The 57,388-nt window shown below is 66.2% G+C and carries 55 protein-coding genes, 1 pseudogene and 1 riboswitch (2 of these 57 running past the window's edge); of the genes and pseudogenes, 25 read left to right on the top strand and 31 right to left on the bottom strand.

The window, feature by feature from the left end; all coding sequences use genetic code 11:
* Together LK459_RS13715 and LK459_RS13710 are read right to left on the bottom strand one after the other, a co-directional pair.
* On the bottom strand, positions 1-1,367 hold the 5' portion of the coding sequence (locus tag LK459_RS13715) for an MFS transporter (protein ID WP_227918911.1). Its footprint begins 100 nt before the window's first position; only the first 1,367 of its 1,467 coding nucleotides appear in the window; the start codon lies at positions 1,365-1,367; the stop codon falls past the left edge of the window.
* Between the two features lie 141 nt (positions 1,368-1,508).
* Positions 1,509-2,432: a LysR family transcriptional regulator gene (locus tag LK459_RS13710; RefSeq protein ID WP_227918909.1), complete on the bottom strand. Its 924-nt coding sequence runs from the start codon at positions 2,430-2,432 to the stop codon at positions 1,509-1,511.
* A 130-nt stretch (positions 2,433-2,562) separates the two neighbouring features.
* Between LK459_RS13710 and LK459_RS13705 the strand changes: the two genes are divergently transcribed.
* The 5 genes and pseudogenes from LK459_RS13705 to LK459_RS13685 all read left to right on the top strand — a co-directional run bounded on the left by LK459_RS13705 (position 2,563) and on the right by LK459_RS13685 (position 6,049).
* Entirely contained in the window at positions 2,563-3,147 is a 585-nt protein-coding gene (locus LK459_RS13705; protein WP_227918907.1) for a phosphonopyruvate decarboxylase, read from the top strand.
* Between the two features lies 1 nt (position 3,148).
* A complete protein-coding gene (locus LK459_RS13700; RefSeq protein ID WP_227918905.1) occupies positions 3,149-3,655 on the top strand; it encodes a thiamine pyrophosphate-dependent enzyme in 507 nt (168 codons plus the stop codon).
* Positions 3,652-3,807 carry a thiamine pyrophosphate-dependent enzyme gene (locus LK459_RS13695; protein ID WP_227918904.1) on the top strand — a complete coding sequence of 52 codons (156 nt, stop codon included), beginning with the start codon at positions 3,652-3,654 and terminating at the stop codon, positions 3,805-3,807. The genes LK459_RS13700 and LK459_RS13695 overlap by 4 nt, the downstream gene beginning before the upstream one ends.
* Before the next feature lie 14 nt (positions 3,808-3,821).
* Positions 3,822-5,299 (top strand): annotated as a pseudogene (locus LK459_RS13690) (aldehyde dehydrogenase).
* A gap of 96 nt (positions 5,300-5,395) precedes the next feature.
* Positions 5,396-6,049, top strand: a complete 654-nt coding sequence (locus tag LK459_RS13685) for an NAD(P)-dependent oxidoreductase (RefSeq protein ID WP_227918902.1) — start codon at positions 5,396-5,398, stop codon at positions 6,047-6,049.
* A 46-nt stretch (positions 6,050-6,095) separates the two neighbouring features.
* Here the strand turns inward: LK459_RS13685 and LK459_RS13680 are convergent, their stop codons facing one another.
* Entirely contained in the window at positions 6,096-7,694 is a 1,599-nt protein-coding gene (locus LK459_RS13680; RefSeq protein WP_227918900.1) for an acyl-CoA synthetase, read from the bottom strand.
* 97 nt (positions 7,695-7,791) lie between these two features.
* A complete protein-coding gene (locus LK459_RS13675; RefSeq protein ID WP_265416876.1) occupies positions 7,792-8,325 on the bottom strand; it encodes a TetR/AcrR family transcriptional regulator in 534 nt (177 codons plus the stop codon).
* A 169-nt stretch (positions 8,326-8,494) separates the two neighbouring features.
* Between LK459_RS13675 and LK459_RS13670 the strand changes: the two genes are divergently transcribed.
* From LK459_RS13670 to LK459_RS13655, 4 genes are read left to right on the top strand one after another with little or no spacing between them, the layout of a single operon-like run.
* The gene (locus LK459_RS13670; protein ID WP_227918896.1) at positions 8,495-9,427 is read left to right on the top strand and encodes an ABC transporter ATP-binding protein; all 933 of its coding nucleotides are present in this window, start codon (positions 8,495-8,497) and stop codon (positions 9,425-9,427) included.
* Entirely contained in the window at positions 9,424-10,161 is a 738-nt protein-coding gene (locus tag LK459_RS13665) for an ABC transporter permease (RefSeq protein ID WP_227918895.1), read from the top strand. Before LK459_RS13670 ends, LK459_RS13665 begins: the two co-directional genes overlap by 4 nt.
* Positions 10,152-11,459 (top strand): sensor histidine kinase, encoded by a 1,308-nt coding sequence (locus LK459_RS13660; RefSeq protein WP_051997833.1) that lies wholly within the window; start codon positions 10,152-10,154, stop codon positions 11,457-11,459. Before LK459_RS13665 ends, LK459_RS13660 begins: the two co-directional genes overlap by 10 nt.
* A complete protein-coding gene (locus LK459_RS13655) occupies positions 11,456-12,088 on the top strand; it encodes a response regulator (RefSeq protein WP_227918893.1) in 633 nt (210 codons plus the stop codon). Before LK459_RS13660 ends, LK459_RS13655 begins: the two co-directional genes overlap by 4 nt.
* On the opposite strand, the gene LK459_RS13650 is transcribed toward LK459_RS13655, so the two are convergent.
* From LK459_RS13650 to LK459_RS13630, 5 genes are all read right to left on the bottom strand, one after another.
* Positions 12,081-12,881, bottom strand: a complete 801-nt coding sequence (locus LK459_RS13650; RefSeq protein ID WP_227918891.1) for a polysaccharide deacetylase family protein — start codon at positions 12,879-12,881, stop codon at positions 12,081-12,083. The two genes, LK459_RS13655 and LK459_RS13650, sit on opposite strands and share 8 nt — an antisense overlap.
* A 130-nt stretch (positions 12,882-13,011) precedes the next feature.
* The gene (locus tag LK459_RS13645; protein WP_227918889.1) at positions 13,012-14,532 is read right to left on the bottom strand and encodes an aldehyde dehydrogenase family protein; all 1,521 of its coding nucleotides are present in this window, start codon (positions 14,530-14,532) and stop codon (positions 13,012-13,014) included.
* Between the two features lie 132 nt (positions 14,533-14,664).
* Entirely contained in the window at positions 14,665-15,822 is a 1,158-nt protein-coding gene (locus LK459_RS13640; RefSeq protein ID WP_227918887.1) for an acetyl-CoA C-acetyltransferase, read from the bottom strand.
* A 34-nt stretch (positions 15,823-15,856) separates the two neighbouring features.
* Positions 15,857-16,687, bottom strand: coding sequence for an SDR family oxidoreductase (locus LK459_RS13635; RefSeq protein WP_227918886.1), 831 nt, complete (start codon positions 16,685-16,687; stop codon positions 15,857-15,859).
* Positions 16,688-16,790: 103 nt separating this feature from the next.
* Complete coding sequence (locus tag LK459_RS13630) at positions 16,791-18,083, bottom strand: acyl-CoA dehydrogenase family protein (RefSeq protein ID WP_227918884.1); 1,293 nt, start codon at positions 18,081-18,083, stop codon at positions 16,791-16,793.
* A gap of 42 nt (positions 18,084-18,125) precedes the next feature.
* On the opposite strand from LK459_RS13630, the gene LK459_RS13625 reads away from it, so the two are divergent.
* Positions 18,126-19,757, top strand: coding sequence for a FadD3 family acyl-CoA ligase (locus LK459_RS13625; protein ID WP_227918882.1), 1,632 nt, complete (start codon positions 18,126-18,128; stop codon positions 19,755-19,757).
* Between the two features lie 32 nt (positions 19,758-19,789).
* Here LK459_RS13625 and LK459_RS13620 read toward each other — a convergent pair whose 3' ends face one another.
* The gene (locus LK459_RS13620; protein WP_227918880.1) at positions 19,790-20,332 is read right to left on the bottom strand and encodes a VOC family protein; all 543 of its coding nucleotides are present in this window, start codon (positions 20,330-20,332) and stop codon (positions 19,790-19,792) included.
* Between the two features lie 66 nt (positions 20,333-20,398).
* Between LK459_RS13620 and LK459_RS13615 the strand changes: the two genes are divergently transcribed.
* Positions 20,399-21,217: a helix-turn-helix domain-containing protein gene (locus tag LK459_RS13615; RefSeq protein ID WP_227918879.1), complete on the top strand. Its 819-nt coding sequence runs from the start codon at positions 20,399-20,401 to the stop codon at positions 21,215-21,217.
* On the top strand, positions 21,214-22,731 hold the full coding sequence (locus LK459_RS13610; RefSeq protein WP_227918877.1) for a bifunctional aminoglycoside phosphotransferase/ATP-binding protein: 1,518 nt from the start codon (positions 21,214-21,216) through the stop codon (positions 22,729-22,731). Before LK459_RS13615 ends, LK459_RS13610 begins: the two co-directional genes overlap by 4 nt.
* Positions 22,732-22,750: 19 nt before the next feature.
* On the opposite strand, the gene lysS is transcribed toward LK459_RS13610, so the two are convergent.
* The 14 genes from lysS to hpt form a co-directional block, all read right to left on the bottom strand.
* Positions 22,751-24,295, bottom strand: coding sequence for a lysine--tRNA ligase (gene lysS, locus LK459_RS13605; protein ID WP_227918875.1), 1,545 nt, complete (start codon positions 24,293-24,295; stop codon positions 22,751-22,753).
* Between the two features lie 80 nt (positions 24,296-24,375).
* Positions 24,376-24,807 (bottom strand): rhodanese-like domain-containing protein, encoded by a 432-nt coding sequence (locus tag LK459_RS13600; RefSeq protein WP_227918873.1) that lies wholly within the window; start codon positions 24,805-24,807, stop codon positions 24,376-24,378.
* 207 nt (positions 24,808-25,014) lie between these two features.
* The gene (locus LK459_RS13595; RefSeq protein WP_007236823.1) at positions 25,015-25,824 is read right to left on the bottom strand and encodes a type III pantothenate kinase; all 810 of its coding nucleotides are present in this window, start codon (positions 25,822-25,824) and stop codon (positions 25,015-25,017) included.
* 10 nt (positions 25,825-25,834) lie between these two features.
* Positions 25,835-26,287, bottom strand: a complete 453-nt coding sequence (panD, locus tag LK459_RS13590) for an aspartate 1-decarboxylase (RefSeq protein WP_227918871.1) — start codon at positions 26,285-26,287, stop codon at positions 25,835-25,837.
* Positions 26,288-26,403: 116 nt separating this feature from the next.
* A complete protein-coding gene (panC, locus tag LK459_RS13585) occupies positions 26,404-27,318 on the bottom strand; it encodes a pantoate--beta-alanine ligase (protein ID WP_227918869.1) in 915 nt (304 codons plus the stop codon).
* Positions 27,319-27,394: 76 nt separating this feature from the next.
* The gene (locus tag LK459_RS13580) at positions 27,395-28,444 is read right to left on the bottom strand and encodes a Rossmann-like and DUF2520 domain-containing protein (protein ID WP_227918867.1); all 1,050 of its coding nucleotides are present in this window, start codon (positions 28,442-28,444) and stop codon (positions 27,395-27,397) included.
* 161 nt (positions 28,445-28,605) lie between these two features.
* Positions 28,606-30,039, bottom strand: a complete 1,434-nt coding sequence (locus LK459_RS13575; protein WP_227918866.1) for a DUF6779 domain-containing protein — start codon at positions 30,037-30,039, stop codon at positions 28,606-28,608.
* 90 nt (positions 30,040-30,129) lie between these two features.
* Positions 30,130-30,672: a DUF3180 domain-containing protein gene (locus tag LK459_RS13570; RefSeq protein WP_007236828.1), complete on the bottom strand. Its 543-nt coding sequence runs from the start codon at positions 30,670-30,672 to the stop codon at positions 30,130-30,132.
* On the bottom strand, positions 30,669-31,205 hold the full coding sequence (folK, locus tag LK459_RS13565) for a 2-amino-4-hydroxy-6-hydroxymethyldihydropteridine diphosphokinase (RefSeq protein ID WP_227918864.1): 537 nt from the start codon (positions 31,203-31,205) through the stop codon (positions 30,669-30,671). The genes LK459_RS13570 and folK overlap by 4 nt, the downstream gene beginning before the upstream one ends.
* Positions 31,202-31,582, bottom strand: coding sequence for a dihydroneopterin aldolase (gene folB, locus LK459_RS13560; RefSeq protein ID WP_007236830.1), 381 nt, complete (start codon positions 31,580-31,582; stop codon positions 31,202-31,204). Before folB ends, folK begins: the two co-directional genes overlap by 4 nt.
* Positions 31,575-32,438 (bottom strand): dihydropteroate synthase, encoded by an 864-nt coding sequence (folP, locus tag LK459_RS13555; RefSeq protein ID WP_227923739.1) that lies wholly within the window; start codon positions 32,436-32,438, stop codon positions 31,575-31,577. Before folP ends, folB begins: the two co-directional genes overlap by 8 nt.
* A gap of 50 nt (positions 32,439-32,488) precedes the next feature.
* On the bottom strand, positions 32,489-33,127 hold the full coding sequence (gene folE / locus LK459_RS13550) for a GTP cyclohydrolase I FolE (RefSeq protein WP_007236832.1): 639 nt from the start codon (positions 33,125-33,127) through the stop codon (positions 32,489-32,491).
* 11 nt (positions 33,128-33,138) lie between these two features.
* Positions 33,139-35,577 carry an ATP-dependent zinc metalloprotease FtsH gene (ftsH, locus tag LK459_RS13545; RefSeq protein WP_227918862.1) on the bottom strand — a complete coding sequence of 813 codons (2,439 nt, stop codon included), beginning with the start codon at positions 35,575-35,577 and terminating at the stop codon, positions 33,139-33,141.
* Positions 35,578-35,829: 252 nt separating this feature from the next.
* Entirely contained in the window at positions 35,830-36,405 is a 576-nt protein-coding gene (gene hpt / locus LK459_RS13540; protein ID WP_007236834.1) for a hypoxanthine phosphoribosyltransferase, read from the bottom strand.
* Between the two features lie 403 nt (positions 36,406-36,808).
* Between hpt and LK459_RS13535 the strand changes: the two genes are divergently transcribed.
* The 8 genes from LK459_RS13535 to LK459_RS13500 all read left to right on the top strand — a co-directional run bounded on the left by LK459_RS13535 (position 36,809) and on the right by LK459_RS13500 (position 44,323).
* Positions 36,809-37,552: a hypothetical protein gene (locus LK459_RS13535; RefSeq protein WP_227918861.1), complete on the top strand. Its 744-nt coding sequence runs from the start codon at positions 36,809-36,811 to the stop codon at positions 37,550-37,552.
* Positions 37,553-37,750: 198 nt separating this feature from the next.
* Positions 37,751-38,365, top strand: a complete 615-nt coding sequence (locus LK459_RS13530) for a TetR/AcrR family transcriptional regulator (protein WP_227918859.1) — start codon at positions 37,751-37,753, stop codon at positions 38,363-38,365.
* 284 nt (positions 38,366-38,649) lie between these two features.
* Positions 38,650-39,030 (top strand): YidH family protein, encoded by a 381-nt coding sequence (locus LK459_RS13525; protein WP_007236837.1) that lies wholly within the window; start codon positions 38,650-38,652, stop codon positions 39,028-39,030.
* The gene (locus tag LK459_RS13520) at positions 39,027-39,347 is read left to right on the top strand and encodes a DUF202 domain-containing protein (RefSeq protein WP_227918858.1); all 321 of its coding nucleotides are present in this window, start codon (positions 39,027-39,029) and stop codon (positions 39,345-39,347) included. The genes LK459_RS13525 and LK459_RS13520 overlap by 4 nt, the downstream gene beginning before the upstream one ends.
* Before the next feature lie 218 nt (positions 39,348-39,565).
* Positions 39,566-40,354: a formylglycine-generating enzyme family protein gene (locus LK459_RS13515; protein WP_265416844.1), complete on the top strand. Its 789-nt coding sequence runs from the start codon at positions 39,566-39,568 to the stop codon at positions 40,352-40,354.
* Positions 40,355-40,442: 88 nt separating this feature from the next.
* A complete protein-coding gene (locus tag LK459_RS13510; protein WP_227918856.1) occupies positions 40,443-41,876 on the top strand; it encodes a sulfatase-like hydrolase/transferase in 1,434 nt (477 codons plus the stop codon).
* A 74-nt stretch (positions 41,877-41,950) separates the two neighbouring features.
* Complete coding sequence (locus tag LK459_RS13505; protein ID WP_227918854.1) at positions 41,951-43,606, top strand: FAD-binding dehydrogenase; 1,656 nt, start codon at positions 41,951-41,953, stop codon at positions 43,604-43,606.
* 42 nt (positions 43,607-43,648) lie between these two features.
* The gene (locus tag LK459_RS13500; RefSeq protein WP_227918853.1) at positions 43,649-44,323 is read left to right on the top strand and encodes a DUF3159 domain-containing protein; all 675 of its coding nucleotides are present in this window, start codon (positions 43,649-43,651) and stop codon (positions 44,321-44,323) included.
* A gap of 8 nt (positions 44,324-44,331) precedes the next feature.
* Here the strand turns inward: LK459_RS13500 and tilS are convergent, their stop codons facing one another.
* From tilS to dacB, 3 genes are read right to left on the bottom strand one after another with little or no spacing between them, the layout of a single operon-like run.
* A complete protein-coding gene (tilS, locus tag LK459_RS13495; protein WP_039993112.1) occupies positions 44,332-45,291 on the bottom strand; it encodes a tRNA lysidine(34) synthetase TilS in 960 nt (319 codons plus the stop codon).
* Entirely contained in the window at positions 45,270-46,403 is a 1,134-nt protein-coding gene (locus LK459_RS13490) for a zinc-dependent metalloprotease (protein WP_227918851.1), read from the bottom strand. The genes tilS and LK459_RS13490 overlap by 22 nt, the downstream gene beginning before the upstream one ends.
* Positions 46,400-47,806, bottom strand: coding sequence for a D-alanyl-D-alanine carboxypeptidase/D-alanyl-D-alanine endopeptidase (gene dacB, locus LK459_RS13485; protein ID WP_227918849.1), 1,407 nt, complete (start codon positions 47,804-47,806; stop codon positions 46,400-46,402). The genes LK459_RS13490 and dacB overlap by 4 nt, the downstream gene beginning before the upstream one ends.
* A gap of 137 nt (positions 47,807-47,943) precedes the next feature.
* Between dacB and LK459_RS13480 the strand changes: the two genes are divergently transcribed.
* Positions 47,944-48,426 (top strand): inorganic diphosphatase, encoded by a 483-nt coding sequence (locus tag LK459_RS13480; protein WP_007236846.1) that lies wholly within the window; start codon positions 47,944-47,946, stop codon positions 48,424-48,426.
* A gap of 123 nt (positions 48,427-48,549) precedes the next feature.
* Here LK459_RS13480 and LK459_RS13475 read toward each other — a convergent pair whose 3' ends face one another.
* Positions 48,550-50,241: an MDR family MFS transporter gene (locus tag LK459_RS13475; RefSeq protein ID WP_007236847.1), complete on the bottom strand. Its 1,692-nt coding sequence runs from the start codon at positions 50,239-50,241 to the stop codon at positions 48,550-48,552.
* On the bottom strand, positions 50,238-50,735 hold the full coding sequence (locus tag LK459_RS13470) for a MarR family winged helix-turn-helix transcriptional regulator (RefSeq protein WP_227918847.1): 498 nt from the start codon (positions 50,733-50,735) through the stop codon (positions 50,238-50,240). Before LK459_RS13470 ends, LK459_RS13475 begins: the two co-directional genes overlap by 4 nt.
* Positions 50,736-50,961: 226 nt before the next feature.
* On the opposite strand from LK459_RS13470, the gene alc reads away from it, so the two are divergent.
* The 3 genes from alc (at position 50,962) to LK459_RS13455 (ending at position 55,021) form a co-directional block, all read left to right on the top strand.
* Positions 50,962-51,945 carry an allantoicase gene (gene alc / locus LK459_RS13465; protein WP_007236849.1) on the top strand — a complete coding sequence of 328 codons (984 nt, stop codon included), beginning with the start codon at positions 50,962-50,964 and terminating at the stop codon, positions 51,943-51,945.
* 194 nt (positions 51,946-52,139) lie between these two features.
* Positions 52,140-53,792 (top strand): alkaline phosphatase D family protein, encoded by a 1,653-nt coding sequence (locus tag LK459_RS13460; RefSeq protein ID WP_227918845.1) that lies wholly within the window; start codon positions 52,140-52,142, stop codon positions 53,790-53,792.
* A 56-nt stretch (positions 53,793-53,848) separates the two neighbouring features.
* Positions 53,849-55,021: a phosphatase PAP2 family protein gene (locus tag LK459_RS13455; protein WP_227918844.1), complete on the top strand. Its 1,173-nt coding sequence runs from the start codon at positions 53,849-53,851 to the stop codon at positions 55,019-55,021.
* A 99-nt stretch (positions 55,022-55,120) separates the two neighbouring features.
* Here LK459_RS13455 and LK459_RS13450 read toward each other — a convergent pair whose 3' ends face one another.
* Both LK459_RS13450 and LK459_RS13445 read right to left on the bottom strand, forming a co-directional pair.
* Positions 55,121-55,615: a hypothetical protein gene (locus LK459_RS13450; protein ID WP_227923737.1), complete on the bottom strand. Its 495-nt coding sequence runs from the start codon at positions 55,613-55,615 to the stop codon at positions 55,121-55,123.
* Positions 55,616-55,692: 77 nt separating this feature from the next.
* Positions 55,693-57,033: an aminotransferase class V-fold PLP-dependent enzyme gene (locus LK459_RS13445; RefSeq protein ID WP_227918842.1), complete on the bottom strand. Its 1,341-nt coding sequence runs from the start codon at positions 57,031-57,033 to the stop codon at positions 55,693-55,695.
* 16 nt (positions 57,034-57,049) lie between these two features.
* Positions 57,050-57,163, bottom strand: a riboswitch (SAM riboswitch).
* Positions 57,164-57,338: 175 nt separating this feature from the next.
* Here LK459_RS13445 and LK459_RS13440 point away from each other — a divergent pair.
* Positions 57,339-57,388: the beginning of an isochorismate synthase gene (locus LK459_RS13440; RefSeq protein WP_227918839.1), read on the top strand. 1,045 nt of this gene lie beyond the right edge of the window; the window shows 50 of its 1,095 coding nt (coding positions 1-50); the start codon lies at positions 57,339-57,341; its stop codon lies off the right edge, out of view.

Below are 57,388 nucleotides of genomic sequence, written 5' to 3'. Positions count from 1 at the left end.
TGTGCGGTCGTGACGCTCGACGCCGGGACGTCGGCGATCCGTCGTGCCTCGGGGCTCGTGGGGTCGAGCGTCGAATCGCCACGCGTCTCCTTCATGAAGTAGGCGGCTATCCAGGTCAGCGCGGCACACGCGGAGACGTAGTAGAAGAAGACGCCTTCGTGACCGGCCTGCTTGAGGCCCAACGCGATCGGTTCTGCCGTTCCACCGAACACGGCGGTGACCAGCGCGTGCGGCAGGCCGACACCGAGCGCGCGCACCTTGGTCGGGAACAGTTCGGCTTTGACGATGGGGCTCAGTGCCGAGTAGGCGGTGACGATGGTCAGCCCGGCCATCATGAGGCAGAAGGCGACGACCGCGTTGGACACGTGACCGAGCGTCGTCATGATCGGCACGGTCAGCAGCGTGGCACCGGCACCGAAGAACAGCATCACCTTGCGACGGCCGATCCTGTCCGACAGCGCGCCCGCCAGCGGCTGCATGCACATGTAGACGAACAACGCGCAGAAGCTGATCCAGGCGACGGTCTGCTTGTCCATGCCCGCGGTGTTGATCATGTATTTCTGCAGGTAGGTGGTGTAGGTGTAGTAGCAGACCGTGCCGCCGATAGCGAGCGCGAAGACCAATGCGAACGACTTGCGGTACTGCATCAGGGTGCGAAGTGTTCCCTCCTGCTTCTCCGCGGAGGAGCCGAGGGCCGCCACGCGCTGCTTCTCGGCGAGGTACTGCGGCGACTCGTCCATCCCGCGCCGGATGATCATGACCGTCACCGCCGCGACCGCGCCGATCACGAACGGCACGCGCCAGCCCCACGAATCCATCTGCGCGGGAGTGAGGACCTGCAGCAGGATCAACTGCACGCCGAGCGCGCAGAGCTGTCCCAGCACGATCGAGACGTATTGGAAACTGGAGAAGAACCCGCGTCGCCCCGGCGTCGCGACCTCGGACAGATACGTCGCGCTCGAACCGAACTCGCCGCCGACCGACAGTCCCTGCAGGAGTCTGGCGAGCACGAGGATGATCGGGGCCACGATTCCGATGGCCGAGTAGCCGGGCGTGATCGCGATGAGCAGCGACCCGGCGGCCATCAGCAGCACCGACAACGTCAGCGCATTGCGCCTACCGTATCGGTCGGCGAATCGACCGAGGAGGTAACCGCCAAGGGGGCGCATCAGGAATCCGACAGCGAAGACCACTGCAGCCGAGAGCAATTGAGCCGTCTGGCTCTCGCTGGGGAAGAACACCGGGGCGAAGAACACGCTGAACGCGGCGTAGACGAACCAGTCGTACCACTCGATCAGGTTTCCGATACAGCCTCGGAAGACATTGGCGACGACGCGCCTGTTGGATGCGGTGGACTGCTGTGTCATCGCACGCTCCTTTGTGAGGTCGAACTTGATTACGTCCCCACTGTGTCAACGGTCACAGGCAGCAGCCAAGGAGTAGAGCCGTTTCCTAACAGTCCCTTTGGACAACGAGCCGAATGTCGCGTCGGAGGTGCGGTTCCGTCACTATCCGACCAGCCTGGCCGAGGGCCATCGCCCCCCACTCACCGCAGAAGCGATGACCTCGCCGAGCAGAGCGACGACGACGACGTCGCACGCGGGCGATTGCGCAGGGTTGCGGGCGACGGCGGTACCGATGGTCCGCGAGAGCGGGGCACCCACGAGCGGCGCACAGGTGACCGCCTCCCGAGCGTCGATCATCATCGCAGGCGGCAATACGGTCCACCCGTGACCGTCGGCGACGAGGCGGCGCTGGAGTGCTGCGTCGTTGGTCTCGACGGCGATGGAGATGTCGCTGCCCGCGGCTGCGGCGTCGACGATGCTGCGCAATCCGTGTGGCGGCGCGGGCAGGACGAGCCGATGTCGCAACACATCTTCAAGTGACACCGGATTGTCGACGTCCAGCCCGGCCGCGCGCGGTGCCACGACCCAGAGATCCTCGCGGAGGATCGGCCTGATTCTGAACGCCGACGTCGTCGGCTGCTCGAAGAGCAGTGCGACATCCACATCGCCGACGTCCAGCCACTGCGCGAGGTGTCCCGCGTATCCGACGTCGACCCGCAGCACGATCCCGGGGTGCCGCCGGGTCACCGCAGCGACGAGGTCGGCTGCGAGCAGGCCGACGGTCGACGGCAACAAGCCCACGCTGACCCTCCCCCGCACTCCCTTCTCCACACCGGACGACACCTCGGCCCGTGCACGATCGAGTTCCTCGAGCGCACGGCGCGCGCGGTCGAGGACCTGTTTACCGTTGCCGTTCACCGACATTCCAGATCGACTGCGCTCGAACAGTTCGACGCCGAGTTCCGACTCGAGCGCGTGGATCTGTTTCGTGACGGCCGGTTGCACGATATGCAGTGCCTTCGCCGCCGCGGTCACGCTCCCGGTGTCGGCGACAGCGATCAGCGCACGCAACTGTCGAAGCTCCATCTCGACCTCGCATTTCTCTCGTCCGGTGATTCCCGCGCGAGTGTCGCCCGCCCGGGACGCATTCCCGACGGGAATGCCGGACCATCACAGAATTCTATTACCACCCCAGCTCGATAACGCATGAGAATGGATGACATCCCGACGAAAGGCCAAACCGATGTCCAGTGCGCCAACGCAGAGCGCCCCCGCCGAGCTTGCAGGCCCCGGCTGGCAGCGCGACGTCTTCGACGTCCTCAAACAGGGCGGCGTCACACAGATCGCCTACGTCCCCGACGCAGGCCATTCGTATGCGATCCGCGCGGCGATCGCCGATCCCGACATCACCGACGTCGTGTTGACCACGGAGGAAGAGGGTGTGGGAGTCACCGCGGGTGCGTGGCTCGGCGGTGTCCGCGCGGCGATGCTCATGCAGAGCAGCGGCGTGGGCAACTGCGTCAACATGTTCTCGCTCCTCGAGATGTGCCGATTCCCCTTCCTGACGCTGGTCACGATGCGCGGCGAGTACGCCGAGTTCAATCCCTGGCAGATCCCGATGGGTTCGACCACCCAGCGCGCACTCGAACTCGGCGGCATCACCGTTCTGCGGGCAGACAAGCCCGACGAGGTCCGCGAGGTCGCCCAGGCCGCCCTCGACTCGACCTTCCTCGCAGGAGAACGCACCGCGGTGCTACTCGGTCAGAGCCTCATCGGCCGCAAGAAATGGGAGCGCAACTGACATGACCACGACAACCGCACACCCCGGCGCCTCCCCCGGCGCCTCGGACGCGACGGCAACACCCGAGGACGCCGCGACCGCAGCCACACCGATGGATCGCCGCCTGTTCGTGTCGGCCCTGCTGGATCAGGTTCCCGACGCCCTCGTCGTCACCGGGCTCGGCTCGGCGTCGTACGACGTCTTCGCCCACGGCGAGCGCGAGCAGAACTTCTACCTGTGGGGCGCCATGGGCGGGTCGGTCCCGGTCGGACTCGGACTCGCTCTCGCCCAGCCGGAGAAGTCCGTCGTCGTCGTGACCGGCGACGGTGAGATGCTCATGGGGATCGGCTCGCTCGGCTCGGCGGCCGTGCGGGCCCCCGAGAACCTCACGGTGCTGGTTCTCGACAACGGCCACTTCGGTGAAACCGGTATGCAGCGCAGTCATTCCGGCTCGGCGCCCGACTCGTCGACGTTGCGCGGGGCTTCGGAATCGCCGACTGCCGAGAGGTCCACTCCGTCGATGAGGTGACCGACATCGCGTCGATCATCAACGCGCGCAACGGGCTGTCGTTCGTGCAGGCACACATCAACACCGACGAACCGCCCCGCGCCCTGCCGCCGCGCGACGGTGTCGCCGTGAAGAACAAGTTCCGCGCAGCGCTCGGGCTGGAGACTTTCTGATGACGGACAACACGATGCAGGCATATCAACTCCGGATCAACGGACGCTGGTGCGACAGCGACAGTGGTGAGTCGTTCGATTCCTTCGACCCGTTCACCGGCAAGCCCTGGGCACGGATCGCCCGCGGGAACGCGGCCGACGTCGATGATGCCGTCCGAGCCGCGCACACCGCACTCACCGACAGCGCGTGGGCGGAGATGACCGCCAGCGCCCGTGGGCACCTCCTCCACCGGCTCGCCGACGCCATTGCCGAGCACAGCGCAGAGCTCGCACACACCGAGGTACGCGACAACGGCAAGCTGTTCGCCGAGATGTCGGGCCAGACCGCCTACATCCCGGAATGGTTCCGCTACTACGGCGGCCTGGCCGACAAGATCGAGGGATCGGTTGTGCCACTGGACAAGAAGGGGTACTTCGCGTACACGACGACGTCCCCGGTCGGCGTCGTCGGCATCATCACCCCGTGGAACTCGCCGCTGCTGCTGCTCACCTGGAAGTTGGCCGCCGCCCTCGCCGCGGGTTGCACGGTGGTGATCAAACCCTCCGAGCACACGAGCGCCTCGACGCTGGAATTCGTTGCGCTGCTGGAGGATGCCGGTCTTCCGCCAGGAGTGGTGAATGTCGTGACCGGATTCGGCGCCGAGGTCGGCAGCCCGCTCGTCGACCATCCACTCGTCCGGAAGGTGAGCTTCACCGGATCAGACGCCACCGGCCGTCGGATCGGAGAGCAGGCTGCACGCGGCGTCAAACACGTCGGCCTCGAACTCGGCGGCAAGTCACCCAACATCGTCTTCGACGACGCCGACGTCGACGCCGCGGTCAACGGGGCGGTGTCGGGGATCTTCGCCGCGACGGGACAGACCTGCATCGCAGGGTCGCGTCTACTGGTCCAGTCGTCGATCCACGACGAGGTGGTGGCTCGCGTCGTCGAAGTCTCGAAGACCGCACGCATGGGCAACCCCGCCGACCCGGACACCCAGGTCGGCCCGGTCACCACCCGCGACCAGTACGAGAAGGTCCTCTCCTACATCGACATCGCGAAAGCCGAAGGTGCAGAACTACGTCTGGGTGGCGCGGCGGCCACCCGGCCCGAGTGTGGCGACGGCTGGTTCGTCGAACCGACGATCTTCACCGGCGTCGACAACTCCTCGCGCATCGCACAGGAAGAGGTCTTCGGACCCGTGCTCTCGGTGATCCGATTCGACGACGAGAAAGATGCGGTCGCGATCGCCAACGACTCGCGGTACGGACTCGGCGCCGGCGTGTGGACCTCGGACATGGGACGGGCGTTCCGCATGGCCGAGGCGATCGAGTCGGGCACCGTGTGGGTCAACACCTACCGGGCCGTCAGCTACATGATGCCGTTCGGCGGGGTCAAGGATTCCGGCCTCGGCCGCGAGAACGGCATCTCAGCAATACACGACTACCTCGAGACCAAAACGTCTGGATCAACACGGGCGCACCGACGGGCAATCCCTTCGTTCTCCGCTGAAGTTCGTGCTCTGCTGAATCGACGGCTCCGAAATCGGTGTGGGCGGAACTCCCGGATCCGGGAATACCGGACCGCGGTCCGGCAGTTCTCCCGAACATGAGCACACAGAACATCGTCATCTTCGGAGGCACCGGGTACGCCGGTGGACACATCGCCGCGCAGGCCGTCAAGCGCGGGCACCACGTCACGTCGTACAGCCGCAGCGGCGCCCCCGCCGAGCCCGTGGAGGGCGTCACCTACGAGACCGGTTCACTCGCCGACTCGGCGACCGTCGAGCAGGCCGCACGCGATGCCGACGTCATCGTCGTTGCCGTGCATGGCGCCGATGTCGACGGAAAGCCGCTGGTCGAGCTGGTCCCCGAGATCACCAGGGCCGCCATCGCCCACAACACCCGACTCGGCGTCGTCGGTGGTGCGGGCAGTGCGTTGGTCAGCGACGGCGGTCCCCGACTCGTCGACACGCCGGACTTCCACGACGACTGGAAGCCCGAAGCGCTCTCGCACGCCAAGGTCCTCGAGGCGTTGCGCACGAGCCCCGATGAACTGGACTGGTTCTACGTCTCCCCCGCCGCGCTGTTCGGTTCGTTCGCACCGGGTGAGGCCACCGGCTCATACCGGACAGGTGGCGACCTCCTCGTGACGAAGGAGGACGGCAGCTCCGAGATCTCCGGCGCCGACTTCGCGCTCGCGTTTGTCGACGAGATCGACGAACCCAAGCACCGCCGCCAGCGCTTCACCACCGGACACTGACGATTCGCGAGGACCTACACCGACGCCCGCACATCGCCGCCGATCATTAGTCGGCGGCGATGTCGGCGTGCTCCACTCGCAGGTTCTTCTTCAAGATCTTGCCCGACGGATTCTTCGGTAAGGCCTCGGCGAACACGACGAACTTCGGACGCTTGTAGGGCGCGAGGATCGCGGCGAGGTGCTCGGCTATGTCGGCCTCGGTGACGTCGACTCCGTCTTTGGGAACGACGACGGCGGTGACGGCCTCGATCCACTTCGGGTGCGGCACACCGAAGACCGCGACCTCGGCGACGGCGTCGTGTAGGTAGATCGCCTCCTCGACCTCGCGGGACGCAACGTTCTCGCCGCCCGTCTTGATCATGTCCTTCTTGCGGTCGACGACCGACAGGTAGCCGTCCTTGTCGATCACTCCGAGATCGCCGGAGTGGAACCACCCGTTGCGGAAGGCCTCGGCGGTCTTGTCGTCGTCCGCGTAATAGCCGAGCGCCGCGTGCGGACTGCGGTGCACGATCTCGCCCACCTCTCCTACGGGCACCGGATTGTCGTCGTCGTCGACGACCCGCGTCTCCACGTTGAGCGAGGCTCGGCCCGCGGAGCCAGCTCGATCGAGCTGTTCATGCGGCTGGAGAATCGTTGCCAGCGGCGACATCTCGGTCTGACCGTAGAAGTTCCACAGCCGAACGTCGGGCAGGCGGCGCGCGAGTTCACGCAGCACCTCGACGGGCATGGCAGCGGCACCGTAGTACCCCTTGCGCAGCGAGGACAGATCGCGGGTGTCGAAATCGGGGTGTCGCAACAGCGAGATCCACACCGTCGGCGGACAGAACAGCTTGGTCACGCGTTCGGACTCGATGGTCGCGAGGATAGTGGCCGCGTCGGGCGCAGGCAGGATGATGCTCGTCGCTCCGAGATAGACGTCGGTGGAGAAGAAGCAGTCCAACTGGGCGCAGTGATACATCGGCAGGGCGTGGATCTCGACGTCGACCCCTTCCATTCCGCCGTCGACGATGCACGATACGTACTGCGTCATGAGCGACTTACTCGACAGCAGAACACCTTTGGGCCGCGATTCGGTCCCCGATGTGTACATCATCCGGACCGGCTCGTCGTCGCCGACGAGGATGTCCGGTGGTGTGGCATCGCCCGCGGTCATCCATTCCTCGACGTGCTCCCACCCGTCGGGTGCCTGCGTTCCCGCGAGTGCGATCCACCCGCGGATCTCGACCGGGGTACCGGCCGCGGAGATCGCCTCGATGACGGTCTCCCCGAGCTTGTCCTCTGCGACGATGCCCGACGCTCCGCTGTGGTCGAGGATGTAGGCGATCTCGGAGACACCGAGCCCGAAGTTGATGGGCACCAGGATCGTGCCGATCCGTGCGCACGCGAAGTTGAGCACCGCGAACTGCCATGAGTTGTGGCTGATGAGCGCGAGTCGGTCACCGCGGCCGAGGCCGAGCGCGGTCAACGCATGGGCGCAGCGATTGACCGCGGCGTCGAATTCGCTGTAGGTGAGACGGACGTCGCCGTCGATGATCGCGGTCTTGTCGGGCGCACGCGCCGCCGTCCGGTGCAGCATGTCGCTGATCGTGTTGCTGCGCGCACTCGCAACTGCCGTCTGGGTGGACTCGCTGAATCCTGAACTCACGGTGTTTCCCTTCGTACGACTGGCTGCACCTCAAATTACTAGGTCATCCAAGTAAGTGGAAGGCCCCCGATGGCGACGCAACGCGGAAGGGATGGGCTCAGCGTGGAAGGATGCCGTCGAGCACGATGGAGAGATACTGCTTGGCGATGTCGTCGACGGAGAGCGATCCGCCGGGTCGGTACCAGCGGACCGCGACCCAGACCGTGTCACGCAGGAAGCGGTAGACCAACTCGATGTCGAGGTCTGACCGGAACTCGCCGTCGGCGACCCCGCGGGCCAGCACCGAATGCCAGAGTTCGCGGAACTCGACATTGCGCTCGTTGATGTAGGTGAAACGCTCTTGTCCTGCAAGATGTTTCGCCTCGTCCTGATAGATCGCGACCGCATTGCGCTGTGCGCCTATCGATTCGAATGACGTCACGACGAGTTCGCGCAACGTCTCGGTTGCCGACATGTCCGCCCCGGCGATCTCCTGGTACCGCGTGAACAGCGAATCGAGAAAGCTGCGCAGGATCTCGTCGACCATCGACTCCTTCGAATCGAAATGGTGATAGAGGCTGCCGGAGAGTATTCCTGCGGCGTCGGCGATGTCGCGAACCGTCGTCGACCGTAATCCCTGCTCCGCGAACATGCGGCCGGCCGTCGCCAACAACTCGTCCCGCCTGGTTGACCCGTTACGCGTCGCCACCCGCTCAGCCTAGCAAGCGCTTGGCTGATCTCGCGGAGTCCACCGATCGGCTGACGAAGAAGTAGTCGAGCGGTGGATTCGTTCGCGGCGGCCGACCGCGATCGTTGTATGCATGGCAATGATCGAGGTTGCGGGACTGACAAAGAGCTACGGCGACGAACAGGTCGTGCGGGGCGTCGACTTCGAGGTCGCAGAAGGCGAGATCTTCGGCATCCTCGGCCCCAACGGTGCGGGCAAGACCACCACGGTCGAATGTGTCGGCGGCCTTCGCATGCGTGACGGCGGCCGTGTGCGCGTCGCCGGTTTCGACCCCGCTGCTCAGGAGCGGGGGCTGCGGGAATCGCTCGGCATCCAACTGCAGGAGTCGCGCCTGCCCGACAAACAGACCGTCGGGGAGGCCATGCGGCTGTATGCCGGTTTCTACTCTCACCCACGCGACTGGCGTGAACTGCTCGATCGCCTGGGCATGAGTGGACACGAACGCACCTCTTTCGCCAGATTGTCCGGCGGACAGAAACAGCGGCTCTCGGTGGCCCTGGCCCTGATCGGCAATCCGAAGGTGGCCATCCTGGACGAGCTGACGACCGGGCTCGACCCGACTGCCCGTCGCGAGGTGTGGGGCCTGCTCGAAGACCTCAAGGACACCGGCGTGACCCTCCTCCTCGTCAGCCATTTCATGGAGGAGGCCGAACGTCTGTGTGACCGCGTCGCCGTGATCGACGCGGGACGTGTCGTCGCGCTCGACACACCCGCTGACCTCGCCACATCGGTCCAGGCCGACCAGCGGATGTCGTTCATCCCGACGTCTGCGGTCGACGTCGCGGCACTCGGCACGCTGCCCGACGTCCGCCGCGTCGAGCGGTCCGGCGAGCGGGTTCTGGTCACGGGCACCGACAATGTCGCCTCGGCGGTCATCATCGCGCTGCACGAGCGCGGTGTCGCGTGCCGCAAACTCCGCGTCGACCAACCGAACCTCGACGACGCGTTCCTCGCGCTCACACATGCAGATGCCGACACCGACGACACAGAAGGAGTACGACGATGAGCGCCACAACAGCGATGATCGGTTCCGAGGCGCGGCTGTTGGCCCGCAATCCGGGTGTCGTGATCTGGACGGTGTTGCTGCCGGTCGTCGCGTCGATCGTGCTCGCCTCGATTCCCGCGGCCCGCGAGCCGGTCGACGATTTCGGCGGATTGAGCGTGTTCCAGGTGTACCAACCGATACTCGTACTCTTCGTGCTCGCGATGCTCGCCGTCCAGGCGTTGCCCGATGTACTGACGCGGTACCGAGAAATGGGGATTCTCAAGCGGTTACGCACCACTCCTGCGTCACCAGGACTGCTGCTGGTCGCTCAGTTCGTGCTGATCTCAGCCGTCTCGATCGTCTGTCTCGCCGTGATCGTCGTGGTGCCCGGCATCATTTCGGGTCAGTGGCCGCGACATCCCGTCGGATTCGTCGTGAGTTACGTACTCACCGGCTCGGCATTTCTCGGTCTGGGGATGGTGATCGCCTCGCTGTTCCGGAACGCGAAGGTCGCGGCCGGGTTCGGCACCGCGGTGTTCTTCGTGTTGATGTTCTTCGCCGGACTGTGGATTCCGCGGTCGACGATGCCGGGGTGGATGCACGTCATCTCGAACCTGACCCCCTCGGGCGCAGGGACGCAGACCCTGGTCGACACCGCGACGACGGGGTGGCCCCCGGTCGGGTACTTCGGCACACTACTGGTGTGGGGCGTAGTGACCACCGCAATCGCGATCCGGACCTTCAAGTGGGAGTGACCAGCCCGTTCACCACCACGGCGCTCACACGCGGGCTGTTCCGCCGTGACCCAGGGCGCGAACCGCAGGGTCTCTGGCGCGACAACCGACCCGAGCTGACCTGGCCCGACACCATCGTGCCACCAGCCGCCGAGGTGTGGACCCTGCGCGCCCTCTACGTCGTCTCGCTGGTCGTGGCACAGCTCGTCCCGGCGTCGTTCACGCGGCATCTGGTGAGCGCGTCGGTGATGCTCGCGCTGATCGTCTTCACCGAGTTCTGGATTCGCGTCGACATCAGTGCCATGTGGCGGCGCGTTGCGATCGTCGTCGTCAACACGGCCCTGATCGCGACGGCCATCGCCGCGACACCGATAGCAGGTATCGCCTCCTGGGCCGGCTACATGCTCTACGCGTCGTTGTTCACCGGCTTCCCGATGCTGTTGTCCATCAGCGTGTCCTGTGTGCTCATGACTGCGACGCAGCGCTACGGCTGGCAGAACCTGGCCGACCCGTTATGGGCGTCGATCCTCGCGTGGATCCTGAACGTAGTGATCGGTGTCGCCTTCGTGGCCGTGATCGAGGCGCGCGAGACGTCGGTGATCCGCCGCAATCATCTCACCGAAGAACTACTCGCGGAGCGTTCGCGCAGCGCACATCTGCAGTCCGAGCTCGTCGAACAGGCGCGTCTGGCCGGTATCCGCGACGAACGTTCCCGACTCGCCCGCGAGTTGCACGACACCGTCGCACAGGGTTTCGTCGCCGTGGTCACCCAATTGGAGTCCGTCGACGAGAACGAATTGTCGCGCGCGACGCACGACCGGTTGGAGAACGCGAAAGCCCTGGCGCGTGAGGGTCTCGGTGAGGCGAGACGCGCGGTGAACGCTCTCCGCCCGGTGACACTCGACGCACAGTCGCTGCCGACCGCCGTACGCGAGCAGCTCTCCGCGTTCTCGCAACGCACTCGGGTCTCGGCGGTGCTTCGGGTGGATGGCGACGCCCGCGAACTCGCGGGTAGTGACGACTCGGTGCTGCGCATCCTCCAGGAATCCCTCGCGAACATCGCGAGGCACTCGGGGGCCCGGCACGTCGTGGTGACGCTCACCTATCTCGACGACATGCTGCTGCTCGACATCCGTGACGACGGATGCGGTTTCGACGTCGGTGCGGTGCAGCGTTCGATGCACGGCGGGTTCGGGCTGACGGGCATGTGCGAGCGCGCCGAACTACTCGGCGGGAGTGTCGTCGTCGAATCCGAGCCGAGGTCGGGTTGTGTGGTGTCGGTATCGATTCCGATCGCAACGCCGGGAGCACGCGCATGAATTCGGGGCCGAGAACCATCAGCATCGTCGTCGTCGACGATCATCCGGTCGTCCGTGACGGCATCCGGGGGATGCTCGAGCGCGAACCCGACATGGCCGTCGTCGGCGAGGCCTCGAGTGGCGACGAGGCGCTCGCCAGAATCGCTGCAGCGACACCTGATGTGGTGCTCATGGATCTGCGGATGCCGGGCTCCGACGGTGTCGACGCGATTCGCGCTCTCCGCGCCGCCGACTCACAGTGGCCGCGCATCCTGGTGCTGACGACCTACGACACCGATACCGACATCCACGCCGCCGTCGATGCGGGCGCCGACGGGTATCTCCTCAAAGCGACGCCCCGCGACGACCTGATCGCGGCGGTGCGCCGAGCGGCAGCAGGGCAGAGCGTCCTCGACCCGAAGGTCGCCGGCAGCCTGATGGGCCGCAACCGAGCCGACACCCTCACCGCACGAGAGCGAGAAGTGTTGCGTGCCATCGCCGGTGGTGGCACCAACCGGCAGGTGGCCGCCGAACTCATGATCAGCGAGGCGACGGTGAAAACGCACCTGTTGCGGCTCTACCCGAAACTCGGCGTCACCGATCGCGCCGCAGCGGTGCGGGTTGCGTTCGAACGGGGTCTGATCAGGTGACGAAGTAGTCGGCAAGTGTGACCATGGTGAGCCCGCGGTCTCTGATGATCTCGGCGAGTTGGGGATAGACGTGGGTCACCGCAGGATGGTTGGCGTGGCCGATCACCACGGCCTGTGTGCGAAAGTACATGCGCGCGTTGGCGAGTAGGTCCTGCTCTCGAATCACGCGTTCGTCGCCGAGGGTGCCGTACCACATCGTCGACGCCGTGTATCCCTGGTCGGCGGCGACGCGATCGACGACCGCGTTCCGATGCCCGTACGGCGGGCGGTAGAACGGCGTGCCGTCTACTCCGAAGGTGTTCCTCATGAAGCGCTTGTTGCGGTTGAGCTGCTCGGCGATCTCGCTCGCCGACAGCGACGTCAGCGAGGGATGCGTCCAGGTGTGGTTACACAACTGGATCTGTCCCGATTCCACCAGTGGCGCAAGTGAACTGCGATGGTCGGTCCAACTCTTGTAGACACCGGTCACGAAGAACGTGAAACGCGCGCCGGTGTCGTTCGCGAATTTGATATAGGCACCGACCACGTCCGAGCGCACACCGTCGTCGACGGTCAGTGCGAGATAGTTGCCGCGTCCGGGTAGCGCGGTAATCGGGTTGGCGGGGAGCGGAGACCTGCGCGGCACGATCGGAGCGGGTGCGAGCACGTCGGGAAGCGGGATCGGGAGTGTCGGATGCACAGGGAGGTCGGGGAACGGAAGGTTCTGCGACGCCGATGCTTTCGAACCAGACAAACCGGATATCGCAACGACGGTGCCTGCCGCCAGCGCTGTGAGGAAGTGGCGACGGTCCACGCGCCAAACTTAACAGGAGCATCAGTGACCTCACCAGTCACAGAACTGGCACAGATGGTTCATGGATGAGTAAACGCTAGCCGCATTTCGGACAGCGTCTACCCGTCCAGATGTCACCCGAGCAGACGGTTCAGCGTTTGCGCGCCTTCTTCTGCGCGCGCTTGGTGAGCGCGCTCCACATCTTGAGCTGCCCCTTCGCCATGCGCTTGTCGCGCGCGGTGAACGGTGGCGAGATCATCTCCGCGACCGTGACCGGCATCGTCGAGAATGCCACTGCGCGTGCATGACTGAAGGTCTCGAAGCCGGTCTTGCCGTGGTAGGCACCCATGCCGCTGCGGCCGACACCACCGAACGGCAACTCCGCACCGAACATGTGCAGCGCGAAATCGTTGCCGTTGATCGAGCCGCTCCTGGTGTTGTCGGCGAGACGCTTGAAGTTGTCGTTGTCGTCGCCGCACCAGTACATCGTCAGCGGATGCGGGTTCGACGCGATGTGTGTGATCGCTTCCGTCAGATCACGGTACGGGTAGACACTCAACACGGGTCCGAAAACCTCGTCCTCGGCGATCTTCATGCCTGCCTTCACCCCGGTCAGCAGTGTCGGCGGGATCTTGCGCCGCTCCGCGGACGGAAGTTGCTCCCCGCCCGGTATGACCTGCCGCTTCTGTGCCCCCAGCTCGACGGCGTCGTCGATCAGGCCGACGATGCGGTCGTAGTTCTTCTGGTTGATCGTCGAGGTGTAGTCGGGGTTGTCGTAGATCGTCGGGAAGTTCTCGGTCCAGTGCCCGATGACGGTGTCGACGAACTCGTCCAGCGCAGCCTCGGGGACGAAGACATAGTCCGGGCACAGGCACACCTGACCACCGTTGGCCATACGGGCGTCGGCGAGCATCTTCGCGGCCTTGCCGATGTCGGCGGAGACGTCGACGACCGCAGGATTCTTGCCGCCGAGTTCGAGAGTCACCGGGACGAGGTTCTTGGCCGCTTCCTGCGCCACCGACGAACCGACCTCGGGCGAACCGGTGAAGAACATGTGGTCGACGGTGAGTTTCGCGAAGTCGGAACCCGAACCGTGCGCTGGTGTGATGACCGCGAGCTCTTCGATCGAGAAGTAGTCGGTCGCGAGTCGTGCGATCAGCTCGGTGGTGCGGGCAGTGATCGACGAGGGCCGCATCAGCACCCGATTACCCGCCGCAAAGGCCGACGCGGCAGGCACAAACGTCAGCTGGAGCGGAAAGTTCCACGGCCCCATGATGCCGACGACGCCCAGCGGATCGTGGCGCACGCGCTGCTTGAATCCGATCAGTCCCTGCACTCGCGCCGACGGCGTCTCCTTCATCCACTCCTTGACGCCACGCCGCTGATGTGTGATGTCGATCAGGCATCCCGCGACATCGGCCGTGATGCTCAGTTCGGCTGGACGAGTACCGAAGTCGGCTGTCAGGGCGGCGCAGATCTCTTCAGAGTTGTCGAGCAGCAGCGAACCGAGTCGGGTGATGCGATCGATGCGCGTATTGGCGTCGGGGATGCCGTCACGCAGGAATGCGGCCTGCTGGATCTCGAGGAGTTCGGTCATCGAATGGGCTTCCGACGAGACCCCTTTCTCGATGCGCCTTCCGGCTCCGGTCGTCGCATCCGCAGGCTTGGTCATGATGGCTCCTTGCCGGTTCACTGATGGTCGGGGCACCGTCGCGTGAGACGACACCCGACATGCGTATCACCATGCTATGTCGCCGGTCACATCTTGGCGAGAGTGGGGTCCGGGCCTCGTCTGTCAGTTCTGTCAGCCCAAGCGCTCGATGATCGTGACGTTCGCGGTGCCGCCGCCCTCACACATGGTCTGGAGACCGTAGCGGCCGCCGGTCCGCTCCAACTCGCTCAGCAGAGTCGCGAAGAGCTTCGCACCTGTGGCGCCGAGTGGATGTCCGAGCGCGATCGCACCACCGTTCGGGTTGACCCTCGCAGGGTCGGCACCGGTCTCCTTCAACCAGGCAAGGACCACCGAGGCAAATGCCTCGTTGATCTCGACGACGTCGATGTCGTCGATGCTCAGGCCGGCCTTGGCAAGGGCGTACTTGGTCGCGGGAATGGGAGCCGACAGCATCATCACCGGGTCGTCACCGCGGACCGAGAGGTGATGGATGCGGGCGCGCGGTGTCAGTCCGTACTCGGCAAGTGCCTTCTCGCTGACCACCAGAGCGGCCGACGCCCCGTCGGAGATCTGCGACGCGACCGCTGCCGTCAGTCGCGACCCCTCGGCGAGGGGAGCCAGTCCGGCCATCTTCTCCAGTGACGTCTCGCGCGGGCATTCGTCGACCACACAATCGCCCAGGGCGACAGTCTCGTCGTCGAACCGCCCTGCGGCGATGGCGGCCTTCGCCCGCTGATGAGACTGCAGCGCCCAGGCCTCCATGTCCTCGCGGCTGATGTCCCACGTGCGTGCCATCTGGTCCGCCCCGACGAACTGGGAGACCTCGGCATCACCGAATCGTTCGCGCCAGCCCACGGATTCCGCTGTCGGCGTGCTGAATCCGAACTCCTGACCGGCAATCATCGCCTGCGAGATGGGGATGGCGCTCATGTTCTGCACACCACCGACCACCACGACGTCCTGGGTCCCACTCATCACGCCCTGCGCCGCGAAGTGGATTGCCTGCTGACTCGAGCCGCACTGCCGGTCGACGGTCGTCCCGGGCACCTCGAGAGGCATCCCGGCCGCGAGCCACGCGGTGCGTCCGATGTTGCCGGCCTGCGGACCGATGGCGTCGACGCACCCGAAGACGACGTCGTCGACAACTGCCGGGTCGATTCCCGTGCGCTCGACCAACGCGCGGATGACGTGCGCCCCCATGTCAGCCGGGTGCGTTTTCGCCAGCGACCCGTTGCGTTTGCCGACCGGTGTACGGATCGCATCCACGATGTATGCCTGCGGTGTGCTCATGAAAACTCCTGTGGTGATGGAAGGTTGACGCCGCTCAGGCGCGCTGACTGGAGATGGACACCACCTCGCCGGTGAGATACGTGGTGTAGTCGCTGGCGAGCATCGCGATCGTGGCTGCTATCTCCCACACTTCGGCCGCTCGGCCGTACGCCTCGCGCTGCGCGAGTTCGTCGAGAAGTTCGTCGCTGGTCACCTTCGCGAGGAACGGATGCTTCGCGATCGACGGTGCAACGGCGTTGATGCGCACACCGGCGTCGGCTGCTTCGACGGCCGAGCACCGCGTCAGCGCCATCACTCCCGCCTTGGCCGCTGCGTAATGCGCCTGTCCGCGTTGGGCTCGCCAGCCGAGGACCGACGCGTTGTTGACGATCACCCCGCCATGTTCGACAGCGCGGAAGTAGCGCAACGCCGCGCGGGTGGCGCGAAAGGTGCCGGTGAGCGTGATGTCGATGACGCGGTCCCACTCCTCGTCGGTCATGTCGGCGACCGGTGTCTCGCCACCGAGCCCCGCATTGTTGACCAACACGTCGATACGTCCGAGTCTGTCTGCGGCACCCGAGATCAGCGCGTCGACGTCGGCGGTGGACTGCACGTTGCACACCACCTGCTCGACGGTCTGACCGTCGAACTCTCTGCGGAGTTCGTCCGCCGCCTCGCCGAGTCGACGCTCATGCCAGTCACTCAGCACGACGTCGGCACCCTCGAGCAGCGCTCGGCGCGCCGTCGCGAATCCGATACCGGTACCCGCCGCGGCCGTCACGACCACCTTGCGTCCCAAGAGCAATCCGTGGCCGGGTGTTTCCTCGGGAGGCGTACCCAACGGGGATCGTGTCCGATCGAGCGATCCCGATGTCGTCTGCGTCATTGCGCGTGAACCTCCTCTGTCGGCACGCTCGTGCCTCGCTGTGCCCATCTCATGCTCGTGCCTCGCTGTGCCGATCTCATGCTCGTGCCTCGCTGTGCCGATCTCATGCTCGTGCCTCGCGGGGAAGGCCGAGAACACGCTCGGCGATGATGTTGCGCTGCACTTCGTTCGAGCCGCCGTAGATGGTGTCGGCGCGGGTAAACAGGAACAACCGCTGCCACTCGTCGAGTTCGACATGCTCCGGGTCGGCGATCTCGTTACGGCGTCCCTCGACCGTTTCTGTTGGCCCGATCAACGACGCGGGGCCCGCCACGGCCATTGCCAGCTCCCCGAGGTCGCGATGCCAATTGGCCCACAACAGTTTTGCGACCGACGCAGCGCCGGCAGCGGCGGCCGCACCCCACGTGCCGCCGGACGACGCCGCGTCCCCGTCGAGGGTCCGCTGAGCGTTGGCCCTCATCGCACGTAGCCGGATCCGGGCTCGGACGAGGCGTGTGGCGATCTCGGGATCGTCGAGCGTGCCGTTGGCCCTTGCCATCTCGGTCACTGAGTCGAGTTCGCGGGCAAATCCCACCTGCTGACCGAGTGTCGAGACGCCGCGTTCGAACTGCAGCAGTCCCATGGCGACGGCCCAACCCTCGCCCGGCGCACCGACGATCAGGTCGGCCTCGGTGGTCGCGTCGTCGAAGAAGACCTCGTTGAACTCCGACGTGCCGGTCAACTGTTGGATGGGACGAACCGTGACGCCCGACTGATCGAGCGGCACGAGGAGGAAGCTCAGACCCTTGTGCCGCGACGAGCCCGGCTCGCTGCGCGCTACGACGAACACCCACTGTGCGACGTGGGCGAGCGAGGTCCATATCTTCTGCCCGTTCACGTGCCAGCGACCATCGTCGGCCAACCGTGCGGTGGTGGACACCGCTGCCAGATCAGACCCCGCGCCCGGCTCGGAGTATCCCTGCGCCCAGAGCTCGGTGACGTCGACGATGCCGGGGAGGAAGCGCTGCTTCTGTTCCTCGGTGCCGAACTCGATCAGCGTCGGGCCGAGAAGTTCCTCTCCGAGGTGATTCACCCGCGCAGGCGCATTCGCACGCGCATACTCCTGATGAAAGATGATTCGTTGCTCGAGTGTCGCGCCCCGGCCCCCGTACCTCGTGGGCCACCCGAGGCATGTCCACCCCGACGCCGCGAGGTGCCGGTCCCATGCCAGACGCTCGGCGAAGAACTCGTGCTCACTCCCCGGACCGCCCCTGCCCTTGAGGAGGGCGAACTCGCCGACGAGATTGTCCGCGAGCCACTCGCGGACAATCTGGGTGAACTCCGATGTGGAGTCCGGGGTGCGTCGAGCCCATTCACCCAGGTCAACGGTCCGATCGGCGAGGTTGATCGACGTCATGGTCGCTAGCATAACCTACCAAGCATTTGCTAGGTTTGGGACATGGAGGCGACGGTGACCAACGGCGGCGACGCTCAGTCAGCGGCAGAAGGCGCACACTCGGCGGCAGAGAGCGCACGCTCGGCAGCAGAGAGCGCCCAGTCGACACCGGCGGCGCTGGCACACGCGGCACGTACGTGGCCGTCTCAGCAGGCCGTCGTCGACACCCAGTGGGGCCAGACGGTCGAGCTGACCTATGCGGACCTGCTGGAGCGGGTACGCGATTTCGCCGCAGCGCTCGTCGCCTCGGGATTCAGTCCGGGTGACCGGGGGGCCATCTGGTCGCCCAACAGCTACCACTGGCCCATCGCAGCGCTCGGCATCCAGTACGCAGGCGGGGTGCTGGTACCCCTCAACACCCGGTACACGACCACCGAGGCCGTCGACGTGATCGAGCGGTCGCAGGTCGCGGCGGTCGTCGTGTCCGGAGATTTCCTCGGAGTCGATCATGCCGACGACCTGCTCGCCGAGCATCGTCGATCGCTGCCCGAACTCGTCGTCCGCGTGCCGCTCGGGGAGTCGACCAATGCGCCCGAAGGAGCCGTCGACTGGTCGTCCTTCCTGGCGCGTGGGAATGCGCAGACACGTGCGGAGGCGGATCGTCGAGCAGCAGCTGTCGCACCAGACGACATCTCCGACATCCTGTTCACCTCGGGAACCACCGGGAAGTCGAAAGGTGTTCTGGCAGAGCATCAGCAGACCATCGCGGGCTCGCGCGCATGGGGGGCCAACGGACGCCTGAGCCCAACCGATCGCTACCTGATGGTCAACCCGTACTTCCACACCTTCGGATACAAGGCGGGCATCCTTCCGTCGATCCTGTTCGGCGCGACGATGATTCCACTCGCGGTCTACTCCCCCGCCGACGCCATGCGGCTCGTCGAATCACAGCGTGCGACCGTGTTCCCCGGAGCGCCGACGATCTTCCAGACCATCCTCGACGATCCGTCACGTCCCGATCACGACCTGTCGTCGCTCCGGCTGGTGGTCACCGGTGCAGCTATCGTGCCCGTGGTCCTTGTCGAACGCATTCAACGCGACCTCGGTGTCGACACGGTGATCACCGCATACGGACAGACCGAGTCGAGTGGGTTCATCTCCACCTGCCGACCGGACGACGACGATGTCACGGTGGCCACGACGTGCGGGCGTGCGTTCGAGGGGATGGAGATCGCACTGTCCGATCAGGGCGAGGTTCTCGCCCGCGGAGCGATGGTCATGCGTGGATACCTCGACGATCCAGCAGCAACCACCGCGACCATAGACGCCGACGGCTGGTTGCACACCGGTGACGTCGGGGTCATCGACGAACGCGGGAATCTCCGGATCACCGACCGACTCAAGGACATGTACATCTGCGGCGGCTTCAACGTCTACCCCGCCGAGGTCGAGCAGGCGCTCGCCCGCCTCGACGGGGTGACCGAAACCGCTGTCATCGGGGTGCACGACGACAGACTCGGAGAGGTCGGCCGTGCATTCGTAGCCCTTCGCGAGGGCGCCACGCTCACCGAGGACGACGTACTCACCTACGCCCGCACACATTTGGCCAACTTCAAAGTGCCGCGCTCGGTGGTGTTCGTCGACGGATTCCCACGCAACGCGTCTGGCAAGATCCTCAAACGCGAACTGCACTGACACGCCGTCGGGGACCTAGACGTGTCCCCGGATCATGGCGTCGCCTGCGCGGCAGCCCATTCCGCGACGCGGCGGGCGCTTTCCTCCTCGGAGAGATCCTCGACGCGGGTCATCACCGACCAGCGCACGCCGAACGGGTCGAGCACCGACGCGAACCTGTCGCCCGAGACGAACGTCGTGAGCGGTTCACGGATCGTCGCGCCGGCCGCCTCGGCCCTGGCGACCACGTCGTCGGCGTCGGCACAGTAGAACCCCAACGAGTAGCAGGCCGCGGGGCCGTCAGGTGCCGGTATCAGCCCGTACGCTTCGTTGGGTTCACCGAGTTGCAGGTGGCCCGTACCGAAGTCGAGGTCGGCATGTGCGACCACACCGTCGAATTCGGTCACGTCGACGACACGTGCGCCGAACACGCTGGCGTAGAAGTCGATTGCCTGCTGAGCGCGCGGTACGACGAGGAACGGGGTCAGACTCGTGAGCCCGTGTGGAATGCCGTCGGTGGTGTGCGCGCCGGTGACGCCGTGCAGAGTGGAGCCGGTGGCGTTCTCTTGTCCGGTGGCGTTCTCGTGTGATGTCATGCTCGTCACGGTAGGGATGGCGCGCGCCACAAGGCTTGTAGATTTGCGACGACTATCGTGGAGTCCATGCCCGCCCGCGGAGCGCACCACACCGGCGGCCCCGACACGCGCGGGGTGCTCTACCCCGCCCGCCTCCCCACCTTCGACCGCCTCGCCGCGGCCGACGACCTCGCACCGATCGTCGCGTGGTTCTGGATACCGCAGTGGAATCTCGCGCCGGGCAGGACCTCGAGGCAGAATGTCCTGCCGTTTCCCGCATGCAACCTCGTCGTCGAACCCGAAGGTGTCACGATCGTCGGTCCGACGACGCGATGCTCGCATCGGGATCTGACGGGAATGGGGTGGGCAGTAGGTGCGCTGCTGCGGCCGGCAGGCGCTGCGGCGCTCGACATATCCCCGCGGGAACTGCGCGACGACGCCCGCCAGTACCACGCCACCGAACTGTTCGACTCCATCTCTGCCGCAATGAGTGTCGAGTCGCCAGACATCGCCGAAGCCGCGTCTCGCTTCTCGTCGTGGCTGCGCGAGCGGACGACGAGAGCGCCGGATTCGGCGCTACTCGCCAATGAGATGGTGGACCTGATAGCGGCCGACCGCAGCATCATTCGCGTCGACGATCTCGCCCGGCGATTGTCGATGTCCGTGCGCAGCGTCCAACGTGTGGCCGATCGGCACATCGGGCTCTCGCCGCTCGCGGTGATCCGGCGATACCGATTGCAGGAGGCCGCTGAGCGTCTGCGCGCTGATCCCGAGATCACCCTTGCCGAGGTCGCCGCCGATCTCGCATACACCGACCAGGCGCACTTCTCGGCCGACTTTCGTCACACGCTCGGACTGCCTCCCGGCGAGTACCGACGCAGCGTCGAGAAGGCTGTGGACTCGTGACCGACACGGAGCCAACCGAGGAACTGCTCGCCGGGGTCGGCGTCATCGATCCGGCCACTCCCACGCGGAGAATCGTCACGCATGGTGCGGTGATCATTCTCAACGGCGACCGCGCATGGAAGTTCAAACGGCCGGTTCGGTTGCGCTACTTCGACTTCAGCACCCCACAACGTCGTCGAGATGCGCTCGACGACGAGCTCCGGCTCAACCGCCGCTTCGCACCTGATCTCTACGTGGCAGTGCACACCATCCGCCGCAGCGCGAACGGTGCGCTCTCGCTTGACGGTTCCGGCGAGGTCGTTGACCACGTGCTCGAGATGAAACGATTCGACGACGATGCGCTGCTCATCACGCACGCGCATTCAGGGGGTCTCAGCGACGAGTTGCTGCAGCGGCTCGCGGTGCGGATCGTCGCGCTCCATCGCACGTCGGAAACCAGTGAGGATCCGCTTGGGGCACAACGACTACAGGACGTCGTCGACGGGAATCTCGCGAGTATGTCGGTGTTCCCGCAGATCATCGACCCCGCTGCGGCAACCGAACTCACCGACCGCATCACGGCATTGGTCACCGAGCATCGCGAACTGCTCGACGAACGGGCGCGTGCCGGTCGAGTACGCCGCTGCCATGGCGACCTGCATCTCGCGAACGTCGCGATCATCGACGGCGAGCCGACTCCGTTCGACTGCCTGGAATTCGACGCCGAGATGGCCACCACCGATGTTTTGTACGACCTTGCGTTTCTCGCGATGGATCTCTGGGCGCGTGGGCTGCGCCACGAGGCCAACGTCGTCGTCAACACATACTTCGACCACGCGGACGTCGACGGTCGGACCGATGACGAGCGCGCGTTCTGCCTCTTGCCGGTGATGCTCGCGGTGCGTGCGACGGTTCGTGCACATGTCGCGGCCGCCGAAGGAGACGTCGCGCAGGCGCACGAGTACTTCTCTCTCGCACGGGGATTCACAGAGTCCCACACGCCCAGACTCATCGCGATCGGCGGCGGGTCGGGGACCGGGAAGTCGACCATCGCGCGAGCGATCGGCGGCAGCGTCGATCCCGCACCCGGCGCGCGCATCCTGCGGACCGACGTGCTCCGCAAGAGGCTCGCAGGCGTGAGCATCGAGGACGAACTCCCACGTTCGGCGTACACGGACTCAGCCCGGGCTGCGGTCTACACCGGGATGTTTCGTGTTGCCGAGGAGGACCTCACCGCGGGGATGAGCGTGATCGCCGACGCCGTGTTCGGTCGGACGAACCAGTCCGCCTCGATAGCCGACGTCGCCCGCCACGCGGGCGTCGACTTCACCGGTATCTGGCTGGAACTGTCCGAGGCGGAACGCATCTCACGAATCGAGCACCGCGAGGCGGATGCCTCCGACGCCGACGCCGACGTCGCCCGCAGGCAGACCGCGACTCTGGAACCGCCCAGTGGTGAATGGCGGCGGGTCGAGTCCTCCGGCGACATCGCGACCGTGGTCGCCGCGTGTGGATTCGACGACGAGACGTCCTGAGTGCCGCGTCCTCGTTAGCTCAGTCGCGCATCGGCTTGACCAGGGGGAACAAGATGGTCTCGCGGATTCCAAGGCCGGTCAGCGCCATCAGCAGCCGGTCGATACCCATGCCCGTGCCGGCGGTCGGAGGCATACCGTACTCCATCGCGGCGAGGAACTCCTCGTCGAGCCGCATGGCCTCGTCGTCACCGGCGGCCGCGAGGCGGGCCTGGTCGACGAACCGTTCACGCTGGATGACCGGGTCGACGAGCTCCGAGTAGCCGGTGGCCAGCTCGAAGCCGCGAACGTAGAGGTCCCACTTCTCGACGACGCCTGGCACGCTGCGATGAGCGCGCACGAGCGGCGAAGTCTCGACGGGAAAGTCGCGGACGAACACCGGCTGCGACAACTTCTCGCCGACCATGTGCTCCCACAGTTCCTCGACGAGCTTTCCGTGTCCGTACCCCTTGTCCTTCGGCACCTCGAGGCCGACGCGTTCGGCGATGGCGAGGAGTTCGTCGACGGTTGTGCCGGGGTGCTCCGGCCCGCCGTCGGGCACGATCTCCTGACCGAGCGCTTCCGACAACGACGGGTACATCTCCAGGGAGGTCCACTCGCCCGACAGATCGTAGGTGCTGCCGTCGGGCATCTCCGGTGTGAGCGTGCCGAGTGCGCCGAGCGCGACCTCCTGGACGATCTCGCGGGTCATGGTCGCGGCGTCGTCGTAGGTGCCGTAGGCCTGGTAGGTCTCGAGCATCGCGAATTCAGGCGAGTGCGTCGAGTCGGCGCCCTCGTTGCGGAAGTTGCGGTTGATCTCGAAGACGCGCTCGATACCGCCGACCACGGCACGCTTGAGGAACAGTTCCGGTGCGATTCGCAGATAGAGGTCGATGTCGAATGCGTTGGAATGAGTCACGAAGGGGCGAGCGGCCGCGCCACCGTGCAGTGTCTGCAGCATCGGGGTCTCGACCTCGAGGAACCCGCGCGTCACGAGCGCCTTGCGCAGCTCGGCGATCACCGCGATGCGCGTGCGTGCGATCTCGCGGGCCTCGGGACGCATGATGAGGTCGACGTAACGCTGGCGGACGCGCGTCTCCTCGTTCATCTCCTTGTGCGCAACCGGCAACGGCCGCAACGCCTTCGATGCCATCGCCCAGTCGTCGGCCATCACCGACAGTTCTCCGGTACGGGAGCTGATGACCTCGCCGTGGACGTAGACGATGTCACCGAGGTCGACGTCGGATTTCCATCGCGCGAGCGACTCCTCACCGACACCGTTGAAGCTGATCATTGCCTGCAGTTGAGTGCCGTCGCCTTCCTGCAACGTCGCAAAGCACAGCTTGCCCTTGTTGCGCAGAAAGATCACGCGACCGGCGACCCCGACCTGCAGCCCGGTCTCGGTGCCTGCCTCGAGGTCCGGGTAGGCGGCGCGGATCTCGGAGAGGCTGTGCGTCCGCCCGATCGACACCGGGTACGCTTGCCCACCCTCGGCGAGGATGCGCTCGCGCTTCTCGCGCCGGATGCGGAGTTGCTCGGGCGTCTGGTCGTCATCCGTCGCGTTCGTCGTGGTCACGGGTTCGCTCACGCATCGAAGACTATCGGCCGACGTGGGGTCGGTGAAAATCGCGCCCTGCGGCGAGTGTTGTCACCACACCCACCGCACCGTCAGTGCGCTGAGAACATCGCCAACTCGGCGTCGCTGATACTGCCGTTGATGCGGTCGCGGCGTAGCCGCGTGAACCCGCCGACCACGAACACGGCACCGGTGACTCCACGTGCCTGTAGGTGCCACGCCAACCATTCGGCCTCGTGCCCGTCGTCGCTGACCAGAATCCAGCGTCGATCATGTGTGGCCGTCCGTAGAGCCTTCGGCGATCCCGGCGTGAGCAGGTCGAGGGCCTCGGTCGCCTCGACGGCGAGTGCCCCGATCAACGCACCGTCGAGTGAGCGTTTGCGGTGGCTGCGGATGTCGACCGGGACAGCACCCGCCGCCACGGCGGCGCGATATGCGGTCGGTTGGACCGATAGCGGGGCGCTGGGGGCGTGAGCCGAGATCGGTGCGTGGACGTGCTGGGTGAACTGGACCGATGCGGTCATGAGAGAGATACCTCGAGTGATCGAAAACAAGCGGGGGCGTCGACGAAGGGCGGCCGCATGAAGCGGACTCAGCCCTGACAACACTCCTGACAGCTCATGATCACGGCGACAAGTCTGCCACAGCTCACGGTCCGAGGCCAGACCAGCGCAGGGTTGTGCGCCTCGTGGGCCGAATGGCCGCCATCCCCGACCCGGGGTGACAGTGATTCAACGACTACCGCGGGCTCGCCCCTGCTGCTTGGCTCGTTCCGAGACCAGCCGTAAACCCTCCAGGGTCAGATACGAGTGGTGTTCGGTGAGCGTGCGGCTCTCCGGGAAGATCAGCGGCGCCAGCGACCCGGTGGCCACCACCGTCACGTCGCGCGCGTCGAATCCGTCGACGCCCTGGCGGATACGGTCCACGAGACCGTCGACCTGTCCCGCGAAGCCGTAGAGGATGCCCGACTGCAACGCCTCGACGGTGTTCTTGCCCAACACGCCACGTGGCGGCATCAACTCCACCCGACGCACGGTCACGGTGTGCTCGGCGAGGGCTTCGACGCCCAGATTCACTCCCGGCGCGATCGCGCCACCGAGGAACTCCCCCTTCGCCGAGACCGCATCGACCACGGTGGCCGTGCCGAATGCGGCGACGATGCACGGGCCTCCGTAGAGATGGTGCGCGGCGAGACAGTTGGCAACGCGATCGGTGCCGACCTCCTTGGGGTTGTCGACGAGGAGCGGCACTCCGGTTCGTACACCGGGTTCGAGCAGGACGTGGTGGACGCCGTCGTAGTACCTCGCGACCATCACGCGCAGCTCACGCAGCAACGACGGCACTGTCGACAACGCGGCGACGCCCGTGATCTGCTCGATGTCGCCGCCGAGCAGACCCCGGATCGTCATGGCGAGTTCGTCGGCGGTCAGGTGCGGGTCGGTGTGAATCCGCCAGTCGCGCACCAGAGCGGCATGGTCCCCCGAACCCGCGAACACCCCGAGATGGATGTTCGTGTTCCCGACCTCGACGGTGAGCAGCATCGGACGAAACCTACACCCCGGACTCGGCGTAGGCGGCTCGCGCCGAATCCGCTTCGGGGTGACGGGGGTCGAACAGACCCGAGCCCTCGGGTGCGTGCGCGGGGTCGGAGCCGTTCTCCAGCACCCGATTGGCCTCGTCGACGAAGACGACGTGCGGGCTGTACTCACGCACCTCGGCCTCGTCGAGGATTCCGTAGGCGATGATGATCACGAGGTCACCGGGATGAACCAGATGCGCTGCGGCACCGTTGATCCCGATGACGCCGGTGCCACGGTCACCCGCGATGGCGTAGGTCTCGAGCCGCGCGCCGTTCGTGATGTCGACAATGGTGACCTGTTCGCCTTCGAGTAGGTCTGCGGCGTCGAGAAGGTCGGCATCGATCGTGACCGAACCGACGTAGTGCAGGTCGGCCTGGGTGACGGTCGCCCGGTGGATCTTCGACGTCATCATGGTGCGAAACATGCTGTCATTCCTCTGTGTTGACGCGCAGCGGCTGCTGCTGTGTGGAGGGCGGGCTGCAGAGTCTGTTGGGGTGGTCGCGGCGAGCCCGACCGGCACTCGTCGTCCGATCGTCGGGGTCAGTACGCATCGGGGTTCCCGATGTCCTCCGGATCGATCCCGATCGACACACCGACATTGTCGATCAGGCGTGCCCGGCCGAGTCGGGCGGCGACGAGTAGTCGACCTTCGCCCTTCTCCGGCGCTTCGCCGAGAGCACGGTCGCGGAGCGCGAGATAGTCGAGTTCGAGCTCGGGCGATGTCGCCAGAACCGCTTGTGCGGCAGCGAGTATCGCGCTCTTACCGCCGGGGGCCGCGTGCGCGCCTGCGGTGAGCGCGGCCGACAACGTGGTGGCGATCTCGCGCTGTTCGGGCGTCAGGTAGCGGTTGCGCGACGACAACGCGAGCCCGTCGGCCTCGCGCACCGTCGGAACACCAACGATGTCGACGTCGAGGTTGAGGTCGGCAACCATCTGCGCGATCAGCACCAGTTGCTGATAGTCCTTCTCGCCGAAGAACGCGGCATGCGGCGTGGCGATGTTGAGCAGCTTGCACACGACGGTGAGCATCCCTGCGAAATGTCCCGGGCGAGCCGCGCCGTCGAGTATGTCTCCCGCGGGCCCCGGCACCACCGTGGTGCGCGGACCGAGCGGATACATGTCGGCGACAGTCGGCGCGAACACCAATTCCACACCGGCAGAACGCAACAAGTCGACGTCGTCGTCGAAGCTCCGTGGGTACGCGTCGAGGTCTTCGTTCTCGCCGAACTGCAACGGGTTGACGAAGATGGAGACGATGACCACCGCGTTGCCGACACTCTTTGCAGCGTCGACCAGTTGCAGGTGGCCCGCGTGGAGGGCGCCCATGGTCGGCACCAACACCACACGCCTGCCGGCACGCCGCAGCGCCTGACTCACCCGGTGCACCGTCGTGGGATCGTGATGCACCGTCAGCTCACCTCGCGTGTAGGCGTCCGGGCTCAGCGGGGCGGTCATCGTTCTCCTCTCACACGACGCGGGACACCCTGCGCCCCAGTCGTAGTCGATATCCGGGTAGTCGACGTCGAAGTGGTCACTCTCGTCGCTCCAGAACCTCGATCAGCGGCTGGGGCGCATCGGTGTAGGTGGCTGCCCGCCGCGCGAGGATGCGGTAGGCCTCGGCAATCGCTGTGGGACGGTCGCCGCCCGGCAGCGCACGCAGCGCGGCGAGATGATCGGCGACGGCACCGGCGTCGCCCCGAGCGACCGGTCCGGTGAGTGCATCCGGCCCCAGGTCGAGCACGTTGTGCAATGCCGCAGTGAGCAATGGGGCGAGGATGCGCTCGGCAAGCCGCTCGGAGTTCCCGTCGACGGTGGCCGCATCACGGCTCGCCTCGCCCGCCGTACCCTCGATGGCTGCGTTCATCGCAGCGACAGCGTCGCAGACCAGTGCCACGAGATGATTCGCGCCGTGTGCGAGTGCGGCGTGGTACAGGGTTCGGTCGGCCTCCGCGATGCGCACGGGTTCGCCGCCCATTTCGAGCACGAGGGCCGATGCGATGGCCAGACCTACCTCGTCGGCAGCGGTCACGCCGAAGCATGCCTGCTGCAGTCGGGCGGTGTCGTCGTCGGATCCGACGAACGTCATCGCGGGATGTACGGCGAGCGGAAGCGCACCGAGTGCGGTGAGCGGCGCCAAGATCTCGACACCGTGTGCACCCGCGGTGTGCAGGACGAGGGTGCGCGGACGCAACCGTCCACTGTCGGCGATGTCGGCGACGACATCGCGGATGTCGGCGTCAGGCACCGCGATGATGAGGAGCTCGGATCGCGCGACGACCTCGGGGAGGTCGAGTATCTGCGATTCGGGGAGCCGTTGCGTTGCGCGCTGACGGGACCGGGGAGATCGAGCGACAACTGCGCCCACCACATGACCAACCCGCTCAAGGGCCTCACCGAGTGCCGTCCCGACTCGCCCAGCCGAGACGATTCCGACAGTCAGACGGGCGGGCGTGGGTGGGTTGCTGACCCCGGCGAACTCCGCGGAGGAGGAATGCCCCAGACGCCCCGCGTCACTGCGCCGCTCATTCGACCCGCCATCAGGGGTCGAGGGCACGGCGGATTCGCCGTTCGGTGAGGTCACCGGTGTCCTCCCAGGTCGTTCCAGTCCCAACTCTGGCGTGGGTACCGGACGTGCACCGCAATGCTAGGCGCTCGACGCACCGCCGGGCCAATGCCTGTGAGACTCGTCACCTGGGCAGGGCATCGACTCCATCCGACGAGGTGGAGCGGCACTTGCCGACGTCAGTCCTCGCGACGCCGACGCCCGCCGCCCCCACCGCTGGGGGACTGACGAAGCTGATTGAGCAACTCGGCGACCGGAAGCCCTGCGGTGTGCGCCGCGTCGTGGTCGTCGTCCTCATCACGACGCCGCCGGCCGCCACCATAGGTGCGGGTCGCGTCGTCGCCGGTCTCGTGCCGACCCGACGACGTCTCGGGTGCGACATCGACGTCAGGTGCGACCTTGGCTTCCGATGCGACCTCGACGTCGGCTTCGGTGGCGCCCTGTTCCGACGGCTCCGACGTGGCGGTTCGGGACGGCCCGACGTAGAACCCGCCGGAGAACGGCGCCGACGTCGTCGGTCCCTGGTCGGCAGCCGACTGAGGCGTCGACGACTCGGCGGTGTCAAGAGTTCCGGAGGTGTACGGGGCCCGCGGCGACGGTTGTTCTTCGACGACGTCGACGACGACCTCCTCGGCGACGACGTCGGGGGCTACGTAGTCCGCTGCGGACGCATCGCCGCGTGCACTGTCGTCGTGAGGGGTTTCGCCCGCGCGAGACTCCGCTGCGCCTGCGTGAGGGTCCTCGGTGGGTGTCTCGGCGTAGGTTGTCGCGTCCTCGGGGACCTCGTCGGCGATCACTTCGTCGACTCCGACGGCCTCGACCTCGTCGGCGCGGATCTCATCGAGCGGAACCTCGGTGGCGATCCGGCCCGAAATCGGCGCATCACCCTGCACGACGGGCAGAACCTCGGTCAACTCGTTGGGGTCGACGTCGGAGCCGAAACGCCTCGGAGCATCGAATGGCCGGGAATCGCGACGTCGGTGTTCTGCGCCGGGTGCGGTCTGCTCGAAGTCGCGTGCGGCGAGGGCCCCGTCGTCGTGGGCGGTGAAATCGGTCGAGCCGTAGGTGCCGGGATACGCCGTACCGCTGCCGTAGTCGGGCTGCGAACGGCCAGACTGCGCACCGAGTCCGCCGAGACCCGACGCCAACTCACGGAGCTTTTCGTTCGGTAGTGCTGCGCGCTGATCGGGCAACGATTCGCCGAGCAGCATCTCGAGACTCGAACGGAGTGCAAGGACCTGCGCCTTGAGTTCGGCGAGTTCGACGCCGGCCTCGTCGCTGATCTCCTTGCGGATCGTCGACTCGACGTCGAGCTCGTACTGCCTACGCGCAGCAATCTCTCGCTCGAGTTGCAACTCGTAGACCAGTCGGAGATCGCGGCTCTTGCTCTCGGCGCTCTCGGCCTGTCGGCGGTACCTCGTGATGAGAATCGCTGCGATCACCGCGGCCCACAGCGCCGCGATCACCGCCAGCGATCCGAGCACCGAGATCTGGTCGGTGAAGAGCATCAGCACACTGGCCACCACGGCCAGCACGATGAGAAGACCCACCAGCCATTGCCCGACGCGACCGGAACGGCGTGAGTCGGCGGCACGGCCAGTCGAGGTCGTCATGACCGTGAACTTACCCTCTGACGGCCCGCGCGACGGCGAGGCGGGTGCGGAGAGTCATGATTCGCACGCTGATATGTGGATGTCGGTCGCTCACGCGGGTCCGGGATGCCCGTCCGCACGCGGTTGTGTCGTCTGGTCGGTCGGGTCGTCGGGTGCTCGACAGCAGTACTCGAGCCAGAGCGCCGCGACGACGAGAACAAGGCCCCCGAACGCTCCGACGATCGCGCCCGGCTTGTCGTGTTCGGCGGAGGTGACGCCGTGTTGACTCCACAGGAACACCAGCATGCCCACCCACACACCGACGGCCACGGCGCCCAGGATGGCCGACGCCTTGGCCAATGCCAACACCCGCGCGGCCGTCAGCGGGTGCAACTGTCCACGGGCGCGGCCCACCTGACGGTCGGCGACGCGTGCGCGCACGACGAAGGCTATGGCCGTCTCGATCGCCGCGAGGACGTACAGCACGAGTCCGGCCAGCAGCGGCAACGGGGGCAGCGCCGAGTAGTTGTAACGGACGAGTATCCAGGCGATGAGGGCCACGAAGACCGCGATGATGAGTAGGTCGCGAGGTCGGGTGGGTCCGAGCCCTGGCTCGTCGGACTCCGGCGGCGTCGACGGGTTCGGCGCGGTCATCCGACTGCCTCGCTGCTGGCGGGTCCGCCGTTCGTCGTCAGCCTGCGGACACCCTCGCGCTCGGCGGTGGGCAGGGCCTCGACGAGGTCGACAACCGAGCGGGGGCCGTCAGGCGTCCACAGCGTCGCATTCGGTTCGATCTCCAGCCAGGGCACCAGCACGAAGGCACGCTGCGCCGCGCGGGGATGTGGCAGGGTCAGCTCTTCGTCGGCGCTGATGATCGGCGTCCCCGCATCGTCGCTCGCGCAGATCACGTCGACGTCGAGCGTCCGCGGACCCCAACGGACCTCACGCGTTCGGTGCGCGGCGCGCTCGAGGTCGAATCCCCGCTGCAACCAGTCGCGTGCGGAGATCGGGCCGTCGACGATGAGCGTGATGTTGTAGAAGTCGGGCTGCTCGACGCCACCCCACGGGGCCGTCGTGTAGATACTCGACGCTGCGACGAGGTCGTCGGCGAGCGCATCGACGACCTCGTGCAGTCGGGCTGCACGGTCGCCGAGATTGGTGCCCGCGGACAGGATGGCGCGCGTCACCGCAGACCACCCGCGGACTTCCGGGACCGCCGGGTGACGACGGCGACGTCGGCGAAATCCAACGGGATCGGCGCCGACGGCTTGTGGACGACCACCTCGCAGGCGTGGATGCGGTCGTCGAGCATGATCTGCTCGGCTATCTCTCCGCCGACGGCCTCGATGAGGTTGCGCGGTTCTCCTGCGACGACGTCGTGAACCTGCTGCGCGAGTGTGCCGTAGTCGACGGTGTCGGCGAGGTCGTCCGACTCTGCCGCGGCACGGAGGTCGGTCCACAGCGTGACGTCGATGACGAAGTCCTGGCCGTCGCGCCGCTCGTGGTCGAAGACACCGTGGTTGCCCCGCACGCGCAGGCCGCGCAGTTCGATTCGGTCAGCCATCCTGCTGCTCCCCATGGACGGTGTGCCGGTCGCGGCCCCCCGCGCGCCATGCGGCTGCCACGGTGACCGCGTCGCGATTCGCCGCGACGTCGTGCACGCGGACGCCCCACGCGCCGTGGATCGCGGCAATCGCGCTGATCGACGCGGTCGCGATCTCACGTCCCTCCGGCGGGCGGGCGTCGCCATCGACGGCGAGCAGGGTTCCGAGGAAACGCTTGCGCGATGCCCCGACCAACACGGGGAAACCCAGGCCGACCAGGGTCGGCAGCGCATTGAGCAGCGCCCAATTGTGTTGCGCCGTCTTGGCGAATCCCAGTCCGGGATCGAGGATGATGTTGTCGGGGTCGACGCCGACGTCGACCGCGGCGTCGACCTGGCCCAGCAGCTCACGACTGACCTCGGCGACGACATCGCGGTATCCGCCGGTGTCGTCGACACGATGAGTGAATCGACGCCCGGCATCGGACTCGGCTGCCGCGGGACGCCAGTGCATGAGAATCCAGGGCAGCCCCACCTCGGCGAGGAGTGACGCCATGCCCGCATCGGCACGGCCGCCCGAGACGTCGTTGACGATCGTCGCCCCCGCATCGATGGCGGCCTCCGCGACCGCGGCGCGCATCGTGTCGACAGACACCTGCACACCTTCGTCGGCGAGTGTTGATATCACCGGTACGACGCGTTTGATCTCGACGGCCTCGTCCACGCGGATCGCGCCGGGTCGGGTCGACTCGCCACCGACGTCGATGATGTCGGCGCCGTCGGCGTGCAGACGCAGCCCATGCTCGACGGCCCGGTCGGGATCGAGATATCTGCCGCCGTCGGAGAACGAGTCCGCGGTGACGTTGACGATCCCCATCACCTGCGTACGCGCGGAATCGCGGGTTCCGGCGTCGACCGGGTCGTCGGTCACCGGGTGATGAGGTCGAGTGCCTCGCCGCGTGACACGGCGCTGGTCTTGAAGATGCCACGCACCGCCGATGTGGTGGTGCGCGCACCGGGCTTGCGTATGCCCCGCATCGCCATGCACAGGTGCTCGGCCTCGATCACGACGATCACACCCCGCGGATTGAGCCGATTGACCAGGGCATCGGCGATCTGACTCGTCAGTCGCTCCTGCACCTGCGGGCGCTTGGCGTACAGGTCGACGACCCGCGCCAACTTCGACAGTCCGGTCACCTGGCCGGTGGGTCCGGGGATGTAACCGACGTGGGCGACGCCGTGGAACGACACCAGATGATGCTCACACGTCGAGTACATCGGGATGTCCTTGACCAGCACCAGTTCGTCGTGGTCCTCGTCGAAGATCGTCGCGAGCACCTCCGACGGATCGGTGTAGAGACCCGCGAACATCTCCCGATAGGCGTTGGCGACACGAGTCGGCGTGCGACGCAGCCCCTCGCGATCGGGATCCTCGCCGACCGCGATGAGCAACTCTCGTACCGCCGCCTCGGCGCGCTGCTGATCGAAGAAGCGTCCGCCGTCGACCGTCGTCGCGTGCGATGCGTCCTCGTGAGTCGCGATGTCGTGACCCTCGCTGATTGTCATCGATCCGACCCTCAGGCTCCGTCTCCGTGTGAACCGTTGCGTGGCGACCCCTCACCGTCGTCGCGGTGTTGCCCTCCACCGTTGTGACCGGTGCCGTGCTGACCGCCATAGGGGCCGTACTCATGGCCGTTTTGCTGATTACCGTTGGCGCCGTTCGGGTTTCCGCCGCTCGGGTAGCCCTGGGGCTGGTAGCCGCCCTGCTGTTGACCGTCGGGACGGTATCCCCCCGGCTGGTAGCCGCCGCCTGCCTGGTAACCACCCGATTGGGGCGGCCACCCGGGGGCGGACCAGTCGCGGGGTGCGCCGTAATCGGGTCGCGTGCCACTTCCCTGGGAGCCAGGGGGGTTGTTCCCCTGCTCGGGATAGGGAGGTGCATAGCCCTGCCCGGGCGTCGGATACGGACTTCCGTAATAGGGCTGCTGTCCACCCGCATACCCCGACGGCGGTGTTCCGCCCGGTGCACTCCCGGCACCGACGGGCTCACGCACGGGCTCCGGCGGTGGCGGTGGCCACGGCTCGCCGCGTTCTATTGCCAGCTCCCCGGGAGTCTTCACCGGTGGCTTGTCGCTCGGGGTGCGCTCACCGAATTCGTTGAACGTGGTGATCCGCGGGCGCTTCTCGACGTTGGCGAGGATCCGCTCGAGATCCTTGCGGGTCAGCGTCTCCTTCTCCAGGAGTTCGCTGGCCAGGATGTCGAGGGTGTCGCGGTACTCGGAGAGGATTGCCCAGGCCTCGGTGTGTGCGGCCTCGATGAGTCGACGTACCTCGTCGTCGATCTCGCTGGCCACCTCGGCCGAGTAGTCGCTCTGTGCACCCATGCTGCGTCCGAGGAACGGGTCGCCCTGTTCCTGGCCGTACCGGACAGCGCCGAGCTTGGCGCTCATGCCGTACTCGGTGACCATCGCGCGGGCGATCTTGGTCGCCTGGTCGATGTCCGACGACGCGCCGGTCGTCGGCTCGTGGAAGACGAGTTCCTCCGACGCACGACCACCCATCGCCATGACCAGGCGGGCGATCATCTCCGAACGGGTCATCAGGTCCTTGTCCTGCTCGGGAACGGCGAGGGCGTGGCCGCCCGTCCGTCCGCGGGCGAGGATCGTGACCTTGTAGATCGGATCGAGATCGGGCATCGCCCATGCCGCGAGCGTGTGACCGCTCTCGTGGTAGGCAACGACCTTCTTCTCGTGTTCGCTGATGATGCGGCTCTTGCGGCGCGGTCCACCGATCACGCGGTCGACAGCCTCTTCGAGCATCTCGGCGGTGATCACCGTCTTGTTCTCGCGGGCGGCGAGGAGCGCGGCCTCGTTGACGACGTTGGCGAGGTCGGCGCCCGACATTCCCGGTGTTCGCTTGGCGAGGCCGTCGAGGTCGGCGTCCTCCGCGATGGGCTTGCCCTTGGCGTGCACCTTCAGGATCGCGCGACGCCCGGCGATGTCGGGGTTGCCGACCGGAATCTGTCGGTCGAAACGGCCGGGACGCAGCAGCGCCGGGTCGAGGATGTCGGGGCGGTTGGTGGCCGCGATCAAGATGACACCCGACCGGTCGCCGAAGCCGTCCATCTCGACGAGCAGCTGGTTGAGTGTCTGCTCGCGTTCGTCGTGTCCACCGCCGAGGCCTGCCCCACGCTGACGGCCCACCGCGTCGATCTCGTCGACGAAGATGATGCAGGGACTGTTGTTCTTGGCCTGCTCGAACAGGTCACGCACACGCGACGCGCCGACACCGACGAACATCTCGACGAAGTCCGAACCCGAGATGGTGAAGAACGGCACGCCCGCCTCACCCGCGACGGCTCGCGCGAGCAGCGTCTTACCGGTTCCGGGCGGGCCGTAGAGCAGCACGCCGCGCGGGATCTTCGCGCCGAGCGCCTGGTAGCGCGCGGGGTTCTGTAGGAAGTCCTTGATCTCGTAGAGCTCTTCGACCGCTTCGTCGGCGCCTGCGACGTCGGCGAACGTGGTCTTGGGCATGTCCTTGGACAGCTGCTTGGCCTTGGACTTGCCGAAGCCCATCACGCCACCCTTGCCGCCGCCCTGCATGCGGTTCATGACGAAGAAGAACAGCCCGAACAGCAACAGCATCGGCAGCAGGAAGATCATGATCTGCCAGAACACCGACTGCTGGGTGACATTGGTCTGGTAGCCGGCCCCCGTCGACTTGACCGAGTCGAAGACCTGCTCGCCCGCGGACGCCGGGTACTTGGTCGTGATCTTCGAGACGTCCTGGCCGTCGACCTTGATCGGCTCCTTGGTCTCGATCCGCAGTTGCTGCTCGCGGTCGTCGATCTGGATGAACTTGGTGTTCTTGGTGTTGAGCTGAGTCAGCGCGACAGAGGTGTCGACCCCGGTGTATCCGCGATCACCGTCGCGTAGCGCGTACCAGCCCCACAAGGCCAGCACGATCACCGCGAGGATCGCGAGATTGCGGAAGACTGTCTTTCGGTTCTGGTTCATGCGCATTGGTGGAGGTCCAGGCTCTGCGTGGGGCCGCCCGGCGCCGTTACCACTGTCCTTCCCATCGGTTTTCCAACGATGTGAACGCCACCCGAGGGTTCGGTCGTACACATAGAGGCTACCGGTCAACGATCATGCAGGTGAAACCGTTCCCCGCGGTGAAATCGTCGGCCGTCGTCGTTTCGACCTCACCGTCGTCGTTTCGACCTCACCGTAGGCGCGGCGTGCGCGATCGTCCGCGCTCCCCGGACCTCACTTCTCGTACACCGACGCCCGCAGGCGGCCGATGAAGGGCAGGTCGCGATAGCGCTCGGCGTAGTCGAGGCCGTATCCGACGACGAATTCGTTGGGGATGTCGAACCCGATGTCGGCGACCTCGACCGGGGATCGGACCGCTTCGGGTTTGCGCAGCAACGTGCAGACGGCGAGTGACCGTGGCTGCCGCGTGGCGAGGTTCTTCATCAGCCACGACAGCGTGAGTCCCGAGTCGATGATGTCCTCGACGATCAGCACGTCGCGGCCGGCGATGTCACGGTCGAGATCCTTCAGGATGCGCACCACACCGGACGAGGAGGTCGCCGAGCCGTAGCTCGACACCGCCATGAACTCCATCTGCGAGGGGATGGGCAGCGCACGGGCGAAGTCGGTCATGAACATGATCGCGCCCTTGAGGACACCGATCAGGACAAGATCGTCCTGCAGGTCCGTATAGCGCGCCGCCACCGACGCAGCCAGCTCGGCGGTTCGAGCCTTGATCTGTTCCTCCGTGATGAGGACTGCCTCGATGTCGTCACCGTAGTGGTGCTCGATCTCGATCTCGGAATGCACGGATACCAGCTTGACATGTCGGGTAGCCGCGGGTCGCAGTCGGTGCCGAGCGATGCCGAAGCCTCCCCCATCGACCCGAGGAACCGCGCCTCGAGATCGGGGCGATCCGACAACGAACAAGTAGGGCGAGAACGATCCCCCGATCGGACGACATTCATCCTCCGTTGACAGGACATTCGTATCACGGGGAGATAACAAACCGTATCAGGCGTCACCTTTGCGGCGGGTTTCCCGCACATTCCCGTATTTCCGATGAGAATCCACTTCGGGACATCGTCGATCAATTCTATTAATGCATCTAAACAATGATGTTCCGGGATTCAGATCGGTAAAACCGCTCGGGGCCGCGGGATCTTACGCCGAATCCGCCACCAATCGGATCGAGGATATGGACGGAACACCGATGAACCATCAACGACGCGGTTCGACACCCACGCACCACTCGGTACTGCCGGATTGCGTAAGACCCTCCACCACAATCACTCTCACCCGACTGATCGCGGTCCTCGCTGCGGCGGTCCTGACCATCCCCCTGGTGCACTCGATCGCTCAGGCCGCCCCTCCGCCTCCCTCGGTGCACTATCAGCTGTCACAGACCCCCACGGGAGTGAATCTGTCGGTTTCCGACGGTTCGATCTCACGCGAAGGCAATGACGTCGTCGTCAAGAATTCCGCAGGCCAGGCGTTATTCCGGATGGGTTTGCGGTATCGCAGCGAGTACCTCGAGTATCCGATCGACGCTGCCGTTTCCGGCAAATCCGTCTCGCTGACTCCGTCTCGCGACGTCTCGCGCGCACATCCGCTCGACCCTCGACAGGTCAATGCGGTGCGACAGGTCGCCGCCAAGCAGGCCCCGCCCAAGCAGACACGGCAGCAGCGTGACAACGAGGCTCTCGACCGCTTCAACGGTGTCCTCAACGCGGGAATGACCATCTCATCGCTCGTCGGTCTCGCGATCGGCGCCGTGGTGGGAGGGATCGCCGGCTGCGCAATCGCAGGCGTGACCCTCACACCGCTCGGATGCGTGTTCGCGGGTATCCCGATCGGCGCGGGCGTCGGCTCGATCGTCGGGGTGATCCTCGGCGGAGGCGGAACGCTCATCGTGGCGGCGATTCAGTACTTCCAGACCATCACGTCGCCGGTCTGAGCCGAGGGGCCCCCGATTCCGGCCGGTGCGACGCGCGAGCCCGCGGGTAGCTGAACGTCGCATCGGCCGGCGTCCTAGTATTGGCCACACCGACGTCGACGCCGGTGAGTGGTCAGGCGCGCCGACGTCAATCGCGGCATCGGCCGAGGACGGATACCGCAGAGAACTGCGGAGAAGAATGAAGGGTGGTCGCGATTCGTGGCGTCTCAAGATCGCCGGATCGCACGCACTCGTCGGCAACTCCGCCAAGCCTTCATCTCACTCGTGCTCGAGCGCGGATACTCGTCGATCACCGTCGAGGACATCACCACCAGAGCAGACCTCGGCCGCGCGACCTTCTACGCGCACTACACAGACAAAGATGCACTCTTCGAGCAGATAGTCGACGAGGTCATCGCAGACATGCAGGTACGTCTGGAACCGGTGTTCGGCAAGGACGGGCGCGGATTCACCGGGCAAGCGATCACCGCGTTGTTCCACCACGCCGCACAGGAGCGCGACACCTACCGCGTCATCCTGCGCGGTGAGGGGGACGGCCTCGGGCTGCGACGCTTCGTCGACGATCGCTCCGCCCGCGTCACCGAGTACTTCACCCACCGATCCGACGCAGAAGGCGTGCGTATGCGCATCGACCCCGAGGTCCTCGCACGCGCCTGGGTCGGCGAAATCGCAACCGTTCTCGCGTGGTGGCTCGAATCAGATCCCCGAGCCCCGATCGACGACATCACGGACGAACTCCTCAACCTCTCGCTCCATGGTCGGTATTGGGCGTCCGGATTCGACGCCGAGGGCGCCCAGCCACCGACTTCCTGACGGGGTTACTCCCTAAGCGGGTCACTCGCTGACCGGTCGGACTCTCGACCGGGTGCCGCCCGTGTCCATCGTGCGCCGCGTTCTGACCCGGCGAAGCGACAACACCCACTGCGCGATCGCTACCGGCAACCATCTGCGGACATATCAGCCTGCCTAGTTATGGCGCAGCTCATAGTTGCCCGTCCCGGTGATCCACGACTCTTGCCCTTGGCTTGGACATCGCGTATGTTTCCAGACAGAGCGTCTTGTTTCATACACACAGTCTTCTTTCTTTGAGGTGAGCCATGGTTGCGCAGCAGTGCGGCAGCGATGACGGCACGGCAACCGATGAGGCAGCCGCCGATGTCGTCGACTATCGCTTCACGCTCGCGAACGAACGCACTTTCCTCGCATGGATCCGTACCTCGCTCGGGTTGCTCGCGGGCGGCGTCGCCCTCCAGTCGCTCGCAGCGCAGTTCGCGACAGCCGACTACCGGCGCGCGATAGCCCTGTCGTGCGCAGTCCTGGCCCTTGTGTTGTGCTGCTTGGCGTTTCGACAGTGGAGGCGAGTCAACCGGGCAATGCATCAGGGGACGGAACTCCCCGGGAATCTGGTCGTGCCGCTCGTCGCCGTCGGCGTCGTCCTCATCGCGATCGCGGCTGTTCTCGCACTGGTTCTGTCATGACGACACAGTCGCCGTGGCCCGCGGATCCCGGCCTTGCCATCGAGCGCACCGCGCTTGCCTGGCGTCGAACGACGCTGACCGCCGTAGTGACAGTCTTCCTGCTCGCGCACGCCGCTGTCGTCAGAGCCCCGGTCGCTGCCGCATTCTGCGTCGCCGCGGCCGCTGCGTGTGTCGTCGTGTTGGCGTTCATCTGCTTCCGACGCAGTCGCGTGCTGATGCAGCGCATCTCGGCACCTACCCACTTCCACCTCGCCACCATCACGGCACTCGTTGCCGTCGCCTGCACCTGTACCGCGATTGCCGCAGTCGTCGGCTAAACCACAGGACGGAGAGTTTCTCGATGACACCCGTACTCGGAGAAGACATGCGCACAGCGTCCGACCGACCGGACGGGGACGCCAGCACATGCTGCGCTCCCGGACGTCGACCTTCACCGCCGAGCAGTAGCGACCACGAAGCACCGCAACGAATTCGAACGACAGACCATGCGCTGGCTCTCGACCGCTTGATCGCGCTGCCTGCCGCGGAGTTCTGGATGGGTGACGACGGACCGTCGAGCCACGCCGCCGACGGCGAAGGTCCGATCAGATCGACGACCGTCGACGCCTTCGCCATCTCCGCACACACCGTCACCAACGCCGAGTTCGACGAGTTCGTGACGAACAGCGAATACGTCACCGACGCAGAGCGTTTCGGGTGGTCCTTCGTCTTCGCCGGACTTCTTCCCGCAGCACTGAGACGCGCCTCGCCCCGACCCGAGGGCACCCCGTGGTGGTGCGCGGTCACCGATGCCACCTGGCGGGCACCAGAAGGTCCGGGCAGCGATGTCAGCGAGAGAGCCGACCATCCCGTCGTGCACGTCTCATGGAACGATGCCCGCGCCTTCTGCCGATGGGCCGGTGTGCGCCTGCCGACCGAAGCCGAGTGGGAGTATGCCGCACGAGGCGGGCTGAGCAGAGCGCGCTATCCGTGGGGTGACGAGCTCGATGAGGACGAGAGCTTTCGGTGCAACATCTGGCGGGGCTCCTTCCCGGCTCGCAACACCGCCGCCGACGGATACCGATCGACGGCGCCGGTAGAAGCGTTCGAGCCCAACGGATTCGGCCTCTACAACATGGTCGGCAACGTCTGGGAATGGACGGCCGACCCATGGCGCGTCGACCACTCCGGATCTCCACATGAAGCGCCGGAGTCCCGGTACGCCATGCGCGGCGGCTCACACATGTGCCACGACAGCTACTGCAATCGCTACCGAGTCTCGGCGCGCACCTCGAACTCCGCCGACGGCAGCAGCGGGAACATCGGCTTCCGCATCGCCCGCTGACACACACGCACTTCTCTTTCCGTTCGGTCATTCCACCGAAGACCTGAAAACCCGCAATCCACGCCCCACAAAAGGAAGTGAGACAACCATGTCCTCCACCCACACGAACGTGCTGCTGATCATGTCCGACCAGCACAACCCGAAGATCATGGGCTCGGCAGGCAACCCGCTCGTCGCAACACCGAACATGGACCGCCTCGCCGCGCGGGGAACGAGATTCAGCGATGCCTACTGCGCGAGTCCCATCTGCGTGCCGTCCCGCGCCTCGGTCGCCACCGGCCTGTACCCGCACCAGACGCGGTATTGGGACAACGCCATGGGATACGACGGCGCTGTCGAGAGTTGGGGACATGAGCTACAGAAGGTGGGACGGCGCGTCGAGTCGATCGGAAAGCTGCACTATCGCAACGAGAACGACCCGACCGGATTCGACGTGCAGCACCTGCCGATGCACCTCAAGGACGGTGTCGGACAGATCTGGGGATCAGTACGAGACCCGTTGCCGCGCAGAGACAATGCGCCTCTCATGGTGTCCTTCTCCGGTGGCGCGGAATCCGACTACACACGCTACGACGCCGCGGTCACCGACCGCACGTGCGAGTGGCTCGCCGACGAGCACAACCACGACGAACCGTGGGTACTGTACTCGGGACTGCTCGCGCCGCACTTCCCCTACCTCGCACCACCCGAGTTCTTCGAACTCTACAACCCCGACGACATGCCCACCCCGACCATGCGGCCCGAGCACGGTCACGCCCGTCACCCGTGGGTCGAGGCCTTCGCAGGAGTCCTACCCGGCCTCGACGACGCCAACACCGAGGAGGAGCGTCGACGCGCCGCTGCCGCCTACTACGGTTTGGTGAGCTATCTCGACCACAACGTCGGACGCATTCTCGACGCACTCGATGCCAGCGGACAGGCCGACAACACACTGATCATTTACACCAGCGACCACGGCGACATGGTCGGGAGCCGTGGGCTGTGGGGAAAGTCGTTGCTCTACACCGAATCAGCCGGAGTGCCGCTGATCATCGCGGGACCAGGCGTCGAAGCAGGCACGGTCAACTCCACCCCGACGAGCCTCCTCGATCTCTACCCGACGATCCTCGACGCCGCCAGAGTCGCCGCGACCGGCGAACCGCGGCCAGGCACATCGCTCCTACAGATCGCCGAGTCACCCGATCCCGAGCGTGCCGTCATGAGCGAGTACCACGCGATGGGCGCGGCCAGCGGCGCGTTCCTGTTGCGCAAGGGCGACTACGTCCTGCACCACTATGTGGGGTACGACGACGAACTCTACGACGTCGCAACCGATCCGAACCAAACGAAGGATCTGGCACACGACCCCGCCTACCGGGAGACGCTCGCAGCGCTCCTCGCCGAGATCGAATCCATCTGCAACCCAACAGATGTAGACGCACAGGCCAAAGCCGACCAGGCCGCACTCGTCGAGCGATTCGGTGGCCCCGCTGTCGCAGCAACCCTCGGTACCCCCGGCGAGACCCCGCCGCCCGCGGTCTGACACCGCACCGTGTGCAAGACGACCTTCCCGACTCACACACACAGACAACCACCGAGCACACGTAGAGAGATCCCATGACACATTCACCAGAGGCCGACGTCCTCGTCGTCGGAGCAGGACTGGCGGGTCTGGTCACCGCCACCGAGATCGCGGCCACCGGCAAGTCCGTCCTGATCCTCGACCAGGAGAACGCAGCCAACATCGGGGGCCAGGCATTCTGGTCGTTCGGCGGTCTGTTCCTCGTCGACAGTCCCGAACAACGCCGCGTGGGCATCCACGACTCGTTCGACCTCGCGTGGACCGATTGGCAGGCCACCGCCGGCTTCGACAGGCCGGACGAGGACGCGTGGCCGAGGCGCTGGGCCGAGGCCTACGTCCACTTCGCCGCCGAGGAGAAGCGACAGTGGCTCTCCGAGTTGGGAATTTCGTTCTTTCCGGTCGTGGGCTGGGCCGAGCGGGGCGGCGCAACAGCACTGGGGCCGGGGAACTCGGTGCCCCGTTTTCACATCACCTGGGGCACCGGTCCCGCACTGGTCGATGCGTTTACCAGTCGTATCTCGGCGTCAGGCGGACGAATCCGCTTCGCCCACAGGCATTGCGTCGACGAGATCACCACACGCGACGGAGCGGTGACCGGCGTTCGGGGCCGAGTACTCGCGGACTCGCCTACCGCACGGGGCGTCGCTTCCAACCGGACCACCGTGTCGGAGTTCGAGTTTCGCGCCGACGCAGTCGTCGTCACCTCGGGCGGTATCGGGGGAAACCCGGAGTTGGTCCGGAAACACTGGCCCGCACGGCTCGGACCCGTCCCCGAGCGGATGCTGTCGGGTGTTCCCGCGCATGTCGACGGCCGAATGCTCGAGATCAGTGAGGCAGCGGGTGCGCGCCTGGTCAATCAGGACCGCATGTGGCATTACACAGAAGGCATCACCAACTACGACCCGGTCTGGCCCAACCACGGGATACGAATCCTGCCCGGACCCTCGTCGCTGTGGTTGGACGCCACCGGCAAACGTCTGCCCGCCCCGATCTACCCGGGCTCGGACACCCTCGGCACCACCGAGGCCATTCTGGCCACCGGGCACGACTACAGCTGGTTCATCTGCACCGAGAAGATCATCGAGAAGGAATTCGGTCTCTCCGGCCAGGAACAGAACCCCGACCTGACCGGGAAAGATATCAAGCTCTTGACCACACGAGCCCGCGGTGGGGTTCCCGGACCTGTCGAGGCATTCACCCGGCGAGGCGTCGACTTCCTGGTGCGCGACAACCTTGACGACCTTGTCGCGGCGATGAACGACCTCACCGGCTCGGCGTTGCTCGATGTGGAGACCGTTCGAGACGAGATCACCGCCCGCGACCGTCAACTCGACAACAAGTTCAGCAAGGACCACCAGATGGCGGCGATTGCCAACGCGCGCAGATACCTTCCCGACAGGATCACGCGAGTTGCGTCGCCGCATCGACTTCTCGACCCCAAGGCTGGTCCCCTCATCGCGGTTCGACTCAACCTACTGACCCGCAAGACCCTTGGCGGCATCCACACCGATCTCAGCGCACGGGCACTACGAACGGACGGAACTCCCGTCGATGGCCTGTACGCGGCGGGCGAAGTCGCGGGGTTCGGCGGTGGCGGAATGCACGGCTATCGCGCTCTGGAAGGCAGCTTCCTCGGTGGATGCCTGTTCTCCGGCCGGACTGCGGGCCGCGCAGTCGCAGCACAACTGTGAACCATCCCTCTCTCCCCTCCCACACCATCGTTAGGACACAACATGACTGCCGCAGCAAGCCCTCCACCGGACACCACTGACGAGACCATCGGGGCCTTACGTCGGATGCGAACGAAGATCCGCGAGGTGGGCGCCGTTCGACACCTCATCGACGGTGGCGCACCCATCCTCGCCTTCATCATCGGTTACCAACTCGGCAACATCGTTGCCGGAATCGTCGCAGCCATCGTGACTGCCGCGATCATCGCCGGTCTCCGACTCTGGCATGGCGACAAGCCCCTGACCGTCGCCATCTCAGCGGGCTTGATCCTCGTGTTCTCAGCCATGGCCGCAGCCACCGGCGAGGGCAGAGACTTCTTCTTGCCGCCGCTGATCCTGTACACAGCGCTGACCGTAGTCTTCGGTATCAGTCTGGCAACCCCGTCACCGCTCTCACTGCCCATCTGCCGCAAGATCCGACTCGAGCCGCAGAGTGGTCAAGTCTCCGACCCCGCCGATCGGGTCCGATTCCATCGGCGCCTCACGCTGGTGTGGGCACTGTTCTGCCTCGCCCACGTGCTGATCATGGGCCCCGTCTACCTGGCGAACAACGTGGTCCTGCTCGGCGCACTCGCACTGATCCTGAACAAGCCCGCGCTCATCGTGGCCGTGGCAGGTACCGGAATCTGGGTGCGCGCCAGTGTCAAGTCGGCGTCCGCGTCGGGCAACACCCGCTGACCCCCCGCTCACCGGGTGATGCCGCGGACCCGCAGGACGTCGTCGACGCGAACCGCCACCAGCCGGTGGTCGGGCCCGCCCCCGACGGCCACCTGTCCTCCGCGTAGCCCGCGCACCACGTCGTCGGCGGCCTCGATCACCCGCGTCGTCGGTTCGGTCGCCCCGACCTCGAGCAACCAGCGCCGCACCACCCGTGTTCGCACGGCGTCCGGCAGTCGGGCGACTGAATCGACGTCGAGTTCGGTGTCTGCGCCGCCTCCCCGCGCCGACCTCGAGAAGGCGTCGTCGGCGATCTCGTCGAGTGCCGCGACGTCGGACTGCAGCGCCGTGGCTGTACGTGCCAGCGCCTGCACCACCCCACCGTGCAGCACGTCGTCGAGCAGCGGAATCACCTCGGCCCGCAACCGAACGCGGGTGAATCGCGGATCGCGGTTGTGCGGGTCGGCGTGCGCGGGTAACCCCAGTTCCGTGCAGGTCCCGACCGTCTCTGACCGACGCACACCCAACAGCGGCCGTCCCCAGGGTGCGCGCCAGGCGCGCATCCCCGCGAGAGAGCGCGCCCCCGACCCGCGGCCGAGACCGAGCAGCACGGTCTCGGCCTGGTCGTCCATGGTGTGCGCGAGCAGTACCGGCAGCCCGTCGCGCGCATCCTCGAGCGCCGCGTACCTCGCGTCGCGCGCCGCGGCTTCCATGCCGCCGTCGGTTCCGACGCTCACGCGCAAGACCTGTGCAGACGCACCGAGATCCGCAGCGGTCCGCGCCGCATCGGCGGCCACGGCGGCCGAGGTCGGCTGCAACGCATGGTCGACGATGAGCGCACGGACCGTCAGCCCCGCCCGCAGCGCGGCGGCGGTGAGTGCCAGAGAATCCGGCCCGCCCGACAGGCCCACGCAGACCTGCGTGCCGCCCGCGAGGTGTGCGGTCGCGAACTCAGCGACCGCGCGGGTCACAGCACGCGTGCAATCCATCGCGACGGCTCGTCGATCTCGTCCGGTCGAGGTAACGTCTCCGGATTCGTCCAGATGGTGTTGAAGCGCTCCATTCCGACGGTGCCGACCACCTCGTCGACGAAGGCCTTACCCCGAATGTATTGCGCCAGTTTGGCATCCATCCCGATCAGCGCGCGGATGATGCGCTGCACCGGATTCCTGGGCGCCGTCCGTCGCTTGTCGAATGAGGCCCTGATCTGCTCGACCGTCGGAACCTGCGACGGACCGACCGCATCCATGACATGGTCGGCGTGCCCCTCGAGCAGGGTGCCCAACATCATCATGCGCGTGAACGCCTCGTACTGCTCGGGCGTCTGCAGCATCTGCATCACACCGATGATGCCCTTCTCCCGCTTGGCACCGGTAGTATTCGGCCCGCTCGCTCCGCTCCCGGCGCCGGCACCGCGAACCGCCGTATTGATCCGTGCGACGACGTCGGTCACCGACTCGCCGGCGTCGGTGGTGAGCACCGCGACGTTGTCGAGCATGTACTGCCGCAGCCAGGGGTTGGCCGAGAACTGCACACGGTGAGTCACCTCGTGCAGACACACCCAGAGACGGAAATCCGGCGGCACGACCCGCAGGTTGCGTTCTACCGCAATGATATTCGGCGTCACCAGCATCAGCACACCGGTGTCGGCCGCAGCAACCGCTTCGCCGGGCTCTGGGTCGTGTGACGTGAACGGATCGTACTGTCCGAGGATCGCGCCGGCGAGAAAAGCCAGTAGGCCACCCGCCTGCACACCCCCGACCTTGCCGGAAAGCCCACCGCCGGAGGCACTCTCACCGTCGAGCATCGAACGCATCGACTGCGACGCGGCGTCGACCCAGCCGCGACGGTCGAGAACGAGCGCGCTCGGGACCTGCAGACCGTCCGCGAGTCCGGTGACCTCGCGGACCGGAGCCTCGGCGCGCACCGCGGCGTCGGCCAGTTCGGCCTGAGCGGCTGCCAGTGTGTACTCGGTGACCCTGGGCCCCGGCCGCACCAGCCGCTTCCCGACAGATGCCGCGAGCGACCAGTCGATCCGCGCGCCGATCGACTCACCGCGCTCGTCGAGACCACTTTCCCCGCCGTCGGTCGACTCGGTCATCGGCATCCGCACTCCCTCAACTTGCCTGCGACTGCGTCGAGAGCCGGACGCGCGTCCGCGGGAGAAGTTCCTCCCGAGATCAACGCGAACGACAACACCCGACCGTCGACCGTCTGCACTATGCCGGTCAACGAACTGACGCCGGTCAGTGTTCCTGTCTTCGCTCGCACCCAGCCCGCGCCGGGGTTTTCTCCGACGGTGAACCGATCGGCCAACGTGCCGGTGCCGCCTGCGACTGGCAGTCCGTCGAGCATCGGCCGGATCTTGGTGTCGACGGGCTGGTCGGCGCCGGTGGGTCCACTCGCGCTGGCCATGAGTTTGTCGAGCAGGGCCGCGGGAACGAGATTGCGGTACGAGAGGCCCGACGTGTCGCGCAACGTCACGTCGGCGACGTCGAACTTGTTGTCGGCGAGCGTCTGCGTGACGGCCGACGTGCCACCCGCCAGCGTCGCGGGGCCGCCGCGGGCGACAGACAATTCGATGCCCAGGGCTTCGGCGAGCACGTTGTCGGAGTAGCGGAGCATGTCGTTGACCCTGGTCACCAGGGGTGCCGATCGAACGGAAGCGATGGTCCGGGCGCCCGCTGGTGCCGTTACACTGCGGACCGGGGCATCGACGTCGAGTGCCTTGGCGAGTTGCTCTCCCGCGGTGATCGCCGGGTCGTCGACGCGCGGTGAGTACTCGTTGAGTGCATCGATGCGGGCACCGTCGGTCATCAGTGATTCGATCGGCGCGATGTCGCCGCCGGCGATGTCGGCTCTGCTCCAGCTGCTGTCCATCGTCGGACCGCTGAAGGCGCTGGTGTCGACGGCCACCGAGGTCACCGTGACGCCGGACTTACGGATCTGTTCCGCGAGATCGCTGATCCTGCCCGGATCGGTGTAGAAGGTCTGCGCACGCGTCGGCTGAGCCGAGAGCGTCGGATCGCCCGCGCCCTTGACGATGACCTGTCCGTCGGAGCCGACCACCACGCTCGTCGTCAAGCGCGCATCGTGGGGTAGGCCGAGCAGCGCGGCCGCCGCGGTCAGGATCTTGGTGTTCGACGCGGGCACCCGCGGGGTGTTCGGACTCTTCGACCACAGGATCGCTCCGGTCAGTGAGTCACTGACCTGACCGGTGAACTCGCCGAGTTGCGGCGCGCGGGCGGCCGCGGCGATCTGCCTGGTCACTCCGTCGGCCGTCGGTTGCGGAGCCTGCGCGGACACGGGGTTGATCGCGGGTGTCGCCGTGATCGGCGCAGGGCGCGGAGGCACACCGGCGGGCAGGTCGTCGGCGGAGTCCATACGAAACGCCACGAACAACGCGCTCGACGCGATCAAGGCCAGCACGATCACCGACACCAGAGTCCACACGAGTGCGCGCCGACGACCCCGCACCCGACCGTGCTGCTTCCTCGCGCCCACTCGACCTCCGGTCTCGCCCGATCTCTTCCGACGCCCCACAGTATCGTTGAGGCGATTCGCGCAGCCGGACCGTGGCTGCCGACACCCGCCGAAGGCGCACCGATTCGCGCCCGAGGCGCCACGATCAAGGAGGAACCGTGGAATTCGATGTGACCATCGAGATCCCCAAGGGAAGTCGCAACAAGTACGAGGTCGACCACGAGACCGGCAAGGTCTTCCTGGACCGTTACCTCTACACCGCTTTCGGCTACCCCGCCGACTACGGCTACATCGACGACACCCTCGGAGAGGACGGCGACCCGCTCGACGCGCTGGTCCTGCTCCCCGAGTCGGTGTACCCGGGTGTGGTGGTCAAGGCACGCATCGTTGCCATGTACACGATGTCCGACGAGGCGGGCGGCGACGACAAGTTGCTCTGCGTTCCCGCCAAGGACGTCCGGTGGGATCACATCCAGGACGTCGGCGACGTCTCGGAGTACGAACTGAACGCGATCTCGCACTTCTTCGAGCACTACAAGGATCTCGAGCCCGGCAAAGAGGTCACCCCCGGCGGTTGGGTCGGCAAGGCCGAGGCCGAGAAGGTCGCGCAGGCCGCCGTCGATCGGTTCCCCGGACACTGATCGGCGCACTGCCGCCACATCCCCGAGCGAATCCACCTCATCTGTCGCGCGTCACCTTCGGCACCGCCGAAGGTCGATAGACACAGATGAGGTGGATTCGTCGGTTCAGGGGGTCGGTTCAGCTCACTCGCCGGCCGCGGGCTCGCGCGTCGGCGTCCCGCGTCGAAGCGGCAGTTCTTTCCACGTGACGGTTCCGATGATCGCGAGCAGCGAGACGATGGACACGGTCAGGAAGACCGAGTCCATCGACTTCGCGAAGCCCTCCTTGATCGGATCTCCCAGCTCGGCAGGCAGGTTCTCGATGATCGACGTATCGCTCATCACCGAGTCCGACGACCCGCCCGCACCGTCGGGATTCTGCGACGCCGCGATGAGACTCTTGGCGAATCCACTGACCTGCGGGTCGTCGCTGCCCGCGGCCTTGACGACTGCAGCCCGGTACTCGGGGGTCTTGGCCGCCGAGACCATCTCGTCGGAGATGTTCGGACCCATGAGGCTGAACAGCAGCGAGAAGAACACGGCCACACCGAGAGTTGCGCCGATCTGACGGAAGAAGGTCGCGGTGCCGGTCGACAGGCCCATGTCCTTGGGCGGCAGAATGTTCTGCATCGCGAGGGTGATCGGCTGCATCAGGTTGCCGAGACCGAAGCCGAGCAGGAACGCCATGAGCATGACGATCCACACCGGCGTCGAGGTCGAGACCAGGTGCAGCAGGAACGTGGCAACCGTGATCAACACGGCACCCACGATGGTGAACACCTTGTATCTGCCTGTGCGCGAGATCATCTGGCCCGAGGCGATCGACCCTGACATCAGGCCGAGGACCATCGGCAGCATCTGCAGTCCGGCGACCATCGGCGACGATCCCCGCAGCACCTGGAAGTACTGCGGCAGCATCGAGATCCCGCCGAACATCACGGCACCGACGACCATCGAGATCACGATGCCCTGTGCGAAGACCGGATTCTTGAAGACGCGCAGTGGGATCAGAGCGTCGTCGCCCATCTTGTGTTCGATCCAGACGAACAGCACGATGCCGAAGATGCCGATCGCGTAACACAGCAACGACCATCCCGAGAACCATCCCCAGGTGCGGCCCTGTTCGGCGACTATCAGCAGCGGTGCGATACCGACGGCGAGCGCGAAGGCACCCCAGTAGTCGGTGCGGCCGTTCTGCCCCTTCTGCTGGTCGTAGTTGAGCACCTTGGCGACGACGACCAACGCGAAGATGCCGATCGGCACGTTGACCAGGAACACCCAGCGCCAGCCCGACACCCAGAGGATCGACGACTGGCCCGCGAAGAATCCACCGAGGACAGGCCCCAACACGCTCGACGTACCGAACACCGCGAGGAAATAGCCCTGATACTTGGCTCGTTCGCGGGGCGGGACGATGTCTCCGATGGTGGTCAGCGCCAGGGTGAACAACCCACCCGCACCGAGCCCCTGGAGCGCACGGAACGCCGCGAGTTCATACATCGACGTCGCCATCGAGCACAGTAGGGATCCGACGACGAAGATCGAAATGGCAAGCAGGAAGAAGGGTTTGCGGCCATAGAGATCCGACAGTTTGCCGTAGAGCGGCGTGACGATCGTCGACGTCACGAGGTAGGCCGTCGTCACCCACGCCTGCATGTCGTAGCCGTGCAGGTCGTCGGCGATGGTGCGGATGGCGGTCGACACGATCGTCTGGTCCAGCGCGGCCAGGAACATGCCGAGCATCAGACCCGCGAGGATCGTGAGGATCTGCCGGTGTGTGAGCCCGGCCCCTGCCAGTTCACCCGACGGCGTCGTGGCCTGTGTCCCGTCTGTCATCTCGATCCCTTCACGTTCTCGTGCCCCTTGGCGTCGTCAGGTGCGGGCACGATGAGCTGCTCCGCGGCGTCGACGAACCGGTCGAGCAATCCGACCAGCGTCGACAGTTCTTCTTGTGTCCAGTCCGACATCGCGCCGTTGAAGGCTTCTCGCCGCATCGACCGCATGCCCTGCACCCGCTCCCGGCCGGCGTCGGTGATCACCAGCAGGGTGGCGCGGCCGTCGTCGGGGTCGGCCTCGCGTCGCACCAGACCGAGTTCGACGAGTTGCGTGACATGCCGTGAGACGGTTGACGGGTCGGCATTGAGCGCTGCGGCGAGCTCACTCGACCGCATCGAGTGGCGGTCGAGGTGGAACAACCCACGGAACGCGGCGGTCTCGAACTCGCCGTCCGGCGTGCGAAACGTCGTGTGGACCGCCCGATCGCGTATCCGGAGATAGCGGGCGAGGGTATCGAAGAGCTGGTCGATCGACTCCGGCTCGAGCACGCTCATCCTCTCCCACCGTCGTCGTCACGCACGCAGACCCCTCGAAGCCCGCAGGCAGTATCGAATGGACAAAACAGACATGTGCGATCCTCCGCAAATAGTTGCGGGTTACAAGTAAATGTCGCCCGCAAGTATGCGCTCGAATTCGGTGCCAGGCAACAGCCCACTAGGATGAACATCCGTGACTCCTCAGCCCCCACCACCCAGCGGTAGTCGTCCCCATTTCACCTCGATGCCCGATCTGGCATTACGTGACCTCGGTGGCGCGGTGGTGTGGACCAACGACGACCTGTTCGCCGAGGTGCAGAATCTGATCACGACCGGTCCGGCCGAATACCGTCCGGCCACGTTCGGGCACAAGGGTCAGATCTACGACGGCTGGGAAACCCGCAGGCGTCGCCGGGACGGGGTCGACCAGGCGATCATCCGGCTCGGCGCTCCCGGCGTGATCTACGGCGTCGTCGTCGACACCTCGTGGTTCAAGGGCAACTACCCGCCGGAGATCTCGGTGGAGGCCACCGCCGTCGAGGGAGTGGTGTCGGCACAGGAACTCGTCGACGACGCCGAGTGGACCACGATCGTCGAGAAGAGTCCCGTCGACGGCGACACCCGTAACCCGTTCAAGGTCGACGCCAAGGACCGCTTCACGCACGTCCGGCTGACCATGCACCCCGACGGCGGCATCGCACGGTTCCGCGTACACGGCCGCGGTGTGCCCAATCCGCATTTCTTCCGCTACGGCCACTTCGACCTCGCGGCGCTGGAGAACGGCGGCCTGATCACCGCGTGCTCGAACATGTTCTACAGTTCCCCGAACAACCTGCTGATGCCGGGTCGCGCCCGCCACATGGGTGAGGGCTGGGAGACCAGTCGTCGCCGTGACTCCGGCAACGACTGGGTGCAGGTACGTCTCGCCGGTCAGGGTCGGGTCAGTCTCGTCGAACTCGACACCAGCTACTTCATCGGCAATGCGCCGGGTGCTGCCACGGTCCGCGGACGTGACGGCGAGGACGGCGAGTGGTTCGACGTGCTGCCACGAACCGAACTGCAGCCCGACACCCGCCACCGGTTCGTGATCGATCTCGACCGACCGATGACCGAGGCCCGCATGGACATCTTCCCCGACGGCGGCATGGCCCGGTTCAAGCTCTACGGACTACTCACCGAGGAATCCCAGGCGGGACTCATCGAGCAGTGGGAGCGCGGCGAGGCCTGAGCCCGCGCCGACCGCCGGATGCGGGGTCTGCCAGATCACACATTCCCTCCGTTGTGTCGTCGAGAGCCGGATGTGGTCACCCGGCGTTCACCTGAATCACCCGATCCGGACACCTGTCGGGTTTTGACTGACACCTCGTGGCTCCCAGACCCCGGAAAAGCGTCGAAACCCCCTTCTCTCCCACCGCGGCGCACATGTCGCGCAGGACGTTCCTGAGGTCGGCGTCCGTCGCGGCGGGTACGGCGGCCGTCGCGTCGACCGCTGTCCCTGCGATGGCGACACCGGCCACGAACGCTTTCGTCCATTCGGTCGCGTCGGGCGACCCGCTGCCCGACCGGGTTATCCTGTGGACCCGGGTGACCCCGGTACCGCAAGCGACGCCCGGCTCCGGTATCGGCGCCCCGACGACGCTGCGATGGGAGGTCGCACGCGACGCGTCGTTCTCCCGCGTCGTCACGTCCGGAACCACGACGACGTCGGCTCAGCGGGATCACACGGTGAAGGTCGACGCCGCGGGCCTGGCACCTTCGACCCGCTACTTCTACCGATTCACCGTCCTCGACGGTCCGGCCGCCGGAGCTGTGTCGCCAGTGGGCAGAACTGCAACCGCCCCCGCGACCACTGCTGACATCGACAGGCTCCGGTTCGCGGTCTGTTCGTGCTCCAACTACGAAGCAGGGCACTTCATCTCGTATCGGGCGATGGCCGATCGCGACGACATCGACTTCGTGCTGCACCTCGGCGACTACACCTACGAATACGAATCAGGCGGCTACACAGGCGCATTCGGGGAGACAGTGCGCAAGGTCGAGCCCACTCACGCGACGGTGACCCTCGCCGACTACCGCATCCGGCAGGGCGCATACCACCAGGATCCCGACCTCGCCCGTGCACATGCCGCGCACCCCTTCATCTGCATGTGGGACGACCACGAGTCGGCCGACAACTCGTACAAAGACGGTGCGGAGAATCATGATCCGCGAACGCAGGGAAGCTGGACCGCACGCAAGCACGCGTCGACGCAGGCGTACTTCGAGTGGATGCCGGTGCGGCCCACGTCCCTGGCCGGCGGGCAGCACCTCTACCGGCGGTTCCGGTTCGGCACATTGACCGAACTGATCATCCCCGACCTGCGTTCCTATCGCGACAAGCAGTCGTCGGCGCGCGTCGACGATCCGACGCAGAGCATCACCGGCGCCGAGCAGTACACCTGGCTGGAGACGTCGGTCACGACGTCGTCGACCCGTTGGCAGGTGATCGGAAGCGAGGTGATGATGGTGCCCCTGACGATCCCCGAGTCGACCGACCCCCGGCTGGCCGACTGGCTGCACGAGAAGATCGGACTGCCGCAGGACGGCATTCCGGTCAACAACGACCAGTGGGACGGGTACGCCGCAGAGCGTCGAAAACTGTTGTCCGCGATCGACGCGGCCGGGAAGAAGAACGTCGTACTGGTCGCGGGCGACATCCACAGCTCGTGGGCGAGTGAGTTGCCGCTCAACGTCTCTCACTACGGGTCTGATCGTTCGGGACGTACCGTCGCGTGCGAGTTCACCGTCCCCAGCATCACGGCCGCGAGCCCGCACGACACCATCGCGGTCAACCGCGCGCTCGAGGCGCCGACGACCGCGTTGCTGTCCGCGGGCCGCGAGGCGATCAGACTGACGAATCCCTGGATCAAGGACGTCGAGTTGACCGCCCACGGCTTCGGGGTGATGACCGTGACCGCCGCGCGCGCGGAGATGGAGTGGTTCTACGTCGACGACGTCCTCGACCCGCGCTCGGCAACTCGGCGGGCATTCGGGTGGCACACCCGCGCGGGCGACCCGAAACTTCGGCGCACGTAGGCGATGTCACCGAACCCCCTCACCCACCTCGGACACCGATCGACAGGAGCAACACGATGAGATTCACGCGCACCCTCACCCGCGGGGTCATCGCCACGACGACGGCTCTGTGCGCGGCGTTCGCTGTTCCCGCCGCAGCGCATGCCGCGCCGCCCAAGCCGACGCCCACGCCGTTTCCCGTCGGGGCGCTGGCCACCGTCTACCAGTCGGATGTGCACGGCGACGACGTGCTCTACTGGCCGGTGATCTCCAGCTTCACCGATATCCGCGCGAAGCATCCCGCGACGATGTCGGAGAATCTCGCGAAGGCGATCGCGATCAACAATGCCGCGCAACACGATCCGAAGTTGCAGAAGCGAGCACTCGACGATGCGTATGCGATCGACGGGCTGTCGCAGACACAGCTCTACGCCATGACCGACGCCTTCGGAACCGAACTCGGTGCCGACATGCGCCAAGCACTCACCGAGAAGCGGCTTCCGAAGGTGACCGCATTGGTCGACTCACTCGCCGCCCGTGGTCAGGGCGTCGCGTCGTCGACTCTGGTGGAGAAGGAGATCTCCGACAATCCGCGGCCCTACGTGGTGGCACCGGACCGGATCAAGGTCTACAACCTGCCCGGCAAGACCGACAAGGACGTCCTGTCGACCGGGTCGTCGTTCCCGTCAGGCCATACCGCGTCGGCGATGATCCGCACCGGGCTGCTCGCCCTGATGGTGCCCGAGTTCGCACCGCAACTCCTCGCCCGCGGCAGCGAGGCCGGTTACCACCGCGTCGTTCTCGGCGTGCACTATCCGCTCGACGTGATCGCGGGACGTATGGTTGCCGACGCCGCGGTGGCCGACAGATACGCCGATCCCCGCTTCCGTCCGCTCATCCTGGCCGCGGGACAGGAACTGCGGTCGGAGCTCGAATGGCGTTGTGGCGCAGCACTATCTGTCTGCATCGCGCGCGACACGCCCTATCGCAGCACCGCAGGTGCGGTCAACGACTACCGGCAACGGATGAGCTACGGCCTGAGCCGGATCGGCTCCGCTGAGGCACCATTCGTCGCACCGCCGACCGCCGTCGCCCTGGTGCAGCGGGTACACCCGGGCATGACAAGCGCGCAGGCAACCGACCTGCTGCGCCGCAGCGCGTACCCGGCGGGGTATCCGCTTGACGACCAACGTGCGGGCGCGCAGTCGTGGCAGCGACTGGACCTCGCCAGCGCCTATGCAGCCCGCTGACGGTATGCCTGTTGACGGTATGGCCGCCGACGGTACGGCGTCCGCAGCGAACCAGGCCCGCGGAGTCACGCCTGCACGGCGGACCTATCGTGTCGGGGTTCACGCAGCGCGACGAGACTGCAACTGCGGCAGCACCTCTGCGCGCACGCGATGCTCGGTGGCCGAGCCGTCGATCGGCACGATGAGCACGGCGTCTGCGACCTCGGCGGCGTAGATGTCGCGGATGAGGGTCACCAGCCCGTGTGGTGTTCCGACGTAGCGCACCGTTTCCGACGCTCCGCCCGGAGACGTACCAGTCAGGGCCGCACCGTGTCTCAGGAGGGAGTCCACACCCGTCGGAGTGGTTGACGCGACCGCGGCAGCCGATGCCCGCGCCGAGGCTGGATGAGGTGCGATCGCAACCTCCACCGTGAGAGCGACCGAGAAGTTCGCGGTATCGCGGGTTCCGGCCCGGAGCAACGAGCGAGTGCGTTGTGCTTCGCGCAGTGTCGGCCGCCGCACGACGATCGGCAGTTCCGCCGCGGCGGCGTCGCCGACGATGGCGACACGCAGTGCGGGACGGCCGATGGTGATCAGGCCGGTGTCGGCGGCCAGCAGTTCGCCCGCCCCGACGAGCCGCGCTGCTGACGTTCGCGGTGCCAAAGCGTCTGCTGCAGGACTCGATTCGATGGTCACAGGTGTGCCTTTCGGGTGTCGGGAGTTGCCGCACTGGGACGCACGGAACCGTCGGACGGTCGGTGATCGCACAGGTGACGCAGCGCGGACACCAGGCGTTCGACGTCGTCGGACGATGAGCCGAGACCGAAGCTGGCGCGCACGGCGCCGTCCGGATGACCGAGCCGGTCGAGCAGCGGATGTGCGCAGAACTTTCCGTCGCGCACCCCGATCCCGTGATGGTCGCTCAAGTACTCCGCGACCTCGCGCGGTGTGAACCCGTCGACGGTGAACCCGGCGATACCGACACGCTCGAGGCCGTCGTCGAAGACGCGCAGCGGGCTGACGCCCTCGATCTCGGCGAGCCCGGCGTCGAGTTGTGCACACAGGTAGGCCTCGTGCGCACCGATCCACTCGTGTCCGAGTTCGCTGATCGCATCGCACGCGGCCGCGATCGCGACGGCGCCGAGTACGTTGGGCGATCCCGCTTCGTGGCGTGCGGCGCCCGTGTGCCAGGAGACCGAGGCGCAGCCTGAGTCGACGTCGACGTCTGCCGTCGCTCCACCGCCTGCGAGGTAGGGCTGCGCGGCGTCGAGCCAATCGGCACGACCGACGAGCACGCCTGCTCCGAACGGTGCGTAGAGCTTGTGCCCCGAGAAGACGAGGTAGTCGATGCCGTGGCTCACCAACGACACCGGTCGATGCGCAACCAGCTGCGCGGCGTCGACCAGGATGCGGGCGCCGTGGCGGTGGGCGACCGAGGCGAGCCGTGAGATCGGCAGCACCTCTCCGGTCACGTTCGACGCCCCGGTGACCGCGAGCAACGCTGCGGGTTTGCTCGCGAGTTCGCGTTCGACGGCGTCGACGGTCTCGTCGATGGTTGGCGTCACCTCGACGATGCGTGTCCACTTATCCTTGCGTTCGATCCACGGCAGGAGGTTGGCGTGGTGCTCGATGTCGAGGACGACGACGTCACCGGGTGTGACGTGCGCGGCGAGGTTGATCGCGTCGGTGGTGTTGCGGGTGAACACGACGGTGTCGTCGGCGCGGCCCCGGACGAAGCGTCGAACCGTCTCACGGCATTCTTCGTAGCGCCGCGTCGTGACCTGAGACAGGTGACCGGCACCGCGGTGGACGCTGGCATAGGTGCTCAACGCGTCTGCGACGGCGTCGGCGACCGCGGTGAGAGCGGGGGCGCTGGCCGCGTAGTCGAAGTTGGCGTAGCGCACCGTGGTGCCGTCGGCGAGCGGGGCGCATTCGGCTGCGCCGACGACCGGCGCCAGCGGAGCGATCTTTGGGGTCTCGACGGCGTCCACCTGCGACGAGCGGGGGTATGAACGGGTGACGACAGCAGTCATCGAATGATCTCCTTGGAATCCACGCTTGCCGTACCCACCTCGGGTACGGCCAGGTCGTCACCCGGAGCACCCCACCGCGGAGGAGGGTTGCCGACCAGCTAGCCGGGGCTTGTCGCTGGCACTCATGACCTGTTCCAAGAATCACCGATTCGACGCTGACCTGTCAACTTTCGCTCAACGTGCACAAAACGCAGCTGCCGGCACCGAAGTGCGGTGAGATCGGCCTCGCCGGTGAAACCCGTCTGTGTGCCAGCGCACTCCGGATCGTCGCACTCGGCCTTCAGCGCACCAGGTAGCGTGACTCCATGTCCCCATCGGAGGTGTTCGTCCTCTCCCGGCCACACGGCACCGTTCG

Source organism: Gordonia otitidis (assembly GCF_020735545.1).
GTDB classification, from domain to species: domain Bacteria; phylum Actinomycetota; class Actinomycetes; order Mycobacteriales; family Mycobacteriaceae; genus Gordonia; species Gordonia otitidis.
Note: the sequence above shows the minus strand (reverse complement) of the source record. Positions and strands in the feature narration are given on the sequence as shown.

Coding starts and splice junctions, on each gene's coding strand:
- LK459_RS13710 (WP_227918909.1), bottom strand. CDS start 2,432: ATGGAGCTTCGACAGTTGCGTGCGCTGATCGCTGTCGCCGACACCGGG.
- LK459_RS13705 (WP_227918907.1), top strand. CDS start 2,563: ATGACATCCCGACGAAAGGCCAAACCGATGTCCAGTGCGCCAACGCAG.
- LK459_RS13700 (WP_227918905.1), top strand. CDS start 3,149: ATGACCACGACAACCGCACACCCCGGCGCCTCCCCCGGCGCCTCGGAC.
- LK459_RS13685 (WP_227918902.1), top strand. CDS start 5,396: ATGAGCACACAGAACATCGTCATCTTCGGAGGCACCGGGTACGCCGGT.
- LK459_RS13675 (WP_265416876.1), bottom strand. CDS start 8,325: ATGTTCGCGGAGCAGGGATTACGGTCGACGACGGTTCGCGACATCGCC.
- LK459_RS13670 (WP_227918896.1), top strand. CDS start 8,495: ATGGCAATGATCGAGGTTGCGGGACTGACAAAGAGCTACGGCGACGAA.
- LK459_RS13665 (WP_227918895.1), top strand. CDS start 9,424: ATGAGCGCCACAACAGCGATGATCGGTTCCGAGGCGCGGCTGTTGGCC.
- LK459_RS13655 (WP_227918893.1), top strand. CDS start 11,456: ATGAATTCGGGGCCGAGAACCATCAGCATCGTCGTCGTCGACGATCAT.
- LK459_RS13645 (WP_227918889.1), bottom strand. CDS start 14,532: ATGACCAAGCCTGCGGATGCGACGACCGGAGCCGGAAGGCGCATCGAG.
- LK459_RS13640 (WP_227918887.1), bottom strand. CDS start 15,822: ATGAGCACACCGCAGGCATACATCGTGGATGCGATCCGTACACCGGTC.
- LK459_RS13635 (WP_227918886.1), bottom strand. CDS start 16,687: ATGACGCAGACGACATCGGGATCGCTCGATCGGACACGATCCCCGTTG.
- LK459_RS13630 (WP_227918884.1), bottom strand. CDS start 18,083: ATGACGTCGATCAACCTCGCCGATCGGACCGTTGACCTGGGTGAATGG.
- LK459_RS13625 (WP_227918882.1), top strand. CDS start 18,126: ATGGAGGCGACGGTGACCAACGGCGGCGACGCTCAGTCAGCGGCAGAA.
- LK459_RS13620 (WP_227918880.1), bottom strand. CDS start 20,332: ATGACATCACACGAGAACGCCACCGGACAAGAGAACGCCACCGGCTCC.
- LK459_RS13615 (WP_227918879.1), top strand. CDS start 20,399: ATGCCCGCCCGCGGAGCGCACCACACCGGCGGCCCCGACACGCGCGGG.
- LK459_RS13600 (WP_227918873.1), bottom strand. CDS start 24,807: ATGACCGCATCGGTCCAGTTCACCCAGCACGTCCACGCACCGATCTCG.
- LK459_RS13595 (WP_007236823.1), bottom strand. CDS start 25,824: ATGCTGCTCACCGTCGAGGTCGGGAACACGAACATCCATCTCGGGGTG.
- panD (WP_227918871.1), bottom strand. CDS start 26,287: ATGTTTCGCACCATGATGACGTCGAAGATCCACCGGGCGACCGTCACC.
- panC (WP_227918869.1), bottom strand. CDS start 27,318: ATGACCGCCCCGCTGAGCCCGGACGCCTACACGCGAGGTGAGCTGACG.
- LK459_RS13575 (WP_227918866.1), bottom strand. CDS start 30,039: ATGACGACCTCGACTGGCCGTGCCGCCGACTCACGCCGTTCCGGTCGC.
- LK459_RS13570 (WP_007236828.1), bottom strand. CDS start 30,672: ATGACCGCGCCGAACCCGTCGACGCCGCCGGAGTCCGACGAGCCAGGG.
- folB (WP_007236830.1), bottom strand. CDS start 31,582: ATGGCTGACCGAATCGAACTGCGCGGCCTGCGCGTGCGGGGCAACCAC.
- folP (WP_227923739.1), bottom strand. CDS start 32,438: ATGGGGATCGTCAACGTCACCGCGGACTCGTTCTCCGACGGCGGCAGA.
- folE (WP_007236832.1), bottom strand. CDS start 33,127: ATGACAATCAGCGAGGGTCACGACATCGCGACTCACGAGGACGCATCG.
- ftsH (WP_227918862.1), bottom strand. CDS start 35,577: ATGAACCAGAACCGAAAGACAGTCTTCCGCAATCTCGCGATCCTCGCG.
- LK459_RS13535 (WP_227918861.1), top strand. CDS start 36,809: ATGAACCATCAACGACGCGGTTCGACACCCACGCACCACTCGGTACTG.
- LK459_RS13525 (WP_007236837.1), top strand. CDS start 38,650: ATGGTTGCGCAGCAGTGCGGCAGCGATGACGGCACGGCAACCGATGAG.
- LK459_RS13520 (WP_227918858.1), top strand. CDS start 39,027: ATGACGACACAGTCGCCGTGGCCCGCGGATCCCGGCCTTGCCATCGAG.
- LK459_RS13515 (WP_265416844.1), top strand. CDS start 39,566: ATGGGTGACGACGGACCGTCGAGCCACGCCGCCGACGGCGAAGGTCCG.
- LK459_RS13510 (WP_227918856.1), top strand. CDS start 40,443: ATGTCCTCCACCCACACGAACGTGCTGCTGATCATGTCCGACCAGCAC.
- LK459_RS13505 (WP_227918854.1), top strand. CDS start 41,951: ATGACACATTCACCAGAGGCCGACGTCCTCGTCGTCGGAGCAGGACTG.
- LK459_RS13500 (WP_227918853.1), top strand. CDS start 43,649: ATGACTGCCGCAGCAAGCCCTCCACCGGACACCACTGACGAGACCATC.
- tilS (WP_039993112.1), bottom strand. CDS start 45,291: ATGGATTGCACGCGTGCTGTGACCCGCGCGGTCGCTGAGTTCGCGACC.
- LK459_RS13490 (WP_227918851.1), bottom strand. CDS start 46,403: ATGACCGAGTCGACCGACGGCGGGGAAAGTGGTCTCGACGAGCGCGGT.
- LK459_RS13475 (WP_007236847.1), bottom strand. CDS start 50,241: ATGACAGACGGGACACAGGCCACGACGCCGTCGGGTGAACTGGCAGGG.
- LK459_RS13470 (WP_227918847.1), bottom strand. CDS start 50,735: ATGAGCGTGCTCGAGCCGGAGTCGATCGACCAGCTCTTCGATACCCTC.
- alc (WP_007236849.1), top strand. CDS start 50,962: ATGCCCGATCTGGCATTACGTGACCTCGGTGGCGCGGTGGTGTGGACC.
- LK459_RS13460 (WP_227918845.1), top strand. CDS start 52,140: ATGTCGCGCAGGACGTTCCTGAGGTCGGCGTCCGTCGCGGCGGGTACG.
- LK459_RS13455 (WP_227918844.1), top strand. CDS start 53,849: ATGAGATTCACGCGCACCCTCACCCGCGGGGTCATCGCCACGACGACG.
- LK459_RS13445 (WP_227918842.1), bottom strand. CDS start 57,033: ATGACTGCTGTCGTCACCCGTTCATACCCCCGCTCGTCGCAGGTGGAC.